The 57,671-nt window shown below is 53.3% G+C and carries 46 protein-coding genes and 1 tRNA gene (2 of these 47 cut by a window edge); 35 read left to right on the top strand and 12 right to left on the bottom strand.

The window, feature by feature from the left end; all coding sequences use genetic code 11:
- A protein-coding gene (locus tag ACTRXA_RS00495) for a nucleoside recognition domain-containing protein (RefSeq protein ID WP_442425247.1) crosses the window boundary here: on the bottom strand, positions 1-739 show its 5' portion. It extends 491 nt beyond the left edge of the window; 739 of the gene's 1,230 nt are visible here — the first part of the coding sequence; the start codon lies at positions 737-739; the stop codon falls past the left edge of the window.
- A gap of 134 nt (positions 740-873) precedes the next feature.
- Here ACTRXA_RS00495 and ACTRXA_RS00490 point away from each other — a divergent pair, with 134 nt between their 5' ends.
- Entirely contained in the window at positions 874-1,644 is a 771-nt protein-coding gene (locus ACTRXA_RS00490; RefSeq protein WP_442425246.1) for a formyltransferase family protein, read from the top strand.
- 18 nt (positions 1,645-1,662) lie between these two features.
- Here the strand turns inward: ACTRXA_RS00490 and ACTRXA_RS00485 are convergent, their stop codons facing one another.
- Positions 1,663-2,715, bottom strand: a complete 1,053-nt coding sequence (locus tag ACTRXA_RS00485; RefSeq protein ID WP_442425245.1) for an Lcl domain-containing protein — start codon at positions 2,713-2,715, stop codon at positions 1,663-1,665.
- Positions 2,716-2,765: 50 nt separating this feature from the next.
- Here ACTRXA_RS00485 and ACTRXA_RS00480 point away from each other — a divergent pair, with 50 nt between their 5' ends.
- The 7 genes from ACTRXA_RS00480 (at position 2,766) to ACTRXA_RS00450 (ending at position 13,631) form a co-directional block, all read left to right on the top strand.
- Entirely contained in the window at positions 2,766-3,299 is a 534-nt protein-coding gene (locus ACTRXA_RS00480) for a hypothetical protein (RefSeq protein ID WP_442425244.1), read from the top strand.
- 454 nt (positions 3,300-3,753) lie between these two features.
- The gene (locus ACTRXA_RS00475) at positions 3,754-9,078 is read left to right on the top strand and encodes a PAS domain S-box protein (protein ID WP_442425243.1); all 5,325 of its coding nucleotides are present in this window, start codon (positions 3,754-3,756) and stop codon (positions 9,076-9,078) included.
- A gap of 654 nt (positions 9,079-9,732) precedes the next feature.
- A complete protein-coding gene (locus ACTRXA_RS00470; RefSeq protein ID WP_442425242.1) occupies positions 9,733-9,939 on the top strand; it encodes a hypothetical protein in 207 nt (68 codons plus the stop codon).
- Positions 9,940-10,145: 206 nt separating this feature from the next.
- Positions 10,146-10,445 carry a hypothetical protein gene (locus ACTRXA_RS00465; RefSeq protein ID WP_442425241.1) on the top strand — a complete coding sequence of 100 codons (300 nt, stop codon included), beginning with the start codon at positions 10,146-10,148 and terminating at the stop codon, positions 10,443-10,445.
- A gap of 110 nt (positions 10,446-10,555) precedes the next feature.
- The gene (locus ACTRXA_RS00460; RefSeq protein ID WP_442425240.1) at positions 10,556-11,854 is read left to right on the top strand and encodes a porin; all 1,299 of its coding nucleotides are present in this window, start codon (positions 10,556-10,558) and stop codon (positions 11,852-11,854) included.
- A gap of 11 nt (positions 11,855-11,865) precedes the next feature.
- Entirely contained in the window at positions 11,866-12,813 is a 948-nt protein-coding gene (locus tag ACTRXA_RS00455; protein ID WP_442425239.1) for a metal ABC transporter substrate-binding protein, read from the top strand.
- A complete protein-coding gene (locus ACTRXA_RS00450) occupies positions 12,810-13,631 on the top strand; it encodes a metal ABC transporter permease (RefSeq protein ID WP_442425238.1) in 822 nt (273 codons plus the stop codon). Before ACTRXA_RS00455 ends, ACTRXA_RS00450 begins: the two co-directional genes overlap by 4 nt.
- A gap of 49 nt (positions 13,632-13,680) precedes the next feature.
- On the opposite strand, the gene ACTRXA_RS00445 is transcribed toward ACTRXA_RS00450, so the two are convergent.
- The 3 genes from ACTRXA_RS00445 to ACTRXA_RS00435 form a co-directional block, all read right to left on the bottom strand.
- On the bottom strand, positions 13,681-13,887 hold the full coding sequence (locus ACTRXA_RS00445; RefSeq protein ID WP_442425237.1) for a cold-shock protein: 207 nt from the start codon (positions 13,885-13,887) through the stop codon (positions 13,681-13,683).
- Positions 13,888-14,064: 177 nt separating this feature from the next.
- Complete coding sequence (locus tag ACTRXA_RS00440; protein WP_442425236.1) at positions 14,065-14,493, bottom strand: hypothetical protein; 429 nt, start codon at positions 14,491-14,493, stop codon at positions 14,065-14,067.
- Between the two features lie 85 nt (positions 14,494-14,578).
- A complete protein-coding gene (locus tag ACTRXA_RS00435) occupies positions 14,579-15,361 on the bottom strand; it encodes a formylglycine-generating enzyme family protein (protein WP_442425235.1) in 783 nt (260 codons plus the stop codon).
- Between the two features lie 509 nt (positions 15,362-15,870).
- On the opposite strand from ACTRXA_RS00435, the gene ACTRXA_RS00430 reads away from it, so the two are divergent.
- From ACTRXA_RS00430 to ACTRXA_RS00420, 3 genes are all read left to right on the top strand, one after another.
- A complete protein-coding gene (locus ACTRXA_RS00430; protein WP_442425234.1) occupies positions 15,871-16,473 on the top strand; it encodes a hypothetical protein in 603 nt (200 codons plus the stop codon).
- Positions 16,474-16,570: 97 nt separating this feature from the next.
- Positions 16,571-17,059, top strand: a complete 489-nt coding sequence (locus ACTRXA_RS00425; protein ID WP_442425233.1) for a hypothetical protein — start codon at positions 16,571-16,573, stop codon at positions 17,057-17,059.
- Between the two features lie 95 nt (positions 17,060-17,154).
- Positions 17,155-17,400: a hypothetical protein gene (locus ACTRXA_RS00420; protein ID WP_442425232.1), complete on the top strand. Its 246-nt coding sequence runs from the start codon at positions 17,155-17,157 to the stop codon at positions 17,398-17,400.
- Between the two features lie 40 nt (positions 17,401-17,440).
- Here ACTRXA_RS00420 and ACTRXA_RS00415 read toward each other — a convergent pair whose 3' ends face one another.
- On the bottom strand, positions 17,441-17,809 hold the full coding sequence (locus ACTRXA_RS00415; protein ID WP_442425231.1) for a response regulator: 369 nt from the start codon (positions 17,807-17,809) through the stop codon (positions 17,441-17,443).
- 135 nt (positions 17,810-17,944) lie between these two features.
- Here ACTRXA_RS00415 and ACTRXA_RS00410 point away from each other — a divergent pair, with 135 nt between their 5' ends.
- The 5 genes from ACTRXA_RS00410 to ACTRXA_RS00390 all read left to right on the top strand — a co-directional run bounded on the left by ACTRXA_RS00410 (position 17,945) and on the right by ACTRXA_RS00390 (position 28,882).
- Complete coding sequence (locus ACTRXA_RS00410) at positions 17,945-18,481, top strand: DJ-1/PfpI family protein (protein WP_442425230.1); 537 nt, start codon at positions 17,945-17,947, stop codon at positions 18,479-18,481.
- A gap of 283 nt (positions 18,482-18,764) precedes the next feature.
- Positions 18,765-21,473, top strand: a complete 2,709-nt coding sequence (locus tag ACTRXA_RS00405) for an ATP-binding protein (protein ID WP_442425229.1) — start codon at positions 18,765-18,767, stop codon at positions 21,471-21,473.
- Positions 21,474-22,612: 1,139 nt separating this feature from the next.
- A complete protein-coding gene (locus ACTRXA_RS00400; protein WP_442425228.1) occupies positions 22,613-26,329 on the top strand; it encodes a response regulator in 3,717 nt (1,238 codons plus the stop codon).
- Positions 26,313-27,173: a CheR family methyltransferase gene (locus tag ACTRXA_RS00395; protein ID WP_442425227.1), complete on the top strand. Its 861-nt coding sequence runs from the start codon at positions 26,313-26,315 to the stop codon at positions 27,171-27,173. Before ACTRXA_RS00400 ends, ACTRXA_RS00395 begins: the two co-directional genes overlap by 17 nt.
- A gap of 86 nt (positions 27,174-27,259) precedes the next feature.
- The gene (locus tag ACTRXA_RS00390) at positions 27,260-28,882 is read left to right on the top strand and encodes a response regulator (RefSeq protein WP_442425226.1); all 1,623 of its coding nucleotides are present in this window, start codon (positions 27,260-27,262) and stop codon (positions 28,880-28,882) included.
- Between the two features lie 168 nt (positions 28,883-29,050).
- Here ACTRXA_RS00390 and ACTRXA_RS00385 read toward each other — a convergent pair.
- A tRNA-Arg gene (locus ACTRXA_RS00385) sits at positions 29,051-29,127 on the bottom strand.
- A 195-nt stretch (positions 29,128-29,322) separates the two neighbouring features.
- Between ACTRXA_RS00385 and ACTRXA_RS00380 the strand changes: the two genes are divergently transcribed.
- Positions 29,323-29,742: a thiol-disulfide oxidoreductase DCC family protein gene (locus tag ACTRXA_RS00380; protein WP_442425225.1), complete on the top strand. Its 420-nt coding sequence runs from the start codon at positions 29,323-29,325 to the stop codon at positions 29,740-29,742.
- Positions 29,743-29,749: 7 nt separating this feature from the next.
- Here the strand turns inward: ACTRXA_RS00380 and ACTRXA_RS00375 are convergent, their stop codons facing one another.
- Positions 29,750-30,688, bottom strand: a complete 939-nt coding sequence (locus tag ACTRXA_RS00375) for a class I SAM-dependent methyltransferase (protein ID WP_442425224.1) — start codon at positions 30,686-30,688, stop codon at positions 29,750-29,752.
- A gap of 299 nt (positions 30,689-30,987) precedes the next feature.
- Here ACTRXA_RS00375 and ACTRXA_RS00370 point away from each other — a divergent pair, with 299 nt between their 5' ends.
- The 8 genes from ACTRXA_RS00370 (at position 30,988) to ACTRXA_RS00335 (ending at position 38,322) form a co-directional block, all read left to right on the top strand.
- Complete coding sequence (locus tag ACTRXA_RS00370) at positions 30,988-31,854, top strand: rhodanese-like domain-containing protein (RefSeq protein WP_442425223.1); 867 nt, start codon at positions 30,988-30,990, stop codon at positions 31,852-31,854.
- A gap of 94 nt (positions 31,855-31,948) precedes the next feature.
- Positions 31,949-32,935 carry an ABC transporter ATP-binding protein gene (locus ACTRXA_RS00365; RefSeq protein ID WP_442425222.1) on the top strand — a complete coding sequence of 329 codons (987 nt, stop codon included), beginning with the start codon at positions 31,949-31,951 and terminating at the stop codon, positions 32,933-32,935.
- Positions 32,932-33,897 (top strand): ABC transporter ATP-binding protein, encoded by a 966-nt coding sequence (locus tag ACTRXA_RS00360; protein WP_442425221.1) that lies wholly within the window; start codon positions 32,932-32,934, stop codon positions 33,895-33,897. Before ACTRXA_RS00365 ends, ACTRXA_RS00360 begins: the two co-directional genes overlap by 4 nt.
- Positions 33,898-33,907: 10 nt before the next feature.
- Positions 33,908-34,789 (top strand): AEC family transporter, encoded by an 882-nt coding sequence (locus ACTRXA_RS00355; protein WP_442425220.1) that lies wholly within the window; start codon positions 33,908-33,910, stop codon positions 34,787-34,789.
- A 245-nt stretch (positions 34,790-35,034) separates the two neighbouring features.
- Positions 35,035-35,817: a motility protein A gene (locus tag ACTRXA_RS00350; RefSeq protein WP_442425219.1), complete on the top strand. Its 783-nt coding sequence runs from the start codon at positions 35,035-35,037 to the stop codon at positions 35,815-35,817.
- A gap of 3 nt (positions 35,818-35,820) precedes the next feature.
- Positions 35,821-37,302 (top strand): OmpA family protein, encoded by a 1,482-nt coding sequence (locus ACTRXA_RS00345; protein WP_442425218.1) that lies wholly within the window; start codon positions 35,821-35,823, stop codon positions 37,300-37,302.
- Positions 37,280-37,687 (top strand): PilZ domain-containing protein, encoded by a 408-nt coding sequence (locus tag ACTRXA_RS00340; protein ID WP_442425217.1) that lies wholly within the window; start codon positions 37,280-37,282, stop codon positions 37,685-37,687. Before ACTRXA_RS00345 ends, ACTRXA_RS00340 begins: the two co-directional genes overlap by 23 nt.
- A gap of 47 nt (positions 37,688-37,734) precedes the next feature.
- Positions 37,735-38,322 carry a hypothetical protein gene (locus ACTRXA_RS00335; RefSeq protein ID WP_442425216.1) on the top strand — a complete coding sequence of 196 codons (588 nt, stop codon included), beginning with the start codon at positions 37,735-37,737 and terminating at the stop codon, positions 38,320-38,322.
- A 15-nt stretch (positions 38,323-38,337) separates the two neighbouring features.
- Here ACTRXA_RS00335 and ACTRXA_RS00330 read toward each other — a convergent pair whose 3' ends face one another.
- Positions 38,338-38,892, bottom strand: coding sequence for a hypothetical protein (locus ACTRXA_RS00330; RefSeq protein ID WP_442425215.1), 555 nt, complete (start codon positions 38,890-38,892; stop codon positions 38,338-38,340).
- A gap of 117 nt (positions 38,893-39,009) precedes the next feature.
- Between ACTRXA_RS00330 and ACTRXA_RS00325 the strand changes: the two genes are divergently transcribed.
- The 8 genes from ACTRXA_RS00325 (at position 39,010) to ACTRXA_RS00290 (ending at position 49,085) form a co-directional block, all read left to right on the top strand.
- The gene (locus ACTRXA_RS00325; RefSeq protein ID WP_442425214.1) at positions 39,010-40,296 is read left to right on the top strand and encodes a bifunctional folylpolyglutamate synthase/dihydrofolate synthase; all 1,287 of its coding nucleotides are present in this window, start codon (positions 39,010-39,012) and stop codon (positions 40,294-40,296) included.
- A 19-nt stretch (positions 40,297-40,315) separates the two neighbouring features.
- Positions 40,316-42,499 carry an LPS-assembly protein LptD gene (locus tag ACTRXA_RS00320; RefSeq protein ID WP_442425850.1) on the top strand — a complete coding sequence of 728 codons (2,184 nt, stop codon included), beginning with the start codon at positions 40,316-40,318 and terminating at the stop codon, positions 42,497-42,499.
- A 26-nt stretch (positions 42,500-42,525) separates the two neighbouring features.
- On the top strand, positions 42,526-43,167 hold the full coding sequence (pyrE, locus tag ACTRXA_RS00315; protein WP_442425213.1) for an orotate phosphoribosyltransferase: 642 nt from the start codon (positions 42,526-42,528) through the stop codon (positions 43,165-43,167).
- Positions 43,168-43,430: 263 nt separating this feature from the next.
- The gene (locus tag ACTRXA_RS00310; RefSeq protein WP_442425212.1) at positions 43,431-44,144 is read left to right on the top strand and encodes a carbon monoxide dehydrogenase beta subunit family protein; all 714 of its coding nucleotides are present in this window, start codon (positions 43,431-43,433) and stop codon (positions 44,142-44,144) included.
- Positions 44,145-44,456: 312 nt separating this feature from the next.
- On the top strand, positions 44,457-46,385 hold the full coding sequence (gene dnaK, locus ACTRXA_RS00305) for a molecular chaperone DnaK (RefSeq protein WP_442425211.1): 1,929 nt from the start codon (positions 44,457-44,459) through the stop codon (positions 46,383-46,385).
- Positions 46,386-46,550: 165 nt separating this feature from the next.
- Complete coding sequence (locus ACTRXA_RS00300) at positions 46,551-47,165, top strand: nucleotide exchange factor GrpE (protein ID WP_442425210.1); 615 nt, start codon at positions 46,551-46,553, stop codon at positions 47,163-47,165.
- An 8-nt stretch (positions 47,166-47,173) separates the two neighbouring features.
- Positions 47,174-48,253: a molecular chaperone DnaJ gene (gene dnaJ, locus ACTRXA_RS00295; protein ID WP_442425209.1), complete on the top strand. Its 1,080-nt coding sequence runs from the start codon at positions 47,174-47,176 to the stop codon at positions 48,251-48,253.
- A gap of 229 nt (positions 48,254-48,482) precedes the next feature.
- Positions 48,483-49,085, top strand: coding sequence for a response regulator (locus ACTRXA_RS00290; RefSeq protein WP_442425208.1), 603 nt, complete (start codon positions 48,483-48,485; stop codon positions 49,083-49,085).
- A 55-nt stretch (positions 49,086-49,140) separates the two neighbouring features.
- Here the strand turns inward: ACTRXA_RS00290 and ACTRXA_RS00285 are convergent, their stop codons facing one another.
- The 3 genes from ACTRXA_RS00285 to gltB form a co-directional block, all read right to left on the bottom strand.
- Positions 49,141-49,341: a hypothetical protein gene (locus ACTRXA_RS00285; protein ID WP_442425207.1), complete on the bottom strand. Its 201-nt coding sequence runs from the start codon at positions 49,339-49,341 to the stop codon at positions 49,141-49,143.
- Positions 49,342-49,515: 174 nt separating this feature from the next.
- Positions 49,516-50,985, bottom strand: a complete 1,470-nt coding sequence (locus tag ACTRXA_RS00280) for a glutamate synthase subunit beta (protein WP_442425206.1) — start codon at positions 50,983-50,985, stop codon at positions 49,516-49,518.
- A complete protein-coding gene (gene gltB, locus ACTRXA_RS00275; protein ID WP_442425205.1) occupies positions 50,986-55,524 on the bottom strand; it encodes a glutamate synthase large subunit in 4,539 nt (1,512 codons plus the stop codon).
- Between the two features lie 511 nt (positions 55,525-56,035).
- On the opposite strand from gltB, the gene ACTRXA_RS00270 reads away from it, so the two are divergent.
- Both ACTRXA_RS00270 and ACTRXA_RS00265 read left to right on the top strand, forming a co-directional pair.
- A complete protein-coding gene (locus ACTRXA_RS00270; RefSeq protein ID WP_442425204.1) occupies positions 56,036-56,689 on the top strand; it encodes a CBS and ACT domain-containing protein in 654 nt (217 codons plus the stop codon).
- Between the two features lie 258 nt (positions 56,690-56,947).
- On the top strand, positions 56,948-57,671 hold the 5' portion of the coding sequence (locus tag ACTRXA_RS00265) for a carbohydrate porin (protein ID WP_442425203.1). 605 nt of this gene lie beyond the right edge of the window; the window shows 724 of its 1,329 coding nt (coding positions 1-724); the start codon lies at positions 56,948-56,950; the stop codon falls past the right edge of the window.

The following is a 57,671-nucleotide window of genomic DNA, read 5'->3' as shown; positions in this document are numbered from 1 at the left end:
CGATCACCGTAAATAAAAGGAAATTGCTGAGACGGGCCGACTGTTCCTGCATGGCAACCTGGTCGAGTTGTGAAAAATACAGCACCAGTCCCCCCATCATTGCAACCAGTCCACCCAGACAGGCCAGCAGAACCGGATCTTTCAGGTTGATTTTTTGAACCGCCGCGACGGAAAGCAAGCCAACCAAAGTAGAACAGAATGTGGCCAGCAGAATGGGCAGAAACACGTCAGTGGGATCGGCTGCACCCTGTTGGGCCCGGTATACGAAAACAGTAACGGGAAACAGCGTGACCGACGAGGTGTTGAGAACGAGAAACAGAATCTGCGCGTTGGTGGCGGAATTCTTTTCCGGATTCAGTTCCTGCAATTCGTCCATCGCCTTGAGTCCGAGCGGCGTGGCGGCATTGTCCAGGCCCAGGATGTTGGCGGAAAAATTCATGACCATCGCGCCGAAGGCCGGGTGACGCTCGGGTACATCCGGAAACAATTTGTGGAGAACAGGATGGAGGATGCGGACGAACAGGTCGAGCACTCCGGCTCGCTCGCCGATGCGCATGACCCCCATCCAGAAACTCATGATGCCCACAAGGCCCAGCGCGATCTCGAATGCCACACGGGACATCTCGAAGGTCGCCCCCATGATGGAGACAAAGACGTCCCCCTGACCCCACACGATCCATTTCAAGAGGGCAACCAGGAAGGCGACCAGAAAGAATGAAACCCAGAGAATGTTCAGCAACAGGACGGCTCCGCTCGGGATTGGGGAGGGTGGCGCGACAAACCGGAATCATTGTACCATTCCCGGATTGGAAGCCCCACCGCCTCTGTTATAATTGCACGGACTGAGATTCATAGAGAAACAAAGGAACGCGCATGCAGTCACCCCGGCTCACACTGATCACTGGCAACGACCTGCGGCACGAATATTTTATACGCCGCATCAACGCCCGTCACCCCGTGCAATCTGTTTTTATCGAAAGTAAAAACTATCCCCCCCTTCCGTCCACCACCACCGAAGCCGAAAAAGCGTGGGACTGGTTTTTCCAGCGGCGAAAGGAATACGAAGAGCGCGAGTTTGCCCCCGCCCGCAATTGGCCCGGCGTCAATCGTCCCGTTTATGAACCTCTGCAACCAGACGGATTGAAAAGGGAGGGATTTTTAGAAAAATTGCAATGCATAGCCCCTGACCTGATTCTTCTATTCGACTGCGGGCTGGTCGGCGAACCAATCATAAACGCTTTTCCCGGCCGCATCCTCAACCTGCATGTCGGACTTACTGAGGAGTATCGTGGTTCATCCTGCAATTTCTGGCCCATTCACGATGAACGCCTGGACTGCCTGGGGGCGACCATATTGAAAATCGATCCCGGCATCGACACCGGCGCCATCCTCGCAAAGGACACGGTGAACATCGACCCCGGCGATGACGAACAGTCCCTGATCGGAAAAACCATCAAGCTGGGAGTGGAACTTATGGAAGGGGTATTGAAGCAGTGGCAGTCCGGCGATTGGCAGGCGCACACTCCGGAGTCACCCGGGGTGTTGTTTCAGCGCAAGGATCTCGGTCCGGAAGCCATGCTGACGGTGCGCCGACTGGTGGAAGGACCGCGCTGGCAACAATTGCTGGCGCAGCATGGCGGGTGACATTCCCGCAAGAAATGTTTATTTCAAATTCCGAACGAGCCGGACGCTCATTGTGGGCCCACCATAATTGAGAGCCTCAGTGCGGCCGTACCCCCCCACAAAAAAGAAATACTTGGCCGAGTCCTCGCCGACCCGTTCGCTCGTCCAGAATCCATATCCCCCGCCGCCTTCAAAGGGCTTCGGGTATCCAACGGGATACTCCTGGTTCCCGTCGAAGGCCAGTTTGGTCCGGTCCGGATCGAAAATGCTTTTATATTCCGCCACCGTTGGTACCCGCCAATCGGAATAACCCGCGTAGTTCCGGGCATTCATTTTTTGCGCCCAATCCATCGCTTCCTGCCAGGAAGTGGGGTACCGTTTTTCAATAATGCGGAAATCGCGCGTCATCCACATCAGGTTGTTAACCGTGTCCAGCGCCGTATGATTTTTATAGGCAATCCAATTGCCCATATTGTTGCTCGAGGCCTGAAGGTCCTGCTGGCGGAGGTATTCCTGGTAAAAATTGAAACCAAACCCAAGCCCGATAACGAGGAGGATACCTGCGAACCAGTAGAGGGTGGACCGCTTTAGCTTGTTGATTCGCGCCGTAAGACCGGCCGCCTCGCGGGCAACCTTGTCTTTCTCGGCTTCCATTTCGTGAAGAGCCAGATCCAGTTGCTCGTTTCTCACCGCCTGTTCATACAACGAAACCCCCTGCTTCGCCACCTTGAGGGCGACGTTGAAATCGACGGGCTTCCTTATGAATCGGTAAACTTCCGCTTTATTGATGATGTCTTCTACAACGTGATCTTCGACCTGTGCGGCGGTGAGCACCCTGACGGTGTTGGGAGAGACACGCTTCACAATTTCAAGAAGTTCCGTTCCACGCATTCCCCGCATGCGTTCATCCGTGAAAACGACCGCGATGGGACCATTGTTTGCCACCATATCCGCCGCTCGCATGGCGCCGTCGCACACTTCAATCTGGTATCCACTCTGGCTGAAAATTTTTTTCGCCGTCGCCAATACTTTCCTTTCCGTATCGACAAAGAGAATTTTGTATTTCTGATTTTGGGTCGTCCCCTGATTCATAATTTCTTGATTCGATCCGGTCTGTCGTTTTAGTATTTTTAGTGTAAGGGATGCTTCCCGAACAACAACTTTTTTTTTTTGATCGCATGGTGACACATCAAGCTGCAAAGAGAGAACGGACGATTCAAAATCTATTTTGCATGGCAAAATTTCTGACAGCAGGGATTCTTTTTACCTTATTCCCCACCTCCCTGTCTGCCCAGCCACCCGAATCTAAACCGGACCCATTCGTTTCCCAGGGCCTGGTTTCATACGACAGGGATTACAAGTTGGATGAGGCCCGGAATTTCATCCTCTTCAAAATCCGGAATGATGGGGAAAAAACCATCAGCCATCTCTTTGGCTGGGTGTACCGGTATAATGAAGGGCCTGAGGAGGCCACCGATTTCCAGCTTGTAAACAATCCCCATCAATCCGCCATCCTGGTTGAAGGCGGCCCCCACCAATCCGACAAGGTGGCCCAATGGCGTTTTTCGCTGAATGTCATCGTTCCGGCACAGACCGATGAGCGGTTCATTCTGAGGGTCAGCCCCAAAAGTGTTTTTTACGCACACCACGAACCGGTCCCCGCCCCCACAGAGTGAGGCTAAGTATAGAACTTTCAATAATTTCCCTCCCTCGCGGGCGGTTCATTATCCATTTCCCAAACGGACCGACACCCGAATCGCCCCTCCCCAATTCCATTAACTCCATATAATTAAAGGACTTATGTTTTAGCTAAGGGTGCCGCAAGGCCCTGTCTGGTAAAACTTCCTCCACCCCTTCCCAATTTTTTTCCGAACCCGGCTAATTTGTTGCTTTTCAAAGTGTTATTAGCTATACTCAGGGTACCCTAAAATAAAAAGTGATCTCACTTTTCATTTGGAGCGGCTCGCCACCGCCCCTGTGAAAAGAGTTCCTTTTCGGCATCTTTCTTGATCTTAAGAAGGAGGGGATGTGAAATGCCTTAAAGGGAACCTTGGACATTGGCCGGGAAAACGCTTCAACCCGTTAGCCCTGCGCACAATGGACAAAGTCCTATAATTTAAGGAAACCTCCATGTCGAAGAAGAATGAGCAAATTGGAGCGCAGGTCGGGGTCACCCTGATCGTTGCCCTTATCCTTTTGTTAGCTTGGGAGTATTTTCTCAAGCCACTCCTCTTTGGGGCTACCCTTTCCCAATCGGGGAATTATTCGGTCTTCCAGCGGTGGGAATTCATAACCGCGTGCCTGGTGATCGTCTGCCTTTCCCTGATCATTCCTTTTCGAAAAATTCGGCAACTCCATGAAGAAGTCAAGCTGGTAGAAGAATCTTTGGCAGGGGAAAAAACCCTCTCCCGCATATTCTTTAGTGTGGACAATTCCATCTTGATTGTCGTGGACACCGCAAACCAGATTATGCAGGTCAATAAAAAAGCTCTCAAGTTTCTTGGCTATAAAGAAGAGGATTTGCTTGGAAAAGACTGGATGGCATTTCTCATCCGCAACAAGGAGCGTGAGGTATTGCGGCGCGAATTCATTGCTTTTGTAAACGACCCGTCGAAACAATTTAAAATGTTCACCACCCCCGTGCATGATAAATCAAACAAGGAGCATAGGGTCGAATGGCAAGCCGCCATGCTGAAGGATGAGCGGGATCAGGTGTATGGAACCATCATTTCCGGGCAGGACGTAACGGCACAGACATCCCTGACAAAGGATTTGGAAACCATCAAATCCAAATATGATCCACAGATCAAGAAACTGACAAACGAGTTGAATGAAAACAAGCAGAAATACCACCAGGAAGCGATCAAAACCGCTCATGCAAAAGCTCGCTTCAAGTTCTGGTTTGACCTGGAAAAAAACCTGCTTTCGTTGAAACCAAGCGATTTATCCAATCAGGATTATTTCAACCAAAAAATGAATCAGGTCCTTGAAGATTACGGAACTCTATCCAATGTGGACCATGGTTTCATCAATTTGATTTCCGAAGACGGTCAAACAATGAACAACACGCACATCTGGGTTTCAGACGAACCTGACATGGAACCTGATTCGGATCCAATCAAATTGTCAACACTTCCCTGGTTGAACCAGAAACTAAACGACAGGGAAGCCCTGCATATACCAAACGTAGGGGAACTGCCCAAGGAAGCGGGCGCTGAAAAGAAATTTCTGAATAAACAGGGAGCGAAGTCCCTGCTCCTCGTCCCACTGGTTTCAGATGAAACCATTTTGGGATGCATTGGTTTCGAAACCATACATGAACAAAAATCTTGGGACTCGGATGAGGTCGAAATACTGAAAATCATCGCCCGGCAAATGTCCAATCTATTACACCCTCCCCAAGGGGCCTCCGGTGGTGCGCCCACTATCGATAATAGTTTCGGCGACCCGGATTTGGACTGGAATGAAGAAGAGCTGGGCCTTGGCTTTGACGAGCCTCTTAAGGATGATGACATTCTGGAACTACAGGGCCGAGTGGGTGAAGAGATCAAAGAACGCATTACCAGTCTTGAAACCGTAAAAACCGAACTTGAGAACAAGCTGAAACTCAGTAAAGCCAGCGAAGCCAAATTGAAATCAGCCCAAACCGAAATGGAAGAAAAGCTCCAGACTAAAACCCTGGAGCTGAAAAAGCTGAATAACCTTCTTGAACAGGAAAAGCTGACAAAGCAGAACCTTGAAGAGCAGATTAAAGCTTTACAGGAAAACGAAGACAATACCATTGGGAACGATGAGCAGCTTGAAGCCCTTCAGACAAAACTGGAGGAAACCAAAAAAGCGAAAGAAGACCTTGAGTCCAAAATATCAAACAAAGAAGAGTCCGCCCAAAAAGAACTCGTCTCCAAGACCCAGGAACTTCAAAAACTAAAACAGGCTCTGGAAGATGAAAAGAAACTTCGAGAGGCCTTGCAAAGTCAAAAACCCGGCGAAGCAAAATCCGCACTTGCCACAAACCTGGAAAAACAGCTTTCCAACAAATCCATCGAGCTGCAAAAGGTTCAGGCTCAACTTGAAAACGAGTTACGTACCAAAGAAAAACTGGAAGAAAAGGTAAAAATTGAGCACACGGTTTTGGAGAAGAAAATTGCAGACAGAGAAGCGGAAATTGCAGAATTAAAATCGCAATTGGAATCAACCCAACACTCCATGTCGGGAAAAAATTATAAAGCCTCAAAGACACGCACCCAGGAAAACCCTGAAGAAGAGTATAAGAACGAAGTTCAAAACTTTAAGAAAGAAATCGAAAATTTGAAGGCCCTTTTGGAAGAAAAAACCGTCCAATTGCAGAGCCTTCAAAAAGATTACGAGGAATTCAGGGAAAATGCCCCATCCGAGGAAGAACTGGAAAACCTCCAGTCTCTGGTGGATTCCAAAGATCTGGAAATACAGCAGATTCAAGAGTCTCTGGACGAGGCCCATGTTGCTAAAAACTGGGTGGAAACCGAATATACCCAGCTTAAAAAGGACTTGGAAAAATACAAGGAAAACCTGGAAGTACTGGAAGCTTCCCGGACCCTGTTGGAATCGGATCTGGAAGAACTCCGAGGAATCCAGGACAAACTGGATTTGCAAACAGGTGAACTCAAGGAACTGAAGCATGACATGGGCAATTTGGAAATAGCAAACCAGCAAATGCTGAGAGACCTGGAAGAGAAGAATTACCTGATAGAAGATCTCCAATACCAGAACCAGCGACTGGACAAAGTGGATCTGCCACTTTTCACCATGAACACACAGGGCACCATCATGTCGTGGAACCAGGGGGCCCAGGAATTGACTGGTTACCTGGAAGAGGCCGCACAAGGGCAATCCTTGAGCTTCCTGTTCCCCCCGGGTGAGGAAATTGAATTGAAGAGAGATGTGCTTGATCCCCTCCAGGAGAAGGGTTCGGCGACTTTGATTCTTCCCCTGACGTTTGGTAATGGTTTGCAGGAAAACTGCAAGAAAGGGTTGATCAGCCTGGCTCTCTTTAAAAACGGCGATGAAGCCAAGGAAGCGTTTGGAGTTCTAGTTGACATTTCTCATGATCCAAAAGCCGATGAAGAAATCAAGCAATTGCGCACAAAACTGGAAGGGGAATTGCAAAGCCTGAAGGAAATTGCGGAAACGGAAAAACAGGAAGTCAAAAATTATTATGACTCCATCCTGAAAAAGTCCGGCCTGGTTCCCATCATCCTTTCTGCAGACTTCAACATTCTCCAAGTCGGCCCGGATGCGGAATCCAATCTGGGTTGGAACAGGCAGGAGGTTGAAAACCGTAATTTCTTTGAGCACATCATGCCAGGTAAAGATTGGAAAGCAATGGAGAGTACCGCGCAGGAAACGCTAAAAAACAAGGGGGTTTATCAGTTTGAAAATCTTACCCCGGCACAGGATTCTGAAAAACGAACCCTCTTTTGGAACCTGATATATGAGAAGAAGGGAGGACAGGAGAGCGCCCCCATCATCGCCATCGCGCAGGACATCCACGAAATGCGCGAACGCGAAAACAATATCAAACAAAGAGAAGCTCTCCTTTCATCCATTATCGACCAGGCGGTGGATGGCTTTGTCACCATTGACGAGAGCGGAATAATCCAGTCAATCAACAGCACGGCAGAAACGATGTTCGGTTACAGAAGCGCGGAAGTTATCGGCCACAATGTCAGTATCCTGATGCCGGAACCTTACCGAAGCGAACATGGAAATTATCTTTCCCGCTTTTTGCAAACGGGCAAAAGCAATTTGGTCGGAAAAGAGCCCAGGGAATTTCCGGGCCAACACAAGGATGGCTCGACTTTCCCTGTGGAGATTGCAGTACGCGAAATCTATCAGGGTTACCGCCGCATGTTCGTAGGGATCATTCATGACGTCCGCAAACGAAAGGAATTTGAAATCGCTTCCATGGAAAACGAGGAAAAGTTCCGCAAGCTGATGGAGGCAGAGACCGACGCTATTCTGCTTGTCAACCTTTCAGACAACCAGTTGCTGGACGGCAATGAAGCCGCAACCAAGCTTTTCGGATACGGCCGGGGTGAGCTGGGTAAACTGAAATACACCGACCTCGTGGTCAACGGGTCCAGTTCAGAATTTTCCGGGGGAACCCAGGGAAGCGCATTGGGGCTGCATCCGCGGAAAAAAAGCAATCTCGCCCACTTTACAAAGAGAGACGGTACCGTTTTTTCTGCACAGGTGGTCATAAGTTCCTTCCTTGTTCAAAACGAAAAGCTGAGCTTGAATATCATAAGAGACGTCACACCGCAGATTCGTGCAGAGGAAACCATTCAGGAAAGTGAGCGCCACTTGAACGATATTCTGAACCAGGCTTCCCTGCCCATTTACATCAAGGATATGAACGGGCGTTACCTGCTTGCCAATACGGCGTTTCAGAAACTTTTCCATGTCCGGCGCGACCAGTTAATAGGGAAATCCGACCATGAAATTTTCCCTGCAGATATTGCCGATATACTCTCCGAATCCGATCGGCAAGCACTGGACAAAGGACAGAATGTCGAATCACAGGACTCCATTCTGCACGATGATGGAATCCACAATTACACAATGATCAAGCATCCCATGCGAAATTCGTCCGGCATCCTGTACGGGGTTTGCGGTATTTTGAACGACAACACCAATCGGAATCGACTGGAGTCAGAACTGGCACGCATGAAAACCGAGTTTCAGGAAAGAATGGATTACTACCTCCAGTCCATGAACCAGCACCACGAAAAGCAAATTGCTTCAGAACGCTCTGTGGCCGCCACCCAGGTTCTTCTTGGACTTGCAAACCAGATCACCAACCCAATCCAGGGAATTCAGAATATTCTGGAACAGCTCAGTGACCGGGCCGCAATGGAGGAAATACATAAAGGGCTCATGATGGTTGCTCTCAACGAATGCCGCCGCATTGCGGATCTCAGCGAACGGTTACAGCGATGCGAAATCCCTCCGCTTGGGGAGCCGGAGGCAATTGACCTTCATGAATTGTTGAGAGAGATTTTGAAGGAACCCAACATCGTTCCTCAGGACGGCTCCATCCGTCTTGAAGAGCAATCCTTTTCAAATTTGAGAACGGTCCAGGGTAATGCGGCGCAATTGAAGCTTGCATTCGAACACCTGTTCCGCAACGCCGTGGAGGCGACTTCTGGCGAAAACGGGAAAATTGTCCTTGCCACCGAACAGCTGGAAGACAAGGTCAAAGTCCATATCCAGGATACGGGTTGCGGTATTCCGGAAGAGATCCGTGATCGTATTTTTGACCCCTTTTTCACCACCAAGAAAGCCGGCAAGCGGGCCGGCCTGGGCTTAATGATGGTACTTGGTGTGGTCAAAAATCACGGAGGGGATATCGACATTCGCAGTGAAACTGGAAAGGGAACCACAGTCACCCTGACCCTTCCCATGAAACCAAAATAGGCCCGAAAACAAAAACTCCCTGCCAGGTTCAACCGGCAGGGGGTTTTTTATTGTCTGGAAGACAACTATTCCTTTTGGCGACCGTCCCCCTTCCCCATTCCAACCCGGATTTCACGAGGAAAAAACCCGGTCAATTCAGGCAAATACCACGAATTCGGTTTCGGTTCATTCGGGACTGGATGGCCTGCAAAACAGGGGACGGCACCTGCTGCGGTGGTGGAGAAGAAAGACCGTCCCGGATTTTCAGGGATTCCGCAAGGCTAAGCGGTTTGGCCCAAAAAGCTTTATCCCAAAGGGGTTTTGGAGATTTCGAGGTCATAAATTTTTAAAGTTTCCGGTTGAGATTCCGCCTGGATTCATAGATTTAGATTCAAAAAATAACCGTTTGTTTCGGCCAAATCAAGCATTTCGGCAAATTTTTTAGTCCCCCTCCCCCGCTTCCCCGCTTCCCCGCAAAGCGGATGGCTGATTTAAAATTAAAATTTTTTAATATTCCTTTAACCCTCATTTAATTCTCAATTCTTATTATGACAATAGATAAAGGGGGGACTTCATATTCTGTCCCGCGCAATCATTTAAAACATAAAGTACCCGGCCCCGACTGCCGGTAACAAATAAATCAGGCTCCGCCCACCTAAGCTGAAGGAGGTAATCATGCTATATCCGGTTAAAGTCTTCGGTCGCAACGGTAAATTAAAAAAAGAAGTATCCACGCAGGCCCTCAGCAAAAAATACTGGGAAAGTTTTTTCGATCCGGAAAAGAAAAACCTCCAGATCAAGCCGAAAGACGTAAATCGCAAACTGCTGAACGAAATGTACGGTGGACTGGAATACGAAGACCACTTTTACAGCGAAGATTGATTTTCTCCAGAGTCCAATCCTGCCAAGGACAGGGCTCACTCCTCCCCAGAGGTCAGGCCCCTCTCTTCCACAGGAAGAGGGGGGTTTCTCTTTTCAGGCACCTTCCCCTGCACCGTCTCCATTATCTTTTTTTCATTTAAGCCGAATCCTTGTACGAGGGCGTGCATCTTAAGCGCAACCCGGATAGTCCGGTAAAGGTTATTCTCATGACGACAAAAAGCCCCATTCGAAACCAGAAGTTTCTATGGACCGCACTGTTCACCCTGTGCTTTGCGTCCATGGTGGGCTTTTCTCCCTACCTGCACAGCCATGAATTTGACCTGAAAGACCTGCATCAGGATTGCTCTCCCTGCCACTTTTCACATTCCAATGCGGGGCTGATCCCCACCCTCGCACCGTTGAATGTGGATTTTGGTACCGTTTCCCAGACCATTTTTTACCAGGAAACGCATTCCAAGCTAATCTCCACCCGCCACTCCGGAAGAAGCCCTCCCCTTCACTCCTGAACATTCAAGGTTTTTGATCCACGATCATTCACCGCAACGCCCGTGCTGCGACCGGCATTTCCGGACGCGTGGCATTCCCTGCGTGTTGCAAACAAATTCAGGAGTTTTGCATGAATCCGCTCAAGCTCTCCGTTATGGTGTGGAGTGCCTGCCTGCTGGCGAGTTCCGCCTGGGCCCAGGAAGCAACCACCGATACGGAAACGTACAAACTCGAACAACAGATCAAACGACTGGAACGGCGCATCAAAAAGCTGGAGACTCAGCCATCCGGGCCCACCGCGCCGCAACAGGCCCCCGGCACCCAGCCATCCGGCACCACCACGCCGGATATTTACAAGAATCTGCCAAAAGGAACCGGCAGTTCCGCCGACTCCTCATTCTCCACCGCCACAGGGTTGTCGAGGTTTTTCAACCCGGCCATATCCGTCAACGGCCTGTTTCTCGGACAGTACAGGTCCATTGGAAACGCCGATCCCAACAACGAAAACTCGACCGGCTTCAAAATCCAGGAGATGGAACTTCAATTCACCGCCAACGTAGACACCTATCTCCGCGCCAATTTCCGTGCCACTTTCGAAGGCGACGAAGTGGGAATCGAGGAATCCTTCATTGATGCGTTGCTGATGGACAGGCTGGCTCTTCGCGCCGGAAAATTTTATACCAGCTTTGGCAAGCACAACCTGCTTCACACCCATCAGTTTCCATTCATTGACCAGCCCCTGGTCAATGAAACCCTGTTTGGGGACGAAGGCCTGCTTGAGGTCGGCGTGGGAACCAGTTATCTTGTACCGGTGCCCTGGTACTCGGAAGCCATATTTCAAGTGGTCCAGGGAGACAATGAACTTCAATTCAATGGCCCATTGAATAACGATTTTCTCTATCTGGCGCACCTGAAAAACCTTTGGGACCTGGACGAGGAAACCACGCTGGAATTGGGAGGCTCCTTCGCCACCGGACGCAACCAGGCGGGAGCCCAGGCCGGTTCCGGGCGCGGCCGCACCAACCTGGTGGGAGGCAACATGACGGTCAAATGGAATCCCGCCAAGCGGTCGCGTTACAAAACACTCATCTGGCAGACGGAGTACATCGGCTCCTTTCAGCAGACCGGCACCAATCCCGCCACCAACGTCGCCAACCCGGACCTCAACCGGGGCGGCATGTACAGCATGGTGCAGTACCAGTTTCTGGAACGCTGGTGGGTGCAGGGCCGTTACGACTACGTCGGTTTCCATCAGCCGCAACACTTTGACGACTCGTACCGCTGGTCCGGTCTCATCGGTTACGTGCCGAGCGAGTTCTCCGCCATCCGCCTGCAGTACAATTATCTCGACCAGGGATTCTCGGAGGAACAACAGGTACTGTTGCAGTTGAACTTCTCGATGGGTTCCCATCCCGCACACACGTATTGAGGAAGAATACGATGAGAGGAGACGGCAACTCACAATCGTACAAATATCGGCTTCCAGTGGCGGTTTTCGGGATCGCGCTCCTGCTTTTGCTGAGCGCGGTCCCGGCCCACGCCGCGATGAAGGTCGTCACCACCACCGAGGACATTGCATCGCTTGTCCGCGAGGTGGGTGGAAACCGTGTGGAAGTCGCCAGTCTCACACGCGGCTATCAGGACGCGCACTTCGTGCAGGCCAAACCGAGCCTCATGGTCACCCTGCACGATGCGGATCTCCTGATTTACCAGGGGCTCGATCTGGAGGTGGGCTGGTTGCCCCTGTTGATCCAGGGAGCGCGCAATTCAAAAATCCGGTTCGGCGAACCGGGCCTGCTCGACATGTCGCTGGCTGTCGATCCCATCCAGATACCCACAGGTCCGGTGGACAGGTCGATGGGCGATGTCCATCCCTTCGGCAACCCACACTACACGCTGGATCCGGAAAACATAAAACCCATGGTGTTCCTGCTGGCAGATCACCTTGCCAAACTCGACCCGGAACACGAAAGCGAATTCGAATCCAACCGCGACCGGTTTGTGAAACGCTTCAAGGAAAAACTCAACCAATGGAAGCGAATCATGGACCCGGTAAAAGGGGCACGGCTCGTCACCTACCACCGTACATGGGATTACTTTCTTCAACGGTTCGGTATCGAATCGATCGGTACCGTCGAGGTGAAACCCGGGGTCCAGCCCACTCCCGCTCACCTCGCCCAACTGGCGGAGAAAATGAAATCGCAAAAAGTGACGATCATTTTACAGGCCAGTTATTACCGTCTACGTTTTTCAGAGCTGCTTGCAGGAAAAACCGGAGCGCGTATCCTCAGTCTGCCTCCGGGGGTTGGGGGCGTGCCTGAAGCCCGGACCACAATCGATTTTTTCGACTTTCTGGTTCGCCAGATAAACGGAGCCCTTCAACCATGACCGGATTCTTCACTTTCATGGCCGCACCTGCCGCCGGATGCATCATTCTCGCCCTTGTCTTCACTTACTTCGGTTTGCATGTGCTGAAACGCGAGGTGATCTTTGTCGATTTGTCTCTCGCACAACTTGCGGCGCTGGGTGCGACACTGGGTTTTGCACTGGAATGGGATGCCCACTCATGGGGGGCGCAAGGACTCTCCCTGCTGTTCATTCTCTTGGGGGCCTTGTTTTTCGCACTGGTCGAGTACCGCTTTCCCGAAGTGTCCCAGGAAGCGGTGATCGGTATTGTGTATGTTGTCGGCGCGTCGCTCGCCATCATCATTGCCGACCGTGCGCCGCATGCCGCGGAACACATCCAGTACATGCTGAACGGCTCCATTCTATGGATCACCTGGACAGGAGTCGTTTCCCTGACAGCAACCGCCGGCATCGTCGGCCTGCTCGCCTGGAAATGGAGGAAGTCGATTGAAACCTGGTTCGACCGAAAAACCGCCGACGCCGGGTCCTACCGCCGTGCCTTGTGGGACTTCGTGTTTTACGCCCTGCTCGGTTTGGTGATTGCCGTGTCGATCAAAACCGCAGGCATCTTCCTGGTGTTCACCCTGCTCATCATACCGGCGGTTTGTGCCACGTTGTTTGCCAATACCCTGTATCGTCAATTCGTTTTGGGATCGGTGATTGGTGTGGTGGGAAGCCTGGCCGGACTGGCGTTGTCTTTTTCACTGGATGTGCCGACCGGTGCGATGATTGTTGCCACCTTCGGGGTGTTGTTTGTTGCCGCCTTGGGAGTGCGATGCTTTCAAAACAACCGGGCATAAAAAAAGGCGGGGCCAAAGCCCCGCCTGCAGATTTGCTGTGGCCGGTGGACTAGATTTCCTTCTTCAACACATTCGAAGCCTGTGGGCCTTTGGGACCGTCGCTGATTTCAAACTGCACATCCTGCCCCTGAGTGAGTGACCGATAACCTTCCTCTTGAATCGCTGAGTAGTGAACAAAAATGTCTTTTCCTTCTTCTGACTGGATGAAGCCATAACCTTTTTTGTTGCTGAACCACTTAACTTTTCCGATCGGCATAACAACCCCCCCTGAAAATCTTTAAATCCAATTCCCTTATATCAGGTATTCAAAGGCTGTCAAGACTTATCCGTTATCGGAAACTGGCCAATCAGGGGGGATTGATGAAGCCAGCCGGGACCGGGCCAAAAAGCCGTTAAATTTCAACGACAACTTTATAGCCCGTTTGGGGTAAGGTTATATATCTTTATTTTTTGCGCGCAGTTCCGCTTCGAATTTTTCCCGCTCGATACGAAGCTTTTCGAGGAATTTGTCCACGCCACCATATTCTTTTTCGTAGTGGGCACGGATGGTTTCGACAGTTTCAATGGTGTCGGAGTTTTCCCCAACCAGGCACTTTCCGTGACGGTCACAGGCCCAGACGGGATAATCCTTTTCCACCTTGTCCTGCAAATCCTGAGGGATGTTTTCACGGTGCGGCAGAGTGGAATAGCTGGGATCCACCCTCTCCTCGATGCGGTCCAGTTCCTTGACCAGGTCCTCGATGTGTTCGCCATCCCAGTCGCCGACATGGTCGTCTCCATCGGCGGACATGATGCGGTTTTTGATGACGGGATCGATCTCGACCTTGTCCAGTGAAAATCGGCGTTGGTGTTCGGAAGGCATAACCCTTTCTCTCCATTGATTATCGATGACGGTATGCCCCAAACCGTACACCATTTGATGTGAAATCGAAACCTCAAATTGGGTTTTAACGGTCGCCTTCTCCCTCCACGGAGCGGGCAACGCGAAAACCCAGTATGTAATGCCGATGACCGGGGGGGCCCCGGTAGCGTGTGGCTGAACGCACATAGGTGACGAGGTTGGTCACGGCTCCGCCGCGGCGGGTTTTGAAACGTCCGGTTTCGGGTCCTTTGGGATTGTCACGCGGACTTTTGGAGTAATATTCCGGATCGTACCAGTCGCTCACCCACTCCCACACATTCCCCAGCATGTCATACAACCCGAACGGATTCGGCTTGCGCGTGCCGACGGGGTGGGTCTGGAACTCGGCCGAACCGTAATACCAGACGTAGTCGTTGTCGATTTCGTCTCCCCAGTAATAACGCGTGGTGGTGCCGCCCCGTGCGGCCCGTTCCCATTCCGCTTCCGTGGGCAGGCGGTACACATCCGTGCTTTCCGTTTCATTGAGCTTTTGGATGAACTCCTCAGCATCGTTCCACGAGATGCGCTCCACCGGGCGGCGGGGTCCTTTGTACTTCGATGGATTCCTGCCCATCAACTTTTCGTACTGCTCCTGCGTCACCTCGTAGCGCCCGATGTAGAAGTCACCGACACACACCTCGTGAGCCGGGCGTTCGTAATCGTAACCCCGGTCATCGCCCATCATGTAACAGCTGCCCGGTATGCGCACCAGCTCGATTCCGGTGGAAGGGGAGACGACCACTTCCGGATCGGCCTGTCCGCCAAGCACCGTTGTCACGGAAAACAGGAACAACACCAGCGCCTTAAAGGAAACAGAAAAAAGTTTCATTTCGAAAAGAACTCAGAGAAAGAGAGCAGGTCGAAGAACAACATGAAAACGAATTGTGGTGTCGGCTTGAAAGCCAATATAAAGGTTTCGATTTTAACAGAAGCAACCTGACAGGGTCACCTTCTTTGAGACGTTGGAACGGCCTTCACCTCGCTGGAACTTCGGTTCGCATCTGTAATATTTTTATAAGTTTGTTCGAATAATTCCGCAGACACTTTGAAAGGAGTTTGTCTTCATTCCTTTCCGTCTTAAAAGGACGCTTATTACAAAATGCATTAGGAAAATAATTTCAAAGTTTTCGCTTTGAAAAGCCGATTCTGCCCCATTTTTGCGCTATGCGCAGAAACCTGATTTCGATATGATTGCCAGAAACAACCGCTTTCCAGGTAAGGATCATGCCCGCTCGTTTTCCTATTTCACCCGGTTCCGGTCCACCCCATTCCCGTATAACAGGCCTTCTTCTCTGGCTGTTTGCAATCCTGGTTCTTCCTGCCCCTGTCCTCTCTGCTTTGCCTCAGCAAAGCGAGTATCATCAATTCGGTGGTGCCACCCTGAGCGTTCCCAACGAATACAAAACGTCGAACTGCACCCAGGTCCGCAGTCAGCTTTTTCACAAGCAGAATACCAACTCGGTTCCCGTTACCCAGGTTGCGGAAAGCGCGTGCGAGTCAGACATCGAGGTGACCCTGCCCGACGTGCACGAGACCCTGCAGCACTTCGACCTGGTCATTGAAGTGAACAAGGGAGAGCGCTGGGAACACCTCGACACCATTCCCATTACCGCCTTTCCCCGGGACATGTTCAAATCGTTTCGTGAATGGGCGAAGGACCACAAGCTGATGGTGGCCGACAGCGAGGGCAAGCTGGAAGCCTTCCTGAAGGAACAGGAAATTCCTTTTACCAGCGCATTCGGTTTCGAACCCCCTTCCCCCCGGGCCATCATGAAGGTAGGCAAGCGGGAATACGTGTTCAACGAAATCGAAACGCCCTTCCCCAAGATCTGGATCAAGGACAGGCAGGTGATTTTCGAGTTGCGGTTCCTGGACCAGCTGTCCACCAATCCCCTGGCACAGAAAGAACTGCTCCAGGTTCTCAAGCAGGACATGGATTGATTGGCGGCCCCTCTCTTCTTCCTTATAAATCCATATTGATTCTTTTACAGATTCTGCGAAACTGAATTTTGTCGAATGAACCGGGATGGAGAGGAAGATGAGATCTGCAGGTGAGGGAGCGAAGGCGTTTGCCATCTGGGGTGCGCTGGGGTTTTTGCTGGTCGTTCCCCTTTTGTTCATTGACTGGACAAATCCCCCTGCCTATCCAAAACTGGAGCAGGCGGTGAAGGTGGTCCGATACCTGTCCTCTCCGCGGCAGGTCTCCCGCTCCTCGTTTTCCGCGATGTTCCCCGACCAGCGCCCGACCGAATTTGTGAAATGGATGTTCTCCACGGTTGGCAAGGCCAACTGGCCGCCTTCGGAGAATGGTCACAGAGATGAAGTCGAGGCCGCCAAATCCCTACGCATCCCCCTCATCCCTAAGGACACATTGATCGTTCCGGGACAACCCCACCTGAACAAAGCCGGGCGCCAACTGGTGATCAAGGGCGACGACCGGCGCGGCGTGCTGGTGGCCGAGGCTCATTTCGATTCGCGTCATCCTCCCGTATTCACCCGGGAGATCCCGTTCAATCCCCCGAAATAGAAGATTGGGTCCTCTTGACAAAGAGGGTAAAGAAAGGAAACAATTCAAATACCTGTCTTTTCAGGAAATCTTTTTTCTCTGGTAGGGAGTGGATAATGAAAAAGTATGAAGTTCACAGCGTGTGCGATGCCTGCGGGGATGTGCACCCCACCCGCCACCACGTGTTGCTTGAAAACGGCCCGGACAATACGCAAAGTGTGGAAGAATTCTGGGAGGGGAAGGACCTTCCGACGGATGTCAAAAATGTGCTGGCCAACCCGTTTCAATGCCCCACCACAAAATCCTTTATCAAACAGGAAGATACAGAACAGGTTTACCTGGTTCCCCTTTCATATACCTGAGACAACCTCTTTTAGGGAGTGACATCTACAAGAGGCAGGGCTAGTTCTTGAGGTAACGGGTCACCTTTTCTTCAAGTTGAACCAGTTCAATGGGTTTGTGAAGAACATCGGTTGCCCCCTGCTTCATGCATTCTTCAACACCGTCCAGGTAGGACTGGGCGGATACGATGATCACCGGAGTGTCGGAGTCGATTTCCCGGATTCGTTTCAACATCTGGTAACCATCCATGATGGGCATGCGTACATCGAGAACCACGAGGCAGGGCTTGCTATCGAAAAATTTCTTCAAGCCGGCCTGTCCATCTTCAGCCGTTTCCACCCTGTAATCCAGGGAATGAAAGAATTCATTTAAAATCTGGCAGCTGTCGGGATCATCGTCCACTACCAGTATCAGGTTCTTTTGAATCATTCTGACCTCGGAAATAACGGACTCAAATAATTTCGGCATCACGAAAAGAAAGAGGCATTTTAAATCACCATTTTCCAATCGGCAACGCCTCATTTTATACAAAATTTATATAAATTCAATTGTTTTGGATAGCCTATGTCAATTGATGGAAAAAACATCCTTATCATCATGCCAAATAACCAGTTCGATGGAGACGAACTTCTGGGTTTGCTTGAAGCCCTGGAACCCACTGGAGCGCGGGTCGTGGTCCTGTCCAAATCGGGACGGGAGGCCACCGGCATGAAGAAGGAACGGTTCACCCCCGACGGCACGATCATCGACTGGAACAAGCAGGAAGGGGTTTCCGGAAAATACCACGCCATCGTGCTGACAGGCGGCAAAGGAGCGGCCAAATCCCTGTGGAACGACCCCATCGTGCCGCAGATCCTGGTCGACCATCACCGCGCGGGCAGCATCATTGCTGCCATCGGTACCTCCATTGTGGTCGTGGGAAAAGCCGGCCTGTTGCCGGGCCGGGCGGCCTGCCCCGGGGATTCCGCCGCCCGATCGGAACTCGAAAACCAGGGCATCCCCTGCGAAGAAGTGCCGGTTCTGGCCGACGATCGCATCGTGACCGCCAACGGCTGCTCCTCAATACAACCCTTGGTGGAAAACCTTGTGTACATAATGTAGGAAATTCCTCCTAATAAAATAACTTTATTAGGTAGCATATTCCCAAGGCATTCCGAATTCCTGAAATTAAATCCAACCAATTTGAAAAAAATTTCACCCCCTCCTGATTCATTCAATTTTTTAGTATCGGCTATACCAAATTCTGTATTTAAAGTCGTTTTCATTTACAGCTTTTTTAGATTGACCCGAAGTCGGCGCACCATTTAACTTGCTCATAATAGCGAAGCGATACGGTTGTGGGGAATCGTTTTAGATTGTTTTACGTTTTCAAGCACGTTGAGTTATGAAATTGAAAAACAAGATATACCTGTTTGCCATCGGTATCAGCCTTGCCATCGGCCTGTCTGTTTATTCCCTCCTCCAGCGGTTTGAAACCGTCCTGCAGAACCGCATCGGCACCGAGCTTCACGACCTGGTTGAAGAAGCCATGGACACCCTTGACCGCAGCCTCTTTTTGCGGGTCGAGGAAGTGGAGCTGCAACCACTCGACATGTTTCTCGACCGCCTGTTTGAACGGTCTAACCAGGAATACGCTTCCATGCCGGACCGGGAAGCCTTCATCCAAAGAATTGATAAAGACTGGAAAAAGGGACTGGGCACCCCGGAAATCCGCAACATCCTGCTCAATCCCCTTTCCCGCGAATTCGAAAACAAAATTCGGTTCCTGAACAATAAATTCAAATTTTTCGTGTTCAGCGAGATCTTTGCTGTCAACCGGTACGGAGTCATCATGGGGACCTACCCGCGCACCACCGATTTCTACCAGGCGGACGAGACCTGGTATCAAAAGGCTATCCAGAGTCAGGACAGTCTTTCATTCGAGGATATTCACTACGACAAAAGCTCCAACGGGTACATCCTGACCGTTTCTAAAAAAGTCATCGACGATAAAGGGCAGTTCGAAGGACTGGTCCGGGCAGGACTCAATATCGAGTTGTTTGAAGAAATCCTGAATGACGTGCGGATAAAATCAGAATTGAGAACCCTGAAGTTCTTCCTGCTCAATGATAAAGGGCAAATCCTGGTTTTCGGTTCCAATCCCCTGGCTCCGAGACCCGCCAGCCTGGCAAGACATTTTGGCAAGGACTTTTCCCATTGGGCTGAAGTCCAGGCCGCGCTGAATGAAGGACGCGGATTTCATTATGGCCCGACGGATTACGGTCCGTCCCTGACGGCTTACACCACTTCCGATGGCTGGCAGAACTTCAAGGGCATCGGCTGGAACCTGGTCGTTATGGTGGACCGCGAGGAAGTACTGGCGCCGGTCTCGGAACTCAAGACCCATTTGATGGTGGGTTTTCTGATTCTGGCTGCTTTCCTGGCCCTGATTACGGGATGGTTTATGCGCCATACACTAAGACCGATGGAACGGCTGACCCGGCAGGCGGAGGCCATCAGCCACGGCAACTGGGATATGGAACTGGCTGCAGACTCCAAAGATGAAGTAGGACTCCTCGCCCGTTCCTTCAACCGCATGACCAGCGTCATCAAGAAGCACCAGGATGAACTGGAAGAGCAGGTCATCGAACGCACGCGAAAGGCCTTCCAGGCGGAGAAAGCCGCCAAAGAAGCCCAAGAGATGGACAACGCCAAAAGCCTGTTCCTGGTGAACATGAGTCACGAAATCCGCACCCCGCTCAATGCCATTCTCGGGTACAGCCAGATACTGAGAAGGGGCGCCAACCTCACCGATGAGCAAAAAGAAAAAATCAACATGGTGTACCGGTCCGGGGATCACCTTCTTTCACTCATCAATGACATCCTGGACGTTTCCAAAATCGAGGCCCGCAAGGAAAACCTCGACCGGATTGAATTCAACCTGACAGCCCTGATTCACCAGCTGGCGGAAATCACGCGCATCGACTGCCAGCAAAAAGACCTCCAGTTCAAAATGGAATCGTTTCCGCTGGATGAGGAGCGCTGGGTGTGGGGCGATGAAGGCAAAATCCGCCGGGTGCTGGTGAAACTGTTGAGCAATGCCGCCAAGTTCACCGACCAGGGCGGAGTGCTGTTCCGTGTCACGCCAAAGAAAAACGATGAGTTCTTATTTGAAGTCATCGACACCGGCCCCGGCATCCCCAATGAAGAACACAAGGTTATCTTCGTACCGTTCCGGCAGGGAAACATCGGTCAGCAGAAAGGCGGCACCGGCATGGGCCTCACCATCGCCCAAAGGCTGGTGGACATCATGGACGGTCAATTGAAATTCGATACCAAGCCCGGAAAAGGAACCCGTTTTTATTTTTCACTGATCCTCCTGAAAGTGGAAAGAAAGGTCGACGCAGACCTGATGCTTCAAAACATCGAGGCGTCCGCGCAGGATGCCAATATCCAGGCTCTTCTGGTGGACGACAACATGGCCAACCTGGACATTCTGAAGGAACTGATCTCCACCATCGGCGCCGAGGTGCAAATGGCGGAGGACGGGGAAAAGGGATTGAAACTGATCGAAAACTGGAAACCGGACATCATTTTCCTCGACCAGCAGATGCCGGGCATGTCCGGCTCCGAAGTGATGAAACGAATTCATGAGAAGTACGGCAAGGAACGGTTCAAAATCGTCATGACCACCGCATCCACCCTGACGCACCAGACCAAGGAATTCATTAATTTAGGCGCCGATGCCGTGCTGAGAAAACCGGTGGTCTACGAAGATCTTCTGACCATCACCCGGAAACTGCTGAAAGACAAGTTCCGGCAAACGGCCGATGGTTCGGGAAGCCCTTCCTCTTCCCAGAAAGGGACCAATGGAGGTTCCGAGCAGAAGCTGGATTACGAGTCCATCCACATTCCCCAGGCTCTCTGGGACGGCCTGGCACGCCATGCCCGCATGGGCCTGTTTCTTGAGTTTGAAAAAGACCTCAATGAACTGAAAGTGCTTGGAGACAAGGAAGCCGAACTGGCCGATCGGCTTTACAAACTGAGCCGCTTGTACGAGTCGAAAAAGATTCTGGACATCCTCAAGAAGGTTCGACATGGGGATAATAGTTGAATATTGCCCGGCTACCAAACATGCTTCGTGCCCAACCTTATAGCTAACTCCTTTCCAACAAGCTTGACAATTCCCTTCCTGTTTGTTCAAAAGATTTTATCTAAATTAATAATTGTAAAGCATGGGGTTAGAAGTATTACCGCCCCGGGCCCTAACCCTGTAACTGGGTACTCGTTTAACTTTCGCAAAACAATTTCCAACCTTTAGAAGGATTTCTAATGCTTATTTTGTTTTGTTAACATTCCGTTTTGAGTCAACATTTTTGGTCTAAACCCATCCATAATAATTTATACTTTAAAGAGTTCTGGCTCCGACCACAAATTCAGAGAAAATTTTCGGTCTTGTAAATTTTACTGGTCCAAGCGTGTTTTTTTACGGTTTCTTTAATTTATCTTGGCTTTATATCTTTAGAACCCTTAAATTTGGAATAAACGCATATTGAATAACCTTCCAATCTCTACTTGTATGAAGGGGGGTGGAGAGTCGGTATTCAAGCAAAAATAAAAATTTGAACTTTCCATTGGCTCAAGCATAGGGTCTCCTTTGCCTTTCATAAGCTGGGAGTTGGTGAAGCCGTTAGTTGCTCAAAGATGCAGGGGGTGAAAAGAAATTGGAGTTGCAAAAACCTCTTTCATCGTTTTTGGAGTGGTTAAAGAGCAAATCAGTTGATTAGCAAACTTCAGAGACTTATGCATGAAGGTTTATTTGCCAGCAAAAAAAATTTGGGTCAAACCTGCCCGGGTTTTCCGACTTGGACTGAATTCAGGATTATCTCTATCAAACCGCCTGAAATTCCGGCAAGGCATCCGCTTTCCAAGGTTTCCATTCCGGAAACTCCATCACGCTTGTATTGCAAACACAGACCGTTTAAATTCTTCCAACCAGCACCAACCCTTCTTTTTTTCACAAGCTTTTGATTTTCACCCCAAATCTGGATCGGTCCTTTTACAGGACTCAACGCAGGGTTTGGTTTGTGCTCCTTCTATTTACCGAATTTGCTTTCCGACCCGTTTTCAGGCCGGAGCAGGAAAACTCATACAAAACACCTCATCGAATGAATGAGTTGATTTATGGAAACCCCAACCCAATTTCCTGATTCGGAAGAAAGCAAAGATACAGGTAAGGTCCGGGCTACACGCATGCCCCCTGGCATCACGTGGGCTGTTCTGGCGGTGTGTTTCGTGCCCCTGTTCCTGAACCTGATGGGTTACGACTTCGGCTCCCAACCCGCACCCCTGGACCCGGCTGTGATCAGCCAGCTGTCCCCTGAGGAACTCAAGGAAAGGGCCATTCACTCTCAGTCCGGGGCATTTGTTCATACGATTCTTGAATGGAGCGCCTTTGCCGCGGCCATCGTGGTCTTCGTCCTGGCCCTGTTCAATTTCTATTTCAACCGGGACATGACCCTGCCCATCATCGCCATGGCCTTTTTGTGTGCAGGCATGGTGGATGCGTTCCACACCCTGGCGTCTGACCGCTTGATTGAAGGCAAAGCCATGGCCACCAACCTGGCGCCATTCACCTGGGCCATCTCCCGCGTCTTCAATGCCATCATCCTGATCGCCGCAGTGATGCTGTTGATGCGGTCCGGCCACGACAAAAGCACGGATCAGTTGAAGTTTCTGGCTGGCATCGGGTTCATTTTTGCGTTGGTGGCCTATGCGGTTATCCAGTATTGCGCCTCCAGCACCGAGCTCCCGCAGACCATGTTTCCGGACGCCCTGTTCACCCGCCCCTGGGATGTGGTGCCCCTGATTCTCTTCCTGTTCGCTGGAATCTTCCTGTTTCCCCGCTTCTACAAGCGGGAGAAAACGGTATTCGTGCACTCGGTGATGGTCAGCATGGTCGCCAATGTCCTCACCCAGGCGTACATGGCGTTCGGCTCCGAGGCCCTGTTTGACAACGCCTTCAACGTCGCCCATTTCCTGAAAATCGTGGGGTACCTGGTTCCCTTCGTCGGACTGGTCTTGGAGTACAAAAACACGCTGGGCACGTTTGTGGACACCATCCAGAAAAACGAAACCACTATGGTCCAACTGAAGGAAGCCGAGGCCGTTGCAACTCACCAGGGATGGGTCAAAACGGGGATCTCCGACCTGTTCGAAATCATGCAGAAGTCAGACACCCTGAAAAGCGCTTCCCAGCAAATCATCGGTTTCATGGTTCAGCGGCTGGGAATACAGATGGGCGCGCTGTACCTGGCGCAGGGAAAGACTTTGTATTTTTCCGCCGGGTATGCCTACGCCAACCCTCATAAACTGACCGAGAATTTCCAGTTTGGCGAAGGGTACGTCGGTCAGACCGCCGTTGACAGGAAAAGCCTCCTTGTCCGGGAAGTTCCGGACGAGTATTTCAGAATCAAATCCAGCCTGGGCGAAGCGCCTCCCAAAACGCTCCTTTTTGTGCCCCTGATTACCGAAAGGGACGTGGTGGGCGTCGTCGAGTTATGCTCACTGCAGGAGATCACCGGCAACCATCTGGAATTCGTGAACCAGGCCGCCGACGCCATAGCCTCCAAAATTTCCCTCGAAATCGCCCAGGAGCGGATCAAAGACGCTTTGGAAGAGTCGCGTGCCCAGGCCGAGGAGCTGGCACAGCAGCAGACGGAATTGCAGGAAGCCAACCAGGAGCTGGAAGTCCAGACAAACGCCCTCAAGGAATCCGAGTACAAACTCGTGCAGCAGCAGGGAGAGCTCCAGGAAACCAACCGCCAGCTGGAGGAGCAGGCCTCCATTCTGGAAATCCAGAAGCAGGAGATCGAAGCCAAGAACGAGCTGGTCAACCAGAAGGTCAGGGAGCTGGAAATCGCGAGCAAGTACAAGTCCGAGTTCCTCGCCAACATGTCGCACGAATTGAGGACCCCTCTCAACAGCATGCTCATTTTGTCCCGGCTGCTCTCCGACAACAAGGACGGCAACCTCACCACCAAGCAGGAGGAATTTGCCAGGACCATCCACAGTTCCGGAAACGACCTGCTGAACCTGATCAACGACATCCTCGACCTGTCAAAGATCGAATCCGGCAACATGGAAATGATCCTGGAGGAAGTCAGCCTCGAGCGGTTTGTCGATACCGTGAAACGCAACTTTCAGCCGCTGGCCGACGATAAAAAACTGGATTTCGCGGTCGAACTGGACCCTGCCCTTCCGGACAGCATGGTTTGCGACGCCAAGCATCTGGAACAGGTGCTTCGCAATTTGCTTTCCAATGCCTTCAAATTCACGGAAAAAGGAGGCATCACCGTTCGCATTAGCCGCCCTTCCTCCGACACCGTTCTGGCCAACAAAGACCTGAGTGTGGACTCCACAATTGGTTTCAGCGTCATCGATACGGGCAAAGGCATTCACGAATCCAAACGGGCCCAGATTTTCGAAGCCTTTCAACAGGAAGACGGCACCACCAGCCGCAGGTACGGCGGTACCGGGCTGGGATTGTCCATCACGCGCGAATTCGTGCGCCTCATGGGCGGGGAAATTCAACTCCACAGCAGGCTGGGAGAGGGTTCCACCTTCACCGTGTTCATTCCTGAAAAGGTGGAACAGCCAGTCGGCATTCTTAAAACGGATACGGATGGGGACCATGGCGGTAACGGACGCAAATCCCGAAAAACCCGGGTCAAGTCCGAAGAGACCCAATCCACTCAAGTGGAGGACGACCGGCAGGAAATCCGTAAATTAGACCGCACCCTCCTCATCATCGAGGACGATCTGAAATTCGCCGAGGTGCTCAAAGACATGGCGCACGAAAAAGGGTTCAAATGCCTCATTGCCGATGACGGGGAAAACGGCATTGTGCTGGCTCAGCAGTTCCAGCCTTCGGCCATCATTCTGGACATTGGCCTGCCCGGCATCGACGGCCTGATGGTATTGGAGAAATTGAAAAACCATCCGGACACCAAACCGATTCCCGTCCATTTCATTTCCGCTTACGACAAGAACAAGGAAGCAATGGAACTCGGTGCCATCGGTTTCCTCAAGAAACCCGTCACCAAAGAGAAAATGGATGACGTGTTCTGCCGCATTGAAAAGGTGATATCAAAGAGCATCAAAAACCTCCTGGTGATCGAAGACGAAACCATCGTCCAGGACGAAATCAAGAAATTGCTGGGCAACGGAAAAACCAACGTCCTCCGGGCGATCACGGCGGAAGAAGGACTGAAGGCCCTGGAAGAAAACGAGGTGGACTGCATTGTCCTCGACCTTCACCTGGAAGGCATTTCCGGGTTTGATTTTCTGGAACAGATTAAAAAGAAAAAGAAATTAAAAAACATTCCCGTGATTGTCTACACCGCGCGAGACCTGACTTCCAATGAGGAAGTGAAACTCAAACGGTATTCGGAAAGCATCATCATCAAGGGCGCCCATTCCCTGGACCGGCTCATCGACGAAGCCACGCTGTTTCTTCACAAGGTCGTTCAGTCAGAGGGAAAAGAAAAAGACGAAAAGGATTCCCCCATGGATGCCAAAGCCTACGCCGGCAAGAATATTCTTCTTGTGGACGATGACCTGCGAAACGTTTTCGCCCTGGCACACGTGCTCGAGGAATACGAAATGAACGTAATCATCGCCAAGCACGGCAAGGAAGCCCTGGAACAGCTGGGAGAACACAAGAATGTCGATCTCGTCCTCATGGATATCATGATGCCGGAGATGGATGGTTACGAATGCATGAAAGAGATTCGGAAAAAGCCGGAATTCAAAAATCTTCCCATCATCGCATTGACCGCCAAAGCGATGAAGGGCGACAAGGAGAAGTGCCTGAAAGCGGGGGCCAACGATTACTTGACCAAGCCCGTTGACATCAACGTCTTGCTGAACCAGATCAGAATATGGGTACTTCATGAAAGCCAACACTGATCCTACGACCGTCTCCGAAGAAGAGCTCAATGAAAACCTGGAGTTGTGGGCACTTCTCGAAGTGATGTATCAGAAATACGGATATGATTTTCGCAATTACAATTACAGTTCCATCCGCCGCCAGTTGAAACGGCGCATGGAGGCGGAAGGGATCGGCTCCATTTCGCAAATCCAGCACCATATCCTGAACAACAAGGAACTGTTCCATAAAGTTGTTTCGGATTTTTATATCAATGTCACGGAGTTGTTCCGCGACCCGGCTTTCTTCAAGGCTTTGAGAAACCATGTGATTCCCCTTCTCAAATCCTATCCGTCCCTGAAGATCTGGCACGCGGGATGTGGCACCGGGCAGGAAGTTTATTCCATGGCCATCATGCTTATGGAAGAAGGTCTGTTTGAAAAATCGCAGATTTATGCAACGGACGTCAACACCGAAGCCCTGAAAAAAGCACGGGAGGGGATTTTTCCCGTAGAACTCATAAAAGAGGATACACACAACTACCTGGAAGCAGGCGGCCTGGAAACCCTGACTAAATACTGCACCGTGAATTACGGAAACGTCATCATGAATGCGGAGCTTAGAAAACACATCTCATTTTTTGACCACAACCTGGTGACGGACAGCTCCATGGGGGAAATGAACCTGATTTTTTGCCGGAATGTCCTGATTTACTTCAACAACAATTTAAAGCAGAGGGCGATCCGAATTTTCTGGGACTCCCTGTGCCACAAGGGATTTTTCTGCGCCGGGGCCAATGAGCGCTTGCTGGGGGAAGAAAACGAGACGATGTTTGATGTATTTGACGACAAAAACAAAATTTACAGAAAACGGAAGGCGGCTTGAAAACAGATTCTCGCTGTTCATTGGGGAGGGACATGAACAAACCAGTAAAAGTCGCAATAAATTTAACCTCTGAAAAAGATAATAATATGGAAGACACGCAAATTGACGACCGCCCCCACGTACTCATTGTTGACGACGTGGAGGCCAATTTGATCGCCCTGGAAAGCCTTCTTGAAGAGGAAAAATGCCGAATTGTTCGTGCAGATTCCGGAAAGCAGGCCCTGGAAAAAGTCCTGGAGTATGACTTCGCACTCATCCTGCTGGATGTCCAGATGCCCAATATGGATGGCTACGAGACCGCGTCCCTCATTCGTGGAATAGAAAAAACCCGCTACATTCCCATCATCTTCATTACTGCTTCCAGCAAGGAAGAACCTTATGTTTTCAAGGGCTACCAGAAAGGGGCGGTGGATTACCTGTACAAACCCCTCAACCCCCTGATCCTGAACAGCAAGGTTCGGATTTTTCTCGATCTTTACAAACAAAAAAGGCTCATTCAGAAGCAGGCCAAAAACCTGAAGCTTCAGCTTGAAGAAACAGCACATTTGAAAAACGCGGCTGATCGGGCCAATAAAGCCAAGTCGGAATTTCTTTCCGCCATGAATCATGAAATCCGTACCCCGCTGAACGCTATCTTCGGCTATGCCCAGATCATGAAACTGGATGAAGCCAGTCTCACCCCCAGGCAGCGCAACGGGGTCGAGGGCATTTATCGCGCCGGGCAGCATTTGATGCGGTTGATCGACAATGTGCTCGATCTGGCCAAAATTGAAGCTGGCAGGATGAGCGTCGATGTTCAGGATTTCGATCTTGTTGAAATCCTTTTCGACCTCACCGTCATGTTCGAACAGGTCTGCAGGGGAAAGGGAATTGATTTTTCAATCGAAGGACTCTCCATGGAGGAACCCTGCTGGGTTTTTGGAGACGATCAAAAACTTCGCCAGGTATTGATCAACCTCATCGGCAATGCCACCAAGTTCACCGAAGATGGGGGGATCACATTGAAGGTCAAGTACCTTGGAGAAGCCCGGTTTCAATTTGACGTCAAGGACACGGGCAAGGGCATTCCAAAAGAAAAACAGGCCATGGTCTTCGAACCGTTTTGCCAAACCGAGCTTGGGCAGGCCAAGGGGGGCACCGGACTGGGGCTGGCCATATCGAAAAAGTTTGTCGAACTGATGGGCGGCGAGATGAAGCTGGTCTCGGAAGAAGGCCAAGGCAGCTGTTTCTATTTCAATATTCCGCTTTTTCCGGCGGAATCCAAACCTAAAGTCAACGGCATCTTTGAATCCCACCGGTACAGACTACCGCCTGAAAAAAGCGTGCGGGCCCTCATCGTCGATGATGTGCCAGACAACGTCGATATCCTTTCTCAGCTATTGGCTGAAATGGGTCTGGAGGTCAGGTCTGCGGTGGATGGAAAAGAGGCCGTCGAATCGGTAACGGCATGGAAGCCGGATATCGTTTTCATGGATTACCAGATGCCTGTCATGAACGGGTTTGACGCGGCAAAGGAAATCCGGGCTCTTTACGGTGACGATTCCATTAAAATCATCCTGCTTTCCGCCTCCGTACTTTCCCACGAAAAAGAAGACATTCTGAAAGAAAACGTGCACAATGGCTTCCTTTCCAAACCGTTCCTGCAGAAAGAAATCGTGACCATCCTGGAACAGCTACTGAAATTGAATTTCGATTCTGAAGACGAATAGCGATTATTCCTCGATTGCCTTCTTTCTGCTTAATCACTTCCCCTGGTATCGAATCCCCGGAATTTATTTTCTGGCCAAACGATCGGAAAGACACCCTTCAAAGCGCATTTCATCGATAAAATTAAAATGGCCTGCCGGAAAACCCGCAAGCCATTTCATACTGCATTTTGGTACCCCCGACTGGATTCGAACCAGCGACCTACGGATTAGGAATCCGTTGCTCTATCCTGCTGAGCTACGGGGGCGTGTATTTTGAATTCAAACGTTGGCGACATGAGGCCGGGCCATCCTGCTCGCTATTCATCAAGCGGCCACTTGCCGAATCATACCACGCAACTCATACCCCATAAATCGATTTTTGGCCCCCCGCAACGGCGCAAGCCTCATTCCCCCTTCAAACCAAAAGTCTTATAATGAGATGCTGAAAGGACCGGACGGCCATGGCAACCAGACCTGCCAAAGCGAATGAACAACCACCCATCATCTTTTTCGACGGGATGTGCGGACTGTGCAACGGGTTTGTGGATTTTCTCATCCGTGCAGACAAGGCGCAGGTGTTCCGCTTCTCTCCATTACAGGGGGAAGCCGCGGGCCGGGTGCTGGGCACAACCGGGGAGTACTCATTGGACAGCGTGGTTCTGGTGGAGGGGGATCGCGTCTCCAGCAAATCCACAGCGGCTTTGCGCATTTTCCGCCGCCTGGGGGGAATCTGGTCCCTATTGTGGGCATTACGGTGGGTGCCCCTACCTGTTCGCGACGGGATCTACGAATGGATCGCCAGGAACCGTTACCGTCTGTTCGGGGAAAAGGAAACCTGCCGCATTCCATCTCCGGAAGAACGCACCCGTTTTCTCGATTGAATTCAATTCACGCCAGAGCCGGGGCGGTGCCAAGGGAATCGATCAACCCGCGCGTGCGTTCGCGCGAACTTTGGGGAAGCTGGCAGTCCGCAAGCATTTTTTCAAGGAATGAAATTCCTGCCTCGGGTTTGCCTCTTTCAAAAAAGCATTCAAACAACTGCATGTACAAAGAAGGAAATCCTTTGTAGGACTCGCAAAGGTGATCGCCGATCCCAATGGCATACTCCAGTCCGTCCGGCCGATCCAGACACCAGACAATTCCCTTCATGTACCCATCGATTTCAATCTGCACTTCCTCCTGAAGCCTTTCAGGCGTCAAAACGTGTTTGTACAATTCCGAGACCCGGTAATCGCCGACAATCACATCCATGATGTCCGGCAGGTCTTCCCGCTTGCCGTTGGTCAACCCGTAAAACCGGTGGACAATGAGTCCTGTGTTCATTTCATACTGTTTGTCCACACGGAAATACATCTGCATCAGGAAGCGTTCCAAATTCTTTTTTTCAAGCAGGCCCGGATACACAAAGGCATGGCGGCAGGCTCCATAGCCCATGGTGCCCTCCTGGGTCGGGACCGAAAAATAAAAAGCTCCGCCCGGCTTCAAAACCCGCCTGACCTCGGAGACCATTCGATGCGGGTTGGTCAAATGCTCGAAGGTCTCATAACTGTAAACCGCATCAAAAAAATCCGTCTCGTACGGTAGATCCTGCTCGCTCACATCAATCAGGGAGACATTGAATCCCCGGGACCGGGCGCGGTCCACGATATCCCGCCCGGCATCCACCCCATGCACTTCGTTGCCTGCTTCTTGCAGGCTCTGAAGCAGGGATCCCGAGCCAAACCCAATTTCCAGCACGCGGCCGTGGTGGATGTGTTCGAAACAACCCTGATCGACCCCGCTGGGCCGATACTCCTCGTAGGTGGCCTGGGCCACGGATTTCGTCATGATGCGAATCTCCCTGGTTATATTCTTAATAGATCGGGAGATTCGAAAATTTCCATTAGCCATTTTTGGCAAAAGGTGAGAAAAAGGGTGATTCGCTATCAAATTGTTCCGGAATTGCCGGGAATCCATGCTTTTTTCGAATCCTGGCTTCCTATTCACCCTTCCCCTTTGTTTGACTTCCCCAAAAACCCTCACCCGGCTTGATTCGACCGTTTCATTCGGTATATCATTTTCAGGAGTCACCGACTCCCCCAATACCCCGATAACCGACCTGAAGGCAAGGTTTAAAGGAGCGTTTCATGATCCGAGTCCGAGCCAGCCAGATATTCACCCATGCCGTGGAAGACGCGGTGGCGGCCAAAAAAATGCTGGATGAAGGCAAGCCCTTCACTGAAGTGGTGTCGCAGTACAGTACCTGCCCCTCGAAGGAAAACGGTGGCGACCTGGGCTGGATGCCGGAAGACAACGCCATGGCCCTCATGGGCGAAATTGGTGAACAGGACCAGGGTAAAATCCTGGGCCCCATCCATTCGCCTTACGGCTACCACATCCTCCAGATCACCGAGATCGAAAAAGAGGAAGGAACCGTCGTTTTCAACCCGGACACGCCCATGACCGAGGTCAACCGGGTCCTGCCGGAGGTCCACACCCTGCTCTTCAAACATTTCCACATCGGCATGCCGGTCACCGGTTACAAACCGGAGGAAACCATCTTCACGGTGTGCGAACAGCACGGCAAAACCGTAGGCGAGGTGCTGTCCCTTTTGAACCGGGAAGCCGGAAGCGGTCAGGCCCGCTTCATCACCCCGGAACAACTCAAGGAAAAAATGAAAAACGGCGAGCCCATCGTCCTGCTCGACATCCGCGAACAGTGGGAACGTGACATCGCCTGCATTGAGGAAGCCACCTTCATCACCCGCGAAAACTGCGAGTCGGTGCTGGCCGACCTCGCGCCCGAATCAGAAGTCGTGGTTGTGGACTGGAAAGGCGACCGCACCGAAAGCTTCCAGAAATTCCTCGGTCAACGCGGTTTCACCAACGTGCAGGGGATCGAAGGCGGTATCGACGCCTGGGCACAAAAAGTGGACACCCGCATGGCCCGTTACGACATCGACGAGGAAGACGACGACTACCGCTACGAGGATATATTCGATGATGCTCAATAACCCGTAACGGTTTTCTGGCAGGAAAGCTTCCCGCCGGGAGGTTTTCTTTTTTTGTCCTGCAAACACCGGGACACACTCACGTCGGGACTCATTCATGGCACCCCTGCTCAAGATCGAAAACCTGGTCACCTCTTTCTACATCGAAGAAGGCAAGGTCGAATCCGTGCGGTCGGTCAACCTGGAGATCGCGCGCGGTGAGACGGTGGCGCTGGTCGGCGAATCCGGTTGCGGCAAATCCGTCACCGCCCTCAGCGCCATGCGCCTCGTGCCCACCCCTCCCGGCCGTTACGAGAGCGGTCGAATCCTGTTCGACAACCGGGAAATACTCAAACTGTCCGAAGAAGAAATGAGGGACATCCGCGGAAACGACATCGGCATGATTTTTCAGGAACCGATGACCTCCCTCAATCCCATCTTCACCGTAGGCGACCAGATCATCGAGGCGATCGTCCTCCACCAGAAAAAAACCGAGGCCGAAGCACGCAAACTCGCTATCGAGCTCCTCGATCGCGTGCGCATCCCTTCGGCCGAACAACGGGTCGACCAGTATCCGCATGAACTGTCGGGGGGCATGAAGCAACGGGTCATGATCGCCATGGCCATTTCATGCCGCCCCGCCCTGTTGATCGCCGACGAGCCAACCACAGCGCTCGACGTCACCATCGAGGCACAGATTCTCGACGTCCTCGCAAATCTGCGCGACGAAACGCAAATGTCCATCCTGCTCATCACCCACAACCTCGGGATCGTAGCGAAGTTCGCCGACCGGGTGGCGGTCATGTATGCGGGTAAGATCGTGGAAGAAGCGCCCGTGGTGGAGTTGTTTGAAAATCCCAGGCATCCCTACACCCGTGGCCTGCTGCGCTCGCTCCCCAGGGAGGAACCGGGCAAGCTGCTGGAGCCCATTTCCGGCACCGTGCCCAATCCTGTCAACATGCCTTCAGGATGCGCGTTTCATCCGCGTTGCCCCGATGCCATGGATGAGTGCAGCCGGGATATCCCACCCATGTACCGCACGGGTCCCAACCAGACCGCCGCCTGCTTTCTTTACAAAACCAACGCCGTGGCACAGGAATCATGAAATCCCTGCTCGAGTTGAAAAACCTGAAAAAGTATTTTCCCGTTTACGGTGGTGTGTTTTCCCATGTGGTGAACCAGGTGAAGGCGGTGGACGATGTGTCCCTCGACATCGGCGAACAGGAAATCCTGGGTCTCGTCGGCGAGTCGGGTTGCGGCAAAACCACGGTTGGCAGAATGACCCTGCGCCTCCTCGAACCCACCGCGGGCCAGATTGTTTTCCATGGTCGCGATATCACGCAACTTCCCAACCGGGAGATGGAACGCCTGCGGCCGAAAATGCAGATCATTTTTCAGGACCCGTTCAGCTCGCTCAATCCCCGATTCAACGTGGAACGCATTATTGGCGAAGCCATGCTGGTGCACGGCAAAGCCACCAGACAGGACCTGAGAAAGAAAATCGGTGAAGTGATGGAACAGGTCGGCCTGTCACCGCGCTACATGCGCCGCTATCCGCACGAGTTTTCCGGAGGCCAGCGGCAACGCATCGGTATCGCCCGCGCCCTGGCGCTCGACCCGGAGTACATTGTCTGCGACGAACCCGTGTCCGCGCTGGACGTATCCATTCAGGCGCAGATCATCAACTTGCTGCGCAAGCTCCAGCAGGAAAAAAACCTGACGATGCTGTTCATTTCGCACGATCTCAATGTGGTCAAGCATTTGTCCCAGCGTACGGCCGTCATGTACCTGGGGAAGGTGGTGGAGGTCGCCCCGACCGATGTGCTCAACCGCGAACCCGCACATCCTTACACCAAAGCGCTCCTCTCCGCCAAGCCGTCGCTCAATCCCCGTGACCGGGGTGGGAAGGTATCCCTTGGCGGGGATGTGCCCTCGCCCCTCAACCCTCCTTCCGGGTGCCGATTCCACACCCGCTGTCCGGAAGTGATGGACCACTGCAAACACGAGGACCCGAAAAAAGTCGAGCTTGGTCCCGGCCACGTCGTTTACTGCCACCTGTATACATGACGGGCCGTTCATGATCGACGACCTCCTTCACGTCCTGCAACTGGTCTCCCCATCTTTTCTCATTATCGGACTGGGATTCCTCTTTTGCCGCCGGGTTTCCATGGACCCCAAACCGCTGGTGCGGCTGACGATGGGGGTCCTGCTTCCCTGCTTCGCCTTTCACCATATCAGCGGCATGAACCTGGAAGGAGGCCTGCTGGGCAATGTCTTTCTCTCCGCCTGGATCATCCTGCTGTTGCCCGGGCTTCTTGCGTGGATCCTTTTGCGCAGGCGAAAAGAAATCGGACGGGGGGTGTACCTGCCCATCATGTTCATGAACTCGGTCAACCTTCCCTTCCCGATCATGCAGGCGGCTTACGGCGACGCGGCGATTCCTCTGGGGCTCATGTTTTTTCTCGCCTCGTTCATCGCCGTGTTCACGGTCGGATTGTTTCTCGTCTCCGCCGAGGGAGGCGCATTGCAGTTTTTGAAGGAACCGGTGGTCTATCTCGTGGCGTTGGGGCTTGCCGTCAATGCGTTTCAGGTTCCCCTTCCCCATTTCGTCCGGGAACCCGTGCGTATTCTGGCCGGGGCCAACATTCCCATGGTGCTTCTTATTCTGGGAATGCACCTGGCACAGGTGAGGGTGACTCAGCTCAAACTGACCTGGATGGTGGTCGGTTTCCGTTTTACCTTCGGACTGCTGGCAGGCCTTCTATGTACCGCCATCCTTCCGCTGGATGACCTCGCTCACAAAATAGTCCTTCTGGAGAGCATCATGCCCTGCGCCGTGATCAACATCCTGCTCTCCGGCAAGTACAACGCCAATCCGGATCTCGTGGCCTCCTCCATCCTCGTTTCCACCCTGCTGTCGCTTGCCATCATTCCCATCACCCTGCTGGCCCTGGGCTGACCCTACCCACAACCCCGGAAGTACCTGTAAAGTCAGATAATATTTGAATTTATCGTCACCCAACCCTCCAGTTCAGTCCATTTGTGCCGATAATTAAAAACGGGGCCGAAGTCAGGCCCGAAAAGTTCGGCGCAAACCGGCGGAAATCCCATAACCTAATGAAAACATTGCAGAAATTCGATTTTCATGGTAATTTTATTGGAATCCGAAATTCTGTCACGAGCACTTTCCCAAGGATTTGACCTGTGGATGCCGCATCCCTTGTAGGGGTCCTTTTAGGACTGGGGTTGATCATCGGGGCCATCTTCCTGGGCGGGGATTTGAGTCATTTTTTCAACCTGCCCGGAATCATGATCGTGGTCGGCGGAACCATCGCCGCCACCCTGATCACCTTCCAATTGAAAGACGTCATCGCCGCTTTCCGTGCGGCCATTTTCGTTTTCTCCGAAAAAAAGTCCGATCCCAACGACATGGTGGAGACCATGATCGAACTGTGCAGCATCAGCCGCCGCCAGGGATTGATCGCGCTCAGCCGCATCGAATACGAAAACGACCTTCTGCGAAAAGCCTGCAACCTGATTGCCGACGGATCGAAGGAAGAAATGATCCGCGACACCCTGAACATCGAAATCGAATCGATGAAACAGCGCCATTTCATCATCCAGGACATTTTCCGCAAAATGGCGTCCTATGCCCCCTCCTTCGGCATGATGGGGACACTGATTGGTCTCGTGCAGATGCTCCGTCAGCTGAGCAACCCGGACACCATCGGTCCCGCCATGGCCGTGGCCTTGCTGACCACGTTTTACGGGATGCTGTTATCGACTTTGTTTTTTCTTCCCATCGCGGGAAAATTGAAGGATCGGACCCTGGTGGAGTTGATCACCCTGGAAATCATGTTTGAAGGTGCCATTTCCATACTCGAAGACAACAATCCGGTTTTCGTTTATGAAAAACTGTCTTCATACGTCCCGGCCAAACGGCGACGTCCACCACGGCCCACTGGAGCGGCTTACCAGACGGGGTGACGCATGGCAAAGAAAGACGACAAAAAAGAAAACCTTCAACAAATCCAGGAGCTGCTACGTGCGCAAAAGGCCCAGTTGAAAAAACTGGACGCCGAAAAGGCACGCCAGGAAACCCGCTTCAAGCACATGCTGACGGTCACGGGCAAGAAAATCACCAAACTCCAGCAAACCGTTGAAGACCAGAAGGAACAGATCAAATTCCAACGGAGCCTCAGTCAGAATCGTGTGATCAAAGCCATCCCTTCCAAAGAATCGGCCGACAAAGAGAAAGACCCGAAGGAGGATCCCACCCTTCCGCGGTATGAGGAATTGTCCCGAACGCTGAAGGCTCTGCAAAAGAAAAATCTTCAGCTTACCGAACGGGTAAAACTGGAAAGAGGAGAACGAGAGCGGCTGGCGAGAGAGAAAAGCGCGTTGGCACGGGAAGTCAAACGGCTCCGTCATGACGTGGGCCCGGTAGAGGATGTCCAATCGAAGGCCGTGTCTCTTGAGATGCTGACGGAAAAATCCAAAGAACGGTTTGAAAAACTGCTGATGGAAAAAGACGGCCTGATCCAGATGTATGAAAAAATGATTCAGGCCAACAAAAAAGGAGGCGACGCGCTCACCCTCACTTCCGACATGATCAACAAAATCCAGGACGAACTGGACAAGACGCGATCCGAAAAAGAAGAGCTGGAGGAGGAAATCAAAATACGCGACCGGCAGTTCGAAGTCCAGATGAACTACGAAGTCCAGAGGGCAAAGGAACGCATACGGAAAACCCTCCAAATCCGCCGCCGACAGAGGGAGTCCCTGGCCGACTTTGCCGAGGAAGTGCAGGATGAGCGGTCCGGCCAGGCCTGGCTCATGACATTCGCGGATATGTTCACCCTGCTGCTCACTTACTTCATCATTTTGTATTCACTTTCTTCCATCAACATGAACCGTTTCAAGGAAGCCATAATCGGGCACGAGCAGGCTTCCATAGGCCTGCTGGAATTGATGGATGCCGCGGAAATAAAAGAATCGCTGGACGTGTTGACGGGACTCAAATCTGATAATATTCTGACTGAGGTGAAAAATGTGGCCAAGGTGGAAAGTCTTTCGGACGTGATGACCATTTCCACCGACCAGTCGAAAATCATCGTCAAGGTCCCTTCCCAGTCGCTGTTCGATACAGGAAGCGCTGAATTGAACCTTGGCCGTGGTAAAAAAGTCCTCGACGAACTCATCCGTATAACGGAAAAGTATCCCAGTTACAAAATCAACATCAACGGCCATACCGACAATTCAGAAATTCCAAACAAACGCTTTGCAAGCAACTGGGAGTTGTCCTCGGCACGGGCCACCTCCGTGCTGAGATACTTCATCAATCAGAACATCGACCCCAAACGAATGACGGCTACGGGATTTGCTGACACATTTCCCATCGCCACCAACAAGACAGAGCGCGGCCGCGCCTTGAACAGGAGAGTGGAGTTTGTTCTGGAAAAAGAAAGCTGAAGACGACAAGGATGAGAAGGGAAAGCTGTTTCACCTGCCAAAGGAGGACAAACGGCAGGCGTTCCGCATTTCTCCGGACCCGGCGGAACCGGTCCTGGTTTCCATAGAAGACAAGACCGTCAAGGTATTGGAAATCAGTTCCGGGGGGATTTCATTCCGAAACAATGACTTCAAGCCCAAGGCGGTGTATCCCGTCACCTTCACCCTGCCCATCACCGGCGGGTTCGTCAAGACCAAACTTCGTATCCTGCGCGTCAACCGGGAGGGAATCTGTCAGTGCCGATTCGTGGGGTTGACCGATCGTGCGGAAGACGATATCCACCGCTACGTGCTGGCCCGCCAAAAGGAAATCCTCAGAAACCGCAAACGATCCGAAACCGAGTGACCATGCCCTCTCAGCCCCATGACTCCCCTTTCTGGTCCGACACGGAAATGCGACTGATCCGGGAGCGCGAACTGTTTCTGCACAAGCATTCCATCATCAAAAAGGCCGAATCCAGACTGGAAGACCTGAAGGACGTCATGATCGCCGAGCTGGCGAAAGATCCCGGCCCGGTTCCCCTGGGCACCGACCTCAAACGGGGAAAAATCACCAAGGGAGAAAACAACAAGGGGTTTCCCTTCGTGTCTCTCGACATCCCGCAGTTTTTCACCAAAGAAGAATACTTCACCTACCGCGTGCTGTTCTGGTGGGGGCACTATCTGGGGTACTCGCTGGTGCTCAAGGGACCTGCCCTGCCGCAATACCTCGATTGCCTGCTTGAGCGGAGGGGGGATGCCGGGTTTGCCGACGTCTGGCTGGCCCGCCATGACAGTCCCTGGGAATGGGAAAACGCGGACAACAACTTCTCGCCCGTACAGGAACCGTCCGGGGACGATGTGCGTCAGCTGGTAAACGCTATTTCGTACATCAAGGTCATCCGCATGGTCCCCGTCAACGACCCCGGTTTTACGAAAGTGGACTGGTCGGCGGAAGGCGTGCGCACGTACCGCGATCTCATCCGGTTGACACAAAAGTAAAGAAACCCATTTTGCTCAAGGGATGAACACCAAAGGGTGCATCCACAATAAATCGCGGCCCGGAACAACCAGCATGGGCTCGCCTTCCTCGGGATTTTTCAGATACACCATCTCGTGCGCGGAATCAGGAATGGGAGAGATGCGGGAATCGGGGATGTGAAGCGGCGTCGGCGTCATGAAACTTTTGCGACGCTGACGAAGGCGGTCGGGAGTGGAAGAGGTCGCCCCCGGATCGCTCGCCCGGCGATGGATCGCCATATCGCTTTTCACCAGCTTGCAGACCAGCGGCCGTTCGTTCTTGATCTGCACCAGGTAAATCTGGTGCAGCGCGGCAACCCCATCCGACTGGCGGGAAAACACGCCAATGCTGCCCGCGAGGACGTGCGGTTCTGCGGCATCGTCTTCCATCTTGAGCGCGTAACATTCCCCGGGAAGCGGTTCGCCGGGAAAGATATCGATGGAAGTCATCAGTTCCAACCCCTCCATCGGTTCCTTCATGTTATCCAGGAGGACCGGGCCCCGCACCAGCCGCATGAGGGGAATGCGCAATCTTTGGGAATGCGGATTCACATTCATTCCTTTAATTAAATAAATTAAGCAATAATATCTTACGCCCGGATTTCAAAAATGCGAAAATATAAACCCTGTTTCCGGAGTCCTGCTCCCGCTCACCCATATTAAAAGATCATGAATCCATCTCAATGCCTGGATTACCTTTTCGGCCTGCAAAACAGCGGAATCAAACTGGGCCTGGAAAACACCACCCGCCTGCTGGAAGCGCTGGGCGATCCTCAGAACAAGATTCCGGCCATCCACATCGCCGGAACCAAAGGCAAGGGCTCGACCGCCGCGTTTGTCGAATCCATCCTGCGCGCAGCCGGTTACCGAACCGGACTGTACACCTCGCCCCACATCCGGCATTTTTCAGAACGCATCCAGGTGGACCGCGAGCCGATTCCGGAAGACGCGATGGTCGACGGCATTCTGCACATCAAGGAAACCTCGGAACGCATCGGTGTTCCGGTTACATTTTTCGAGTTCGGTACCGTCCTCGCCTTTCGGTATTTCGTCGAACAGAAAGTGGACTGGAACGTGATCGAGGTCGGTATGGGCGGTCGGCTTGATTCCACCAACACCTGTCAGGGCGAAGTGTGCATCGTCACCTCCATTTCCCGCGATCACGAAAGCAGCCTGGGCACGGAGCTTCCCGGAATCGCCTTTGAAAAAGCCTCCATCATCAAGGACACCTGCACCGTGGTGACGGGTGTAGACCAGCCCGACGTGTTCCGCGTGATCGAAGACCGTGCGCGCGAGTTCGACTGCCGTCTTCTGAAGCTGGGACGGGATTTTGACGTGAACCTGCACACACATCGGCCGGGCGAAATGATGTTCGACTATGAAAGTCCGATCGAAAGCATTCCAGGTTTGACCAGCCCCCTGCTCGGACGCTACCAGGCTCAAAACGCGGCCATGGCCATCGCCGCCTGCCAGGCCCTCGAATCCAAAGGAGTGAAACTCACACCTGAAATCATTCGACGCGGCATCGCCACCGCGCAATGGGCCGGACGGCTGGAAGTGGTCAACGAATCGCCGCTCACCCTCCTCGACTGCGCGCACAACCTGGACAGCCTGCAAAAACTGATGGAGGCCTTGAAGGAATTGTATCCTTCGCGGAAACTGCGCATCGTGCTGGGTATCATGCAGGACAAGCCCTACCGGGAATGTATTGAAATTGTCGCCCGATTCGCCCATCATATCACGCTGGCCCGGCCCCGGCAGGAACGCAGCCTGAACCCGGCGGACCTGGCCGGCGAGACCTTTTCCATCGGGCCGCTGGAAATTATCGAGGACGTCCCTCAGGCCCTGATCGCCAACCAGAAGCAATGTGAACCCGACGAGTTGATTTGTGTGACGGGCTCCATCTTTACCGTCGCGGAAGCCAGAGAATATATTGAACGAACCTGTCTCAAATAAGGCGGTCCTTTTTGTGACGATGGCGTTGCTGGCAGGTCTGCTCGGCTTCGTTCCCTCCCCCGCACTCAGCCAATCCGTTTCACCCGTCACCAGTCCGGAGCAAAAAGAAGACCCGGTGGAAATCACCGCCGATTACATGGAGCACCTCGTCAAAGAAAACCTCATCAAAGCCCGCGGCAATGTGGTGGTGCGTTATCAAAACCGCTCCATACGCGCCGATAAAATGGCCATCAATACCGAATCCGGCCAGGGACACGCACAAGGCAACGTGGTGATGAAAGCGGAAGACGGTTCCACCGTGGAAGCAGTGCGTGGTGATTTCAACATAAAAACTCACCGGGGCATCCTGCTTCGAAGCCGGGGAACGCTGAAGGGACAGCAGGGGCAGGAATATTACGTTACCGGAAAAGTATTACGCCGCTTTTCGGAGGAACACTACCAGACGGAGGACGCCACCCTGACTACCTGCACCGGGGTGCTGCCCGACTGGATGATCGAGGTGGGCAAGGCAGACATCCTGATGCAGGACCGCGCCCTGTTCACGGGCGGGGTGTTTCGTGTGAAAGGAATTCCTTTCATATACATCCCGGTGGGTTACGTGCCTATCATCACGGAGCGCAAAAGCGGGTTCCTGATGCCCAGCATCGGTACCAGCAACCTGGACGGCCTCACCATCCAGAACCGGTATTTCTGGGCAATCAACCGGTCCTACGACGCCACCCTCGGTGCCGACTACATGGAAAACCGCGGCTTGCGCTCATCCCTCGAATTCCGCTACCGCCCGAGCGAAACCACCGAAGGCTGGTGGCGCGGCGAGCATTTGAAAGACGACATCTCGGGAAAAACGTTCTGGAAACTCGACGCCCGGCACCAGCAGGTCCTTCCCGGTGACGCCCGCCTGCTGGCACGGCTTGACCAGACTTCCGGGGCGAACTTCAACAAAACATTCAAGTCGCAAACCGAAATCCGCACCCGGCGAAGCAGCGATTCATTTCTGTCCATATTCAAAGGATGGGAAACCAACTCCCTCGACATCCTGGGCCGCTACCGCGAAAGCGAACAGGCCGAGCGCGACGACACCTTCGGCATCCTGCCGTCCATCACCTGGGTCACGCAGTCTTTTCAACTGGGCAACAGCGGCTTTTACTTCAACCAGGAATCGAGCGCCACGCAGTTTCTACTCGACCTGGATCCAACAATAGGTGTGGACAACGAAGAGACCCTTCAACGGTTCGACTTTCATCCTCAGCTTTCTTACCCGATCACATTTGCCCCGTGGTTGCGCCTGACCCCGCAGGTCGGGTTCCGCGAAACCTATTACAATAAAGAACTCTCGGACGACATCGACCCGTCCACCAACCAGCCGTTCATCCGTCCCGAGTTCACAAGAGAAGTATTCGAGTTCAGTGCCTTTCTGGAAGGACCCAAGTTCAACCGGGTCTTCAAACCGACGGAGCCCGGCGGCCCCGCGTACAAGCACGTCATTGAACCTCGGGTGCAGTACGATTACATTTCCGGTTTCGACCGGAAAGACCGCGAAAAAATCCGCATCATTGACGGAGTGGACGATATCCGGCCCACCGAGGCCCTCACCTATTTCCTGACCCAGCGCCTGCTTCGCAAGGACACAGACAGCAAAGGCAACAGCGAAGTGCGACAGGTCGCCCGATTTGAAATCAGCCAGAGTTACAATATCAAGGAAGCACGGCGGTTCCAGACACCCCTCACGCCCCGCCGCCCCTTTTCCGACCTGCGATTCGACCTCGATACCCGCTTCACGGATTATTTCATGTTCAATTTCGACAGTGAGTATAATGTGTACGATGGTTTCGTCCAGCGGTTCAATTTTGACGTCGGCATCCGGTTGAGCGAATGGTTGATGGTGGTTTTGGAAAAACGCCAGGTCCACAATGAGTCAGCCATGATTTTGGGCACCCTCGACGTGACTCTTCCCAAAGGATTGAATTTCAAGTACAGTGCCCGTTTTGACGAGTTCAATGACCGCGTGCTGGAACACAACGGCCGGGCCTCATACAGCGATCCCTGCAAATGCTGGGGGCTGTCGTTCGATTTCATCCGCCGCCGTAACATCAACCTCAACGTCAACCAGGCGGAAACGAAAATGCTGCTCAGCTTCGAACTGCGGGGGCTTGCCGACTTTGATGGATCACGCGGCGAGACTTTCATCCACCGCGGGTTTTGATTCAATCTCAACGGAGGACCGGTTCCTTGAAGTACTGGAAAAACATCGCCCGTGTGGCGCTCGACATCGGTGCCATCCGCATCGATCCGGATGAACCCTTCACCTGGGCATCCGGCTACCGCATGCCGGTTTACAACGACAACCGCCTGCTCCTGGGTGAACCCAAGCACCGGTTTCTCATTGCGGAATCGATGCAGGAAATTATCGAGAGAGATCAGGTCCCGGTCGATTGCATTGCGGGAACCGCCACGGCGGGCATTCCGCATGCCACAACCCTGGCCAACATGATGGAATTGCCTCTGGTGTACGTTCGCCCCTCCAGCAAAGGGCATGGACTGCAAAACCAGATCGAGGGCATCCTGGAGCCGGGCCAGGAAGTGGTGGTGATCGAGGACCTGGTATCCACCGGAGGCAGCGCATTGAAAGCGGTGGAAGCGCTGCGTGCCGCCGGCGCACGGGTGGCCCACTGCCTGTGCATATTCAGCTACGGGTTCGAGTCGGCCCGGGCCGCCTTTGAGGCCGCCGACTGCCAGCTCCACACCCTTCTCACCTTTCCCGACCTGGTGGCTTTTGCGGAAGAAAACGGGCGAATCGACGCCGGCCAGAAAGCGCTTCTGGAAGCCTGGTATGAGAACCCTTTTGAATGGGCCGCCCAAAACAAACGCTGAAGACTCAAAATCGAAAAAAATCCATTTAATAACATATACTTGCGAGGCTCCCGCAAGAATTAAATTCCGGGCCGGAATTTAGGATTGACAGGATAGGTGTTTGATAATAGTATTTAAAGCTCATTTATTTTTGTCTTACCATCCTCTGCTCCAAAATTGCCACTTCCCGGTAGCAGAATATTTGAATAGACAACTAAAATTCTTTGGTAAGGTTCCAAAGACGGATTCCCTATAAGATATTTGTTTTTTGGAGGTTATTCAGAATGCCAAAATTAGAGTTGGGCCCTGTAGGCCTGCTTCCGCCCTCTGCGGCCGCTATGGGTATTTTCCAGCCGGAAAAAGGTTCCCGCAAGCAACTGCTGGAAGGTGAACCGGTTGATGAAGATAAGGTCTATGAGACTGCGGCCGTCAAGCTGCTGACCCGGCGAAACCCGACCCTGTTTCCCGGACCGCAGATTATCTGGGGCTGGAACGAAGAAGCCCGGCACAAGGCGGAGCTGATTTTGAATTTCGTCAAGGAAGTTCCTGGAATGAACATCATTCCCATGCCGGACTACCGTCCCATTTATCCCAAAATCGATCCGGAAGCGGTGATCAATCCCTGTCACCCCAACCTGACCGTTCTGCACAACAAGATTCACGTTTGCGTCCTCATCGGGGTGCATTGCCATTTTGCAAACATCACCCTGAAGATGATTCGGGCCAACACCCCCTGCTATACGCAGGCCTGGTGCGCGTACGACGGCCACGAAGATGCGTTGCTGTCCATCCGCGATACCGATTCGGAAGTGATCCTCAAAATGACCGAGACCGTCAAGCGCGTGCGGCAGTCGCTGACCCCGTGGGCGGAAACCCCGGAAGGCAAGGAAGAGCTCGAAGAAATCGCCGCCATGAAAGCCAAGAACAAAGCCGAAGAAAAGGAAAGCGCGGTTCTGTTCAAAGGCGAGCTTTACGACGGGATTCAGGAAACGGAATAAGTTCCAGGCTGTTTTTCCACCGTACATCAAGGGCCCCGGATTCCGGGGCCCTTTTTTATTGCCCTTTACTTCCTCCCCGCCCCCCTCAACCCGCTTGAAGAAAAAGCTTAAGTGTTTATTCTTTATAGGGTTAAAAACAACTCATTACCTTTCACAAACCGGAAAAATGCTTTAAAAATCGCCATCCGGCTTGACTCCCCCCCACCCCCATCTTATTAGACACCTAGCATCGGGGAGGAATTCTCAAAATCGCTTTAACCTTATATAAAATAAGTTGAAATAAATAACGCCAATTGGAAAGGAACTGCACCCATGGGTAAGATCATAGGAATCGACTTGGGCACCACCAACTCCGTGGTGGCCGTGATGGAAGGCAATGACCCCAAGGTCATTGTCAACGAGGAAGGAAGCCAGACCACTCCTTCGGTCGTTGCTTTCACCAAGGATGGCGAAATCCTGGTGGGACAGGTTGCAAAACGCCAGGCCATCGCCAACCCGGAAAACACCATCTTCTCGGTCAAGCGATTCATGGGCCGTTCCTACGCGGAAGTTTCCGAGGAAATGAAAATGGTGCCCTACAAGGTCGTCAAGGGCCCGAAGAATGATGTTCGCATCGAAGTCCAGGGCAAACAATACAGTCCGCCGGAAATCTCCGCCATGATCCTGCAAAAACTCAAGAAGTCTGCGGAAGCCTATCTCGGTGAAACGGTTACGGAGGCGGTCATCACCGTCCCCGCCTACTTCAACGACGCTCAGCGGCAGGCCACCAAGGACGCAGGTAAAATTGCGGGACTCGAAGTCAAACGCATCATCAACGAGCCCACCGCCTCCGCGCTGGCTTACGGTCTCGATAAAAAGAAAGACCATATGATTGCCGTTTACGACTTTGGTGGCGGCACGTTCGATATCTCCATTCTCGAAGTCGGCGACAACGTCGTGGAAGTGAAAGCGACCAACGGCGACACGCACCTGGGCGGCGACAACCTGGACCAGCGCATCATTGACTGGCTGGTGGCGGAATTCAAAAAAGACCAGGGCATTGATCTGAGCAACGACAACATGGCTCTCCAGCGGCTCAAAGAAGCAGCTGAAAAAGCCAAGATGGAATTGTCCTCGGTATCCGAAACCGAAATCAATCTGCCGTTCATCACCGCGGACGCCACGGGACCGAAACACCTGAACATCAAACTGTCCCGCGCCAAGTTCGAGTCCATGGTCGATGACCTGCTCGAGCGCACCAAGAAGCCGTGCGTCAGCGCACTCAAGGATGCGGGCCTCGACGCCAGCAAGATCGACGAAGCAGTGCTTGTGGGCGGTTCCACCCGCGTTCCACGCGCCCAGCAGATCGTCAAGGATTTGTTCAAGAAAGATCCGCATCGCGGCGTGAACCCGGACGAAGTGGTTGCCCTGGGTGCGGCCGTGCAGGCGGGCGTTTTGTCCGGCGATGTGAAAGACATTCTTCTGCTCGACGTCACTCCGCTGTCTCTCGGAATCGAAACTCTCGGCGGCGTGACCACGCGCCTGATCGACCGCAACACCACGATCCCGACCCGCAAGAGCGAGACGTTTTCCACTGCGTCGGACAACCAGCCGAGTGTGGAGATCAACGTTCTGCAGGGCGAACGGGAAATGGCGAAGGACAACCGCTCGCTCGGCAAGTTCCATCTGGACGGCATCCCCGCCGCGCCGCGCGGTGTGCCGCAGATCGAGGTCACCTTCGACATCGACGCCAACGGCATCCTGCACGTCTCAGCCAAGGACAAAGGCACCGGCAAGGAACAGAAGATCACCATCACGGACAACACCGGCCTCTCGGATCAGGATATCGAGAACATGGTGAAAGACGCCGAAACCAACGCCACGGCGGACAAAGAGCGACGCGAAAAGATCGACGCCCGCAACCAGCTGGATTCCCTGGTGTACAACACGGAGAAAACCATCCGCGACAACAAGGAAAAACTCTCCGAAGACGACGTCAAGGAAGCCGAGTCCGCGATTGCCGAGGCCAAGACCGCCATCGAAAGCGACGATCTGGAGCAGATCAAACAGCAAACCGAAGCGCTGACCCAGGCTTCGCACAAACTGGCCCAGCAGATTTACCAGCAACAGTCTGCGGAAGGCGGTGAAGGCGGTGGCGATGACTCCGGCCCGTCCGGTGAGGATCAATCCGGAGGCGGTTCCGACAAATCCGCGGATGACGTCGTGGACGCCGAGTACGAAGACATCAGCAACAAAAAATAAAGGACACTCCCTCCCCCCACGCTCCCGGGTTTGACCGGGGTGCGGGGAATCCCTGTGCATTACATTTCAGGGATGTCGGAGGGAAATCCTCGAATATCAATTTCCGGACCGGCGGGCGGCTCCTTTGGGAGTGTGCCCGCCTTCCGTTTTTTGATTTGAAAGCCCATGAACGACTCAAACAGCAAACTGCCTGATTACAGCGACCAGCCTCCTCCCAAATTCCAAGTCAGCGACCGACGCCATTGGGCGCTGGAAGAAGAAGCCATCGAGGAGGAAGAATCCCGAAAAGAACGCCTCCCCACTTACGTGGAACAGCTCCGCAAGGAAGCCGAGGAAAAAGACCAGAAGCTGAAGGAATACATTGCCGCCTACAAAAACAAAAGTGCGGAGAACGATGAGTTCCGTCAGCGCCTGCAAAAAGAAAATGAAAGCCGGCTCGCTCAACTCAAGGCCGGACTGTTCAAACAACTTATCCCGATTTTGGACAACCTGAAACGCGCGTCCAGCGCGGCGCAGTCCACCGGCGACTTCGAAAGCTTCAAGCAGGGCATCCACCTCATACTCTCCCAGTTTGAAAATGAACTCGCCCAGCAGGGAATCGAAACCATTCCCGCAGTCGGACGCAAGCTCGATCCCAACACCGACGAGGTGTGCATGACCGTGGACACCGACGATCCGGAGCAGGATGGAATGGTGGTGGAAGAATTGGAACCCGGTTACCGGTTCCAGGAAAAGTTGCTGAAACCCGTAAAAGTGAAAGTGGCCAAACTCAAAAACTGAAGGTGCTCATGGTTAAACGCGATTATTACGAGGTCCTCGAGGTTTCACGCGAAGCGTCCGAAGCCGAACTGAAAAAAGCTTACCGCCAGATGGCGCTCAAGTACCATCCGGATAAGAATCCCGGAGACAAGGAAGCTGAAGAGAAATTCAAGGAGGCCTCAGAGGCCTACGAGGTGCTCCGCGATGCGGAGAAGCGTCGTGTTTACGATCAATTCGGCCACGAGGGTCTGAAGGGCCAGGGCTTCGGCGGGTTCAGCGGATTCGAAGACATCTTTTCGACGTTCGGCGACATCTTCGGAGACTTCTTCGGCGGGGGCCGGCAGCGCACCGGCAACGACCTGCGTGCCGACGCCACCATCACTTTCGAGGAAGCGGCCTTCGGCGTGCAAAAGGAAATCGACGTGCGCAAGCACGTGATCTGCCAGACCTGCAAGGGATCCCGTTGCAAACCGGGCACCACCCCCGAGCGGTGCAATACCTGTCACGGCACCGGGCAGGTGGTACGGTCACAGGGATTCTTCAGCCTGTCCACGCCCTGCCCACAATGTCACGGGGCCGGCGAAATCGTCCGCGACCCCTGCTCCAACTGCCGCGGCGAAGGCGTGGTGGTGGACAAGAAATCCATCTCCGTCAACATTCCCGGTGGTGTGGACCACGGTTCCCGGTTACGCCTTCGGGGTGAAGGCGAAGCGGGACCCGGCCTGCCTCCCGGCGACCTCTACGTATTCGTACACGTCAAGCCGCACGAATTCTTCCACCGCGACGGCCAAAACATCCTTTGCCGGCTCAACCTCTCCGTCTCCCAGGCCGCATTGGGCGCCGACATCGAAGTTCCAACGCTCGATGGGGGAACCAAGGTGATCAATGTTCCTGCCGGCACCCAGTCCGGAGAAACCTATCGCATTCATGGTGGAGGCATCCCCAACCTCCGGGGACCGGGGCACGGCGACCAGATCATACAGTTCTTCGTCGAAGTGCCGAAAAAGCTCAACAAGCGGCAGAAAGAACTGTTTCAGGAACTGGCGGAAATCGACGGCAAACCGGTGAAGGAAAAAATAAAAGGGTTCTTCGAAAAGCTGGGGCTTTGAGCGGTTCCTAAATTCCGAGTTCCAGATTGATTACCCTAAAATGGTGGAAAACGGTTTCCTTTTCCCCTTTTTTGCCGGATTTCACCCCATAATTATGGGTTCCCCCCGATTTTTCTTGTGGTCCAGTCCATCTATGTATATTTTTATAAGAAGCGAGACGTTCGAGGCGTCCCGCCGCATTTCAGGCTTTTAAACGAGCCCTTATTAATCTCGATGGAGGAGACTCATCATGGACCACTCTATCCTTCTCATCGACGATGAAGAAATACTGCGCAAAACCCTGAGTGACGACCTTGAAGAAGAAGGCTTTCACGTCACCACAGCGGTCAATGGCGAGGAAGGACTGGAGCAGTTCAAGTCCCAGCACCCGGATTTAGTGATTGTAGACTTGATCATGGAGGGCATGAACGGCATTCAGGTTTCCCAGGAAATTAAAAAATTGCAACCGAATGCACCGGTCATGATTTTAACAGGGCACGGCACCCTGGAGTCGGCCATCGATGCGTTGAAATTGAAAGTGCAGGATTACATCCTCAAACCCGTGAAGCGTGACGAGCTTCTTTCCAAAATCAACAATTGCCTTGATAAGTTGCTTCCCAGGCGGACTCTCAAAAATCGCAAACCCGCATACAGTCAAAATCTGCAGTTGGAGAAAGTCGGCCTCACCAAACGTCAACGGGAAGTGGCCAGTCTGGCCAGCCAGGGTTATAACGACGAGGAAATCGCACAGGTTCTTAAAATCAGCGTGTTCACCGTTAAATTTCACCTAAAGAAGGCGTTCAAGAAACTGAACATCCACAAACGGGTGGAACTGATCCTGTCGTCCAACTGAATGAACCGAAGGTGCTCCGGGCCTGGCGGTAAAGGGTGGGTGGCCTGCTCTTCCTTCAGGAAAGTTGTACCTGTTCCGATTGTCTGTAAAAAAAACTCTTCAACTGCTTGTGTTCATCGAGACGGATCCATGATTTGCCGTCCGCTGAAATTTTGTCGTCACCGTACAACTCGCCGCTTTTCACCGCACGCACCACACTCTGCTTTGGGAATTTGAACGGTTCGCGTGCCTGCCGCTGAATCAAAACGGTCTCCATCTGTCTTCCTCCTTCCCACGCCCGGGGCGTTCCCTTGTTTACGTTGTGTTATTCCATGATAACAAACCGACGGGCAGGCGCAAGCCCATATAAACAATGGGCTTGATATCTTCTTGGAGATTAAAAAAGGGTAATCGCTTAGGAAAAACGATACGGCCGGGCGGCCGCAGAGAATCACATGTGTTCGCTGTGGGGCAGGAAAGTAAAGCCCATCAAATGCTGGTCCACACCACGCGCCGCTTCGCGCCCTTCGGCAATCGCCCATACCACCAGCGACTGTCCGCGGGCCATGTCTCCGGCCACGAACACACCGGGAACGTTGGTCATCTTGTTTTTGTCGCAGGCCACGTTGCCGCGCGCATCCAGCTCCAACCCCAGTTCCTTCACCAGCCCTTCGTGCACCGGGTGCACAAAACCCATCGCCAGCAGAACGAGATCGACATCCAGCGTGAACTCGGATCCGGGAATCTCTTCCATCGGGCGCCGTCCAGTTTCGGGGTCGGGGTCACCGAAGCGGATTTTCACGGCATGCACCTTTTTGAGTTTGCCGTTCTCGCCGGTGAACTTTTTGGTCAGGATGCTGTAGTCGGTAATCTTGCCGCCCGCTTCCTCATGTGAAGAACTGAGGCGCAGGGTCATCGGCCATTGCGGCCAAGGGTTATTGGTCGCGCGCTCGAGAGGAGGTTCGCTCAAAAGTTCGAATTGATGAACCTTCTTCGCGCCCTGGCGAAGCGACGTACCGAGGCAGTCGGAACCGGTATCGCCGCCACCGATGATCAGCACATTCTTGTCCTTCGCGGTGATGGCAATGTCCTCCGGAACCGTGTCCCCTTCATTGCGTTTGTTCTGCTGAGGCAGGAAGTCCATCGCAAAGTGGACGCCGTCCAGGTCCCGCCCCTCCACCGGCAGGTCCCGCGGTTTTTCAGAGCCACAACACAGGATGACCGAATCGAAGTCCTCAACCATTTTTTTGGCGGGAATGTCCCTGCCGATGTGCGCGTTGGTTTTGAAGATCACGCCTTCCTTTTCCATCAACTCCAGCCGCCGGTGCAGAACCGTTTTCTCCATCTTGAAATGCGGAATGCCATACATGAGGAGGCCGCCGATGCGGTCGGCTTTCTCAAACACCGTCACCTCGTGCCCGGCGTGGTTCAATTGATCGGCGGCGGCGAGACCCGCGGGTCCGGACCCGACGATCGCCACCTTCTTGCCGGTACGCTGCTTCGGCGGGTTGGGGGCGATATACCCTTGCTCAAAACCCTTTTCGGCGATGATCTCCTCGATATTGCGGATGGTCACCGCAGGTTCGTTGATGCCCAGGACACACGCCCCTTCGCACGGCGCGGGGCAGATGCGGCCGGTGAATTCGGGAAAGTTGTTGGTCTTGGTGAGTAGCGCCACCGCCTCTTCCCAGCGATCGCGGTACACCATGTCGTTCCAGTCCGGGATGGCGTTACCCAGGGGACAACCCGTGTTGCTCTGGCAGAACGGGACTCCACAGTCCATGCACCGCGCTCCCTGCTCGCGGTACTTTTCCAGCGGAAACGGTTCGTAGATTTCCTTCTGGTCCTTGAGCCGTTCGGGAACCGGACGCGCCTTCGGCGTTTCGCGATTGATTTCCATGAAGCCTTTGAGCGCACCCATTTATGCCACCTCTTCCAACATTGCCTGTTTCCGTTTTCGTTCTTCCACCACGCGGCGGTAATCGCGCGGGTAGACCTTGATGAATTTCGAGATCATCTTTTCCCAGTTGTCGAGGACGCGTTTTGCCACCGCGCTTCCCGTGTACTCCAGGTGTTCGCGGATCAGGGTCTGCACCAGGTCAAGGTCCTCGTCCTCTTCAAAAGCGACCAGATCCACCAGTTCCTGGTTGCAGTGGATAGGGAACGATCCGTCCTCGTCCAGCACGTACGCGATGCCACCGCTCATGCCTGCGGCGAAGTTGCGTCCGGCCTTGCCAAGCACCACCACGTTTCCGCCGGTCATGTATTCACAACCATGGTCTCCAACGCCTTCCACCACTGCATCCGCGCCGCTGTTGCGCACGGCGAAGCGTTCGCCCGCTATGCCACGGAAATACGCCTTGCCGGATATGGCGCCGTACAGCACCACGTTGCCGATGAGGATGTTCTTTTCTGCGACAATCGGCGACTCCTTCGCCGGTGCGACGATGATCCTGCCGCCGGACAACCCTTTACCCACGTAGTCGTTGGTGTCTCCCTTCAGGTTGAAGGTGACGCCGTTGGCCAGGAATGCGCCGAAACTCTGCCCGGCCGACCCCTTGAAATCGATATGAATGGTTTCGTCAGGAAGGCCTGCCTCACTGTAGCGTTTGGAAATTTCGTAACTCAGCATGGCACCGGTGGCACGGTCCACATTACCGATGGTGTGTTTGAGGCGAATCGGTTTCTTGTGTTCGATGGCTCCGGCACATTCGGCGATCAGTTTTCGGTCAAGGCAGTTGTCCCCGATGTCGCCACTCAGATCCTGGGTGGTGACGTTGCGCGTGGCCACGCCCTCGCCTCCTTCCGCGCGGTAAAGGATGCGGGAAAAGTCCAGTTCGCGGCTCTTCCAATGGTCAATGGAGGTGTCCACTTCCAGCAGATCCGTTCGGCCGATCAAATCGTCCAGTTTGCGGAATCCCAGCTGCGCCATCAGTTCGCGCACCTCCTGCGCAATGAAGCGGAAGAAGTTGACCACGTAATCGGCCTGGCCGGAAAACTTTTTGCGCAACTCCGGATCCTGCGTCGCCACACCCACCGAACAAGTGTTCAGGTGACATTTTCGCATCATGATGCAGCCGAGGGTCACCAGGGGTACGGTGGAGAAACCGAATTCATCCGCGCCCAACAGCGCACCGATGACCACATCGCGCCCGGTCTTCAACTGGCCATCGACCTGCACCCGGATGCGTCCGCGCAGGTCGTTGAGCACCAGCACCTGCTGGGTTTCCGCCAGGCCCAGCTCCCACGGCAAGCCGGCGTGTTTGATCGACGTCTGGGGAGAAGCTCCGGTTCCGCCGTCATGCCCGGCGATCAACACCCCTTCGGCGCGTGCTTTGGAAACGCCCGCGGCGACCGTGCCCACACCCGCCTCCGCCACCAGCTTCACACTGACGCCGGCCTTGGGGTTGGAGTTGTGCAGATCGAAGATCAACTGCTGCAGGTCTTCGATGGAGTAAATGTCATGGTGCGGCGGCGGCGAAATGAGTCCCACGCCCGGCGTCGAATGCCGGATCTTGGCAATGTACTCGCTGACCTTGTGGCCGGGCAACTGACCTCCCTCACCCGGCTTGGCGCCCTGTGCGATCTTGATCTGCAACTCATCGGCATTCGCCAGGTAATTGCTATTCACACCGAAACGTCCCGATGCCACCTGCTTGATCTTGCTGCGCCGGGAATCGCCGTTCGCATCGGGCGTGTAGCGCACCAGATCCTCACCACCCTCCCCCGTGTTGCTCTTTCCGCCAAGGCGGTTCATGGCGATGGCCAGGGTCTCATGCGCCTCTCGGGAAATCGAGCCGATCGACATCGCGCCCGTACAGAACCGGCGGGTGATTGCCTCCACCGGCTCCACCTCGTCGATCGGGATCGACTGCGTCGGCTTGAACTTGAACATGCCGCGGATGGTGCAGTTGCGCGTGTTCTGTTCGTCACTCACTTTGGAAAATTGTTTGAATTTTTCATAATTGTTGGACCGGGTCGCCTCCTGAATCAACGCCACCATCGCGGGGCTGATCATGTGTTCTTCTTCGCCGCGCCGCCAGTGGTAGTAGCCACCCAGGTCCAGCGCCGGGCGGATGATCTTCGACCGCTCGTACGCGTTGCGGTGGCGCGCCAGTACCTCGCGCGCAATGTCCTTCAGCTTGATGCCGGCAACACGCGACGGCGTGCCGGTGAAATAACGGTGGACAAGGTCCTCGTGCAGACCCACCGCTTCGAAAATCTGTGCGCCGCGATAACTCTGGATGGTGGAGATACCCATCTTCGCGGTGATCTTGTACAGGCCCTTTTTGCAGGACAGGATGAAATTGTCGATCGCCTTGTCCGGGGCCACGTCTTTCACATACACCTGTTCCCGCACCACCTGTTTTGCGGTTTCGTATGCGAGGTAAGGATAGATGCCGCCTGCGCCGTAACCGATGAGCAGGGCAAAGTGGTGCATCTCCCGGGCCTCGGCGGTTTCCACCACGAGGCCCACCCGGGTGCGCGTTTTCTCGCGGAGCAAATGATGGTGCACCGCACCAGTCGCCAACAAGCTCGGGATGGCCGCGTGGTTTTCATCGACGCCCCGGTCGGACAGGATCAGGATGGTCGCGCCGTTCTCCATGGCTTCGGAAGCCTTTGCGCACAGATTCTCCACCGCCTTTTCCAGCCCGTCTTCACCTTCGGACACCGGGAACAATAAGGACAGCGTGGCGGTTTTCAAATCCTGCTGATTGAGGTTTTGAATCTTGTAAAACTCCTCCGGCTTGAGGATCGGGTGTTTCAGGCGCAGTTTGCGGCAGTTTTCCGGACCGGGTTCCAGCAGGTTGTACTCGCGGCCGAGCGTGACTTCCATGGACATCACCAGTTCCTCGCGGATGGAATCGATTGCCGGATTGGTGACCTGTGCAAACAGTTGCTTGAAGTAATTGAACAGAAGTTGCGGCCGTTCCGAACGCACGGCAAGCGGCGTGTCATTGCCCATGGAGCCCACGGCTTCAAGGCCGGTGCCGACCATCGGGGCCAGCACGACTTTCATGTCTTCGGCGGTGTAACCGAATGCGATCTGCTGGACCAGCGGGTCCTCGATCTTCGGTTCGACATAACCGTTGGGCACGGGCAGGTTTTCGATGTTGATCTGGTTCTCCTGCACCCACTGCTGATAAGGATGCGCCTGGGCCAAAGGCCGTTTGATCTCCTCGTCGGAACAAATCCTTCCGGCCTTGAGATCGACAAAAAACATGCGGCCCGGCTGTAGGCGCCCTTTTGACTTAATGGTCGATTCGTCCAGCGGCAGCGCTCCCACTTCCGAGGCCATGATGACGCGGTCGTCGGTGGTGACCACGTAACGCGACGGGCGAAGACCGTTACGGTCGAGCACCGCGCCGACCACATCGCCGTCGGTGAAGGTGATCGACGCCGGACCGTCCCACGGCTCCATCATCGACGCATGATATTCAAAGAAAGCGCGCTTCTCGTCATCCATCGTTTCGTGGCCGCTCCACGGTTCGGGAATCATCATCATGACCGCGTGGGGAAGCGACCGTCCGGTCATCACCAGAAGTTCCAGCGCCTGGTCGAAGTCGGCGGTATCGCTACCGCCCGGCGGAATGACCGGAATCAGTTTTTCCGAGTCGTCGAACAGGTTGCTTTCGAACATGGCTTCGCGCGCTGACATCCAGTTCTTGTTGCCCTGCACGGTGTTGATCTCGCCGTTGTGCGCGACCATGCGCATCGGCTGGGCGCGCCCCCAGGACGGAAAGGTGTTGGTGCTGTAGCGCGAATGAACCAGGGACAGCGCGGACGTCATGCGCGGATCGCTGACATCGAGGTAGTAACGGCCCACCTGCGGGGCCATCAACTGGCCTTTGTAAACGATGGTTTTGCTGGAAAGACTGCAAATGTAATAAGACTCGTACAGCTCCGCGAGACCGGAGGCGCGGATGGCACGTCCGGCCTGCTTGCGCACGATATAAAGTTTGCGCTCAAAAGCGTCCCGGTCTTCGATGCTGCCCGCCCCGATGAAAATCTGGCGGATGTCCGGCTCCACTTCCGCCGCCACGGTGCCAATCTGAGTGTTGTCCACCGGCACCTTGCGCCAGCCCAGCATCTCAAGACCTTCTTCTTTCGTGACCTGGTCGAAAATCTGCATCAGGCTTTCCGCCCGGTCGTCCCGCGGAAGGAATACCAGCCCCGTACCGTATTTCCCTTCGGAGGGCAGGGTGATGCCAACCTTTGCACACTCTTCCTTATAATAATCGTGTGGTATCTGGATCAGGATCCCCGCACCATCGCCGGTGAGCGGATCAGCACCCACCGCCCCGCGGTGCTCCAAACGGTTCAGAAGTTCCAGCGACTGCTGGATGAGTTCGTGAGACTTCTCCCCCTTCAGGTTGGCAATGAAGCCCACCCCACAGTTTTCTCTTTCAAATCGCGGGTCGTACAAACCCTGCCGTTTGGGTAATCGTTGAATTTTCATAAATAACTTTGATTGGGTTTTTTATCTGAGTTTGCAAGGCTGGCTGTTAAGCAACTCAGAGCAATGGGAGCAAAGCCTGTGCCATTTCACATAGTAGCTGTAAAATCAATTACTTTCAACTTGGCGCCCAATTAAGATTCCATTTTAGACATAGAATGGTGTAAAAATACAACACTCGTGTAAGAAGAACTGTGGGGGTGCCAGCCCTTTCTTGTCTGTGGAACCTTTTATTTAAGTACAAGTGAATTCCTAAAATCAACTGAAAAATGACCCCTCTCCGGATTCTTTAAAGGTCTCCAACTGCAATTCGAAGCCCGCCGGAAACCCTGCATTTGACGTGTATTTTGTGAACCGCTTCTGGTAATAATGAAGGAGAGAGGTGCTGTCCGGCAGGTGGCCTTCCGGCTTATTGTACTCCCGGCCCGCAAATCATTCCATTTAGTTCTGACCGTGCCGGATGAATATCGGACGGTAGTTTCCCCCTCATAAACCGATTACCTAGAGGACGCATATGATTGTCGGCGAAGTGATGTCCAAGAAACTCCACACGGTAAAAAAGTCCGATTCCCTTAAGAAAGCGCAGGATCTGATGGTGACCCATGCCATTCGCCATTTGCCGGTCGTGGACAAGGGAGAGCTTCTCGGCATCATCACCGAAAGCGACATCCGCGGCGCCTTCATCGGCCAGGGGAGAAATGCCCGCAAAGGCAATTCGGGCAAGCTCGAGATCAACAATCCCGGCAAAATGAAGGTCAACGACTACATGACCCGTCACCCCCTGGTGGTGGTACCCGAAACCCACATCGAGGATGCCGCCCTCATGATCTATAAAAACAAGATCGGCGCCCTCCCTGTCATCAAGCGCAACAAGCTGGTCGGCATCATCACCATCATGGACATGCTTGGCATTTTCGTCGACCTCATGGGCATCCTTCATTCCAGTTCGCGCATTGACGTGGTGATGGGCAAAAACCCGGACAATTTTGAAAAGGTGTCCAGCATCATCAACAAGGAGGGGTTGAACATCATCAGCGTCGGCATGGCGCCCTACCTGAAGGACCCGACCCAGCAGGTCTATTTTTTCCGCCTCGACCTGTGTGAAACGAAAAACGTCGTCGGTAAAATCGAAAAAGCAGGTTTCCACGTGATCAGTTCAATGGATTGAACGGCGCGAGACGTCCAACTCCTGCCTTTGCCGTCGTGCCCCTCTCTCACCAGAGAAAACCAGGTCACCGGATCCGGCCCCGCATCGACCGGATTCCCAGCATATTTTTCTCAAAAAGCCGAATCCAATTTACCAATTCGGAGTAAAATATCCCTGTAGGCTTTTGCCGGGTTTCCGGAAGGGGGAAATGAAATCGGGAACCTGGCTGAAATGGATGCTTCCCTGACTCTTTTTGACTTTCAAATCGGAAAAAAACCTGTGCGCTTGGTTTCCTTTGTGGTGGACCGAAATGGGTTGTGCCAGGCCGGATTGCTGGCACTACTGGCTTTCGTTCTGTCCGGCACTCTTTATCCATCCCTCCTGGCCGCCCAGGATCTCGACGGACTCGACCGCCACGGCAACATCACCCTCCGCAGGGAAACCATCACCGGCAACTGGAGCGGACTCCGCACCGAACTCCTCGACCGCGGCATTTATTTCCGCGGCGGATACATGGGCGAACTGTTCCACATGGACCGACGCCACCGAAGCAGCCAGACCCGTTATTTCGGTTACGCGGACTTCGAATTGCATGTCAATTTACAACAATTGTTCGACGGACCCGACGGCCATTTTTTCTTTTACACCACACTTCTTCATGGTAACCGGTTCCAATCATTTATCGGTTCTGTCCACGACCTGAGTAATATTGAAGGCCGCCCCAACCTGCTTCTCATGCAGGCCTGGTACGACCAGCATTTTTTCGACCGGCGGATGGCCATCCTGGTCGGCATCTATGACATCGCCAACGAGTTCGACTACCGCGAATCCGCCCAGTTGTTCCTGAACGGCGCCTTCGGCACCGGCGTGGACCTCACCGAATCCGGCATTGCCGGTGTGCCGACCTACCCCCTCACCACTCTGGGCATGCGTCTCAGGATCGAACCCACCCCCAACTGGTACTACAAAGGTGCTGTGCTGGATGGGGTGCCGGGAGACCCGC

This window comes from Nitrospina sp. P1_D6 (assembly GCF_052156615.1).
Lineage (GTDB): Bacteria > Nitrospinota > Nitrospinia > Nitrospinales > Nitrospinaceae > Nitrospina.
Note: the sequence above shows the minus strand (reverse complement) of the source record. Positions and strands in the feature narration are given on the sequence as shown.

Excerpts from the sequence above, each read along its gene's own strand:
- ACTRXA_RS00490 (WP_442425246.1), top strand. The coding sequence starts at position 874 with ATGCAGTCACCCCGGCTCACACTGATCACTGGCAACGACCTGCGGCAC.
- ACTRXA_RS00485 (WP_442425245.1), bottom strand. The coding sequence starts at position 2,715 with ATGAATCAGGGGACGACCCAAAATCAGAAATACAAAATTCTCTTTGTC.
- ACTRXA_RS00480 (WP_442425244.1), top strand. The coding sequence starts at position 2,766 with ATGCTTCCCGAACAACAACTTTTTTTTTTTGATCGCATGGTGACACAT.
- ACTRXA_RS00475 (WP_442425243.1), top strand. The coding sequence starts at position 3,754 with ATGTCGAAGAAGAATGAGCAAATTGGAGCGCAGGTCGGGGTCACCCTG.
- ACTRXA_RS00470 (WP_442425242.1), top strand. The coding sequence starts at position 9,733 with ATGCTATATCCGGTTAAAGTCTTCGGTCGCAACGGTAAATTAAAAAAA.
- ACTRXA_RS00465 (WP_442425241.1), top strand. The coding sequence starts at position 10,146 with ATGACGACAAAAAGCCCCATTCGAAACCAGAAGTTTCTATGGACCGCA.
- ACTRXA_RS00460 (WP_442425240.1), top strand. The coding sequence starts at position 10,556 with ATGAATCCGCTCAAGCTCTCCGTTATGGTGTGGAGTGCCTGCCTGCTG.
- ACTRXA_RS00455 (WP_442425239.1), top strand. The coding sequence starts at position 11,866 with ATGAGAGGAGACGGCAACTCACAATCGTACAAATATCGGCTTCCAGTG.
- ACTRXA_RS00450 (WP_442425238.1), top strand. The coding sequence starts at position 12,810 with ATGACCGGATTCTTCACTTTCATGGCCGCACCTGCCGCCGGATGCATC.
- ACTRXA_RS00445 (WP_442425237.1), bottom strand. The coding sequence starts at position 13,887 with ATGCCGATCGGAAAAGTTAAGTGGTTCAGCAACAAAAAAGGTTATGGC.
- ACTRXA_RS00440 (WP_442425236.1), bottom strand. The coding sequence starts at position 14,493 with ATGCCTTCCGAACACCAACGCCGATTTTCACTGGACAAGGTCGAGATC.
- ACTRXA_RS00435 (WP_442425235.1), bottom strand. The coding sequence starts at position 15,361 with ATGAAACTTTTTTCTGTTTCCTTTAAGGCGCTGGTGTTGTTCCTGTTT.
- ACTRXA_RS00425 (WP_442425233.1), top strand. The coding sequence starts at position 16,571 with ATGAGATCTGCAGGTGAGGGAGCGAAGGCGTTTGCCATCTGGGGTGCG.
- ACTRXA_RS00420 (WP_442425232.1), top strand. The coding sequence starts at position 17,155 with ATGAAAAAGTATGAAGTTCACAGCGTGTGCGATGCCTGCGGGGATGTG.
- ACTRXA_RS00415 (WP_442425231.1), bottom strand. The coding sequence starts at position 17,809 with ATGATTCAAAAGAACCTGATACTGGTAGTGGACGATGATCCCGACAGC.
- ACTRXA_RS00410 (WP_442425230.1), top strand. The coding sequence starts at position 17,945 with ATGTCAATTGATGGAAAAAACATCCTTATCATCATGCCAAATAACCAG.
- ACTRXA_RS00405 (WP_442425229.1), top strand. The coding sequence starts at position 18,765 with ATGAAATTGAAAAACAAGATATACCTGTTTGCCATCGGTATCAGCCTT.
- ACTRXA_RS00400 (WP_442425228.1), top strand. The coding sequence starts at position 22,613 with ATGCCCCCTGGCATCACGTGGGCTGTTCTGGCGGTGTGTTTCGTGCCC.
- ACTRXA_RS00395 (WP_442425227.1), top strand. The coding sequence starts at position 26,313 with ATGAAAGCCAACACTGATCCTACGACCGTCTCCGAAGAAGAGCTCAAT.
- ACTRXA_RS00390 (WP_442425226.1), top strand. The coding sequence starts at position 27,260 with ATGGAAGACACGCAAATTGACGACCGCCCCCACGTACTCATTGTTGAC.
- ACTRXA_RS00380 (WP_442425225.1), top strand. The coding sequence starts at position 29,323 with ATGGCAACCAGACCTGCCAAAGCGAATGAACAACCACCCATCATCTTT.
- ACTRXA_RS00375 (WP_442425224.1), bottom strand. The coding sequence starts at position 30,688 with ATGACGAAATCCGTGGCCCAGGCCACCTACGAGGAGTATCGGCCCAGC.
- ACTRXA_RS00370 (WP_442425223.1), top strand. The coding sequence starts at position 30,988 with ATGATCCGAGTCCGAGCCAGCCAGATATTCACCCATGCCGTGGAAGAC.
- ACTRXA_RS00365 (WP_442425222.1), top strand. The coding sequence starts at position 31,949 with ATGGCACCCCTGCTCAAGATCGAAAACCTGGTCACCTCTTTCTACATC.
- ACTRXA_RS00360 (WP_442425221.1), top strand. The coding sequence starts at position 32,932 with ATGAAATCCCTGCTCGAGTTGAAAAACCTGAAAAAGTATTTTCCCGTT.
- ACTRXA_RS00355 (WP_442425220.1), top strand. The coding sequence starts at position 33,908 with ATGATCGACGACCTCCTTCACGTCCTGCAACTGGTCTCCCCATCTTTT.
- ACTRXA_RS00345 (WP_442425218.1), top strand. The coding sequence starts at position 35,821 with ATGGCAAAGAAAGACGACAAAAAAGAAAACCTTCAACAAATCCAGGAG.
- ACTRXA_RS00335 (WP_442425216.1), top strand. The coding sequence starts at position 37,735 with ATGCGACTGATCCGGGAGCGCGAACTGTTTCTGCACAAGCATTCCATC.
- ACTRXA_RS00325 (WP_442425214.1), top strand. The coding sequence starts at position 39,010 with ATGAATCCATCTCAATGCCTGGATTACCTTTTCGGCCTGCAAAACAGC.
- ACTRXA_RS00320 (WP_442425850.1), top strand. The coding sequence starts at position 40,316 with ATGGCGTTGCTGGCAGGTCTGCTCGGCTTCGTTCCCTCCCCCGCACTC.
- ACTRXA_RS00310 (WP_442425212.1), top strand. The coding sequence starts at position 43,431 with ATGCCAAAATTAGAGTTGGGCCCTGTAGGCCTGCTTCCGCCCTCTGCG.
- dnaK (WP_442425211.1), top strand. The coding sequence starts at position 44,457 with ATGGGTAAGATCATAGGAATCGACTTGGGCACCACCAACTCCGTGGTG.
- ACTRXA_RS00300 (WP_442425210.1), top strand. The coding sequence starts at position 46,551 with ATGAACGACTCAAACAGCAAACTGCCTGATTACAGCGACCAGCCTCCT.
- dnaJ (WP_442425209.1), top strand. The coding sequence starts at position 47,174 with ATGGTTAAACGCGATTATTACGAGGTCCTCGAGGTTTCACGCGAAGCG.
- ACTRXA_RS00290 (WP_442425208.1), top strand. The coding sequence starts at position 48,483 with ATGGACCACTCTATCCTTCTCATCGACGATGAAGAAATACTGCGCAAA.
- ACTRXA_RS00285 (WP_442425207.1), bottom strand. The coding sequence starts at position 49,341 with ATGGAGACCGTTTTGATTCAGCGGCAGGCACGCGAACCGTTCAAATTC.
- ACTRXA_RS00280 (WP_442425206.1), bottom strand. The coding sequence starts at position 50,985 with ATGGGTGCGCTCAAAGGCTTCATGGAAATCAATCGCGAAACGCCGAAG.
- gltB (WP_442425205.1), bottom strand. The coding sequence starts at position 55,524 with ATGAAAATTCAACGATTACCCAAACGGCAGGGTTTGTACGACCCGCGA.
- ACTRXA_RS00270 (WP_442425204.1), top strand. The coding sequence starts at position 56,036 with ATGATTGTCGGCGAAGTGATGTCCAAGAAACTCCACACGGTAAAAAAG.